Below are 57,507 nucleotides of genomic sequence, written 5' to 3' on the forward strand. Positions count from 1 at the left end.
GACAGTCGAGCATTCGATTGACGGAATATGGGCAGGAAAGTATTCGCGGCGCGCTTTTGAAATCAGCACCTAAGTGCCGGGCCTGAGAAAGCTGCATTGCAACTGTACTTATTTGATCGAGGCAAGAACAAGCTCAAAATTCAATCGATACATCGACCTTCTTTTCCAATCTCCCGAGTTGAGCAGCCGTAGCAATCGTATCGACTGGATGGCGGCTGACTTTCTCCAGGCTCGGTAACCTGCTGAATTTGTCCTTCGGATGTTCCCGCTCAGTTGGCACGACTTTTGAACTCACCGTCGTGAGGCGGCAAGAGCTGCCCGCCAAAATTGATGCTGTTATGGGGGAGGTCGAAATTCCAGTTTTGTCTTTTATCGTCTTTGGGACCGAGCGTGTTGATGCGCCCGCTTGGAAACTATGAGACGTTTCCCCGTCCATGGGCGCGGCGCCACTTGTCGCGACGTTTTCGCCTTCACTGTTCGCCTCTGGAACAGGCAGCCGGCCCGGCTCGCGATCATCATGACCGCGATGCTCGCCTCCACGCTGGCTGACGTGTTGATGCCGCTCTATTCTGGCCGACTCATCGACGCTGTTTCTCGTGCTGCTAATGCGGCAGCACCAGCTTCGGATTCAGCTGTTGCAGCATTCTCTGTACCGATTGCATTGGCACTCGGTGGCATTGCCATGCGCCACGTCGCCTTCATTGGCCTGAGCGACCTGGTGTTGAAAATGATTTCCGACGTCGCGACCGAAGCGTTCCATCATGTGCAGCGCTTTTCGACAGACTGGCATGCAAACAGCTTCGCCGGCTCGACAGTGCGCAAGATAACGCGCGGCATGTGGGCGCTCGACCTCCTCAACAGCACGATACTCGTCACGCTGCTCCCGTCGTTTGTCATCTTGATCGGCTCGACGGTGCTGCTCGGCTGGCACTGGCCGGTCATGGGCGTGATCTTTGCTTGCGGCTCTCTCGTCTACCTTGCGTTTTCGATTTCGCTGTCGCTCGGCTATGTCGCGCCAGCGGCGAGCCTTGCCAACCGATGGGACACAAGGCTCAGCGGCGCGCTTGCGGACGCGGTCAGTTGCAACGCTGTGGTCAAGGGCTTCGGCGCAGAGGTTCGCGAAGACGAGCGGCTTGCAAATATCATGACGAAATGGCGGCACCGCGCGCGCCGGAGCTGGGTGCGCGGAACGATCATCGGCTCAACCCAAGGCGTAACTTTGGTTGCGCTCAGGGTGGCGGTGGTCGGATATGCCCTGCTTCTGTGGTCGCATGGACAGGCAACGCCGGGCGAGATAGCATATGTTCTCACGTCCTTCATCGTCCTGCAGGGCTATCTGCGTGATGCCGGCATGCATGTCCGCAACGTGCAGCACTCGGTTAATGATATGGAAGAACTGGTGGCCATCCACAATCAGCAGGTGGATGTTGCCGATCGTCCAGAGGCCAAGCCGATCCGGATCACGAACGGCCGTATCGATTTCGAGAACGTCCACTTCCGCTACGCCAACCATCCCCTGCCGCTCTATAGCGAATGTTCGCTGTCGATTGAAGCTGGCGAAAGGGTTGGGTTGGTTGGACCCTCCGGTTCCGGCAAGACAACATTCGTGAAGCTGATCCAGAGACTCTACGACCTGAGCGGCGGCCGGATCCTGATAGACGGTCAGGACGTCTCGGAGGTGACCCAAGAGTCCCTTCGTTCGCAGATCGCGATCGTGCAGCAGGAGCCGATCCTGTTTCACAGGTCGCTTGCCGAGAACATCGCCTATGGCCGGCCTGGCGCGAGCCAGGCCGAGATCGAGCAAGCGGCACGACTGGCAAGTGCCCACGAATTCATCGCGCCCCTGCCGAAGGGCTATGGGACATTGGTCGGCGAAAGGGGTTTGAAGCTCTCCGGCGGCGAGCGCCAGCGCGTGGCGATCGCGCGCGCCTTCCTCGCGAACGCGCCGATCCTTATTCTGGACGAGGCCACATCGAGCCTCGATTCGGAATCCGAGGTGCTCATTCAACAAGCGGTGGATCGGTTGATGGTGGGCCGAACCACACTCGTCATCGCACACCGGCTGTCGACGGTCCGCTCGCTCGATCGGCTGCTCGTCTTCGACCGTGGCCGCATCATGGAGGACGGCGATCATGCCGCCCTGATCAATCTCGATGGTGGCATTTACCGCCGCCTCTTCGAACGGCAGGCGTTGGAACTCGCGAAGGGCCTGGCCTGATCGCTAAACCGGCTTGCGCGATGCGCCGAGCCGTTGCCGGAGAGGGGTGTGGCAGTGACGAGCGGCGGGCGTTAGGCGGCAAAACCAGCACGGCCGGAACTGTCCGCCAAACGGGCGAGCGGGAATGCACCACGTCTAAGCTTCGGCGAATGCGCGCAGTTACACGCGGGCACCGAATTGTCGCGCCTAACGGCGCACGCACCAAAAGGGCGGGAATGTCGACGGCCCGGGAAGAGTGCGGCCCTCGCCGTTACCCACATTTCGCCAAAGGAAGCGAAGTCAACGCACATTGAGAGGGCGGTGCTTCCCGGCCGGCCGGGATCCCTGTCGCTGGCCCAACCTACCGCACGCTGGCCACGTCAACGGTTCAAAGTCCCTTCGGTTCGCAAAGTCGTCCCCTTGGAGACCCGGAAGCGCAGGAGCTCCGACCGCAGTCTTCGCTCAACTCTGGCCATCTGCTCCGGGATTGGATTCCGTTCCCTTGCTAGCACAGTGGCAGCTGAGCACGAACTCGCCGGCCCCGTGTCTTTCGATTACGGCCAACGGGCTTAGGAAGAGATTGGATTCGCCGGCCCTCTGCGGAGCGAATGAACAGTTCTACAGATCATCGACGTCCGCGAAAAAGAGCACGCAGCCGAAATAGCAGGCCTGAAGCAGCAGCGAACAGGCCAGCGTCGTGACGACTGCCACACGGATCGAATCCAAAGCGAAGTAAACCATCGACGCATTGCTGCACAGGACCAGCCCCACGAGCCGACAAAAAGATGAAGTGCAACGCCGTTCTCCTGGTTTTCGCCAGATCATGTTGCGAGCTCGTCGGCCGCAACATGCGTCTGGCAGTTCTTGGGGCAGACGCGGCCGCAGGCTCCGCAGCCTATGCAGCGGCCGGCATCATCGACAACCATGATCATGCGATTGAGCTTGCCGTCGAAATCGTCGTCCTCGTCATCGCAGGGGCCGAGGATTTCACCCGCATCATCAACGCCGTGAAGATGCATGACATCGCGCGAGCAGACCTTGAAACAACGGCAGCAGCCGATGCAGGTCTTGCTATCGATGGAGGTCAGGTACGACGGCATCCAAATGGAGCCGTCACGGGTGGTGAATGTGCGCATCATCCTAAATTCTTCATTGAAGCGAGTTCTCTCTTGGCAACATCCAACTCGGCATAAACGGCTTGGGTTTTCTCGGCGACTTCCTGTATGTCGGCCCACTTGCCCGGCAGACCCTCGACAAGGTCCTGCAATGCCATCTTGGCAATAGCTGCACGCAACTGGAGCTTTCGGACTTTCTTCCTCATCTTATCTAGGTCTGACATAGATCCTTCCTGGAACAATGGTTTTGTTGATGCGCTCCATCTCGGGCTAGGCTTCAATGGCTGCAGTCGCATCGTCGACCAGTTTCGTACCGGCCTCAGCAAGTTTGCGGAAAGTCTCGAAGCCGAACCGGTGGACGTCTCGACAGAACGCCCAACCGCTGGAAGCCCGCAGGGGCTTCATTCCAATTATTGGCGACGTCGACACGCCGGAGCGCTCCTCGATCGCAAGCGCTACGGCGGTGTAAACATGTCGAGCCTCCACAGCGCGTCAGGATCGGGATCGCCGCCAAAGGGTACCGCACGTTGCTGTTGCTTGGTGATGATGAACTCGGCCAGCAGCTCGGCATCCGAATGGCCTTCCCATAAGCCGAAGGAATCCTGAGTACGAATGAGCCGCAGGAGGCATTTGACGAACGGGGAAGCAAGGGCCTCGTCGTCATTGTTGACAGCAGGGCCAACCGGAGGAATTTCGTTGTTCGTCATTTCAGTCTTCGTCTTCGAGGTACGATTTCCTTTTCCTGCGATGCCCACTCCGGGTCCGCTTGCGTGGCCGACGAATGGCTTGGGCGGGCCAACCCCAAGAGTGCCCCGTGGCCGACCTCGACATGTCCACGAGTGCGAGACCTGCGGCGCGAATTCGCGGCGCACATCGTCTGCGCCGCGATCCGACCGGTGGTCAACGCAATTGAAATCCAACCTTCCGCAAGCCGCCGCCCTGCTGCATCGACATACTTGCTGCGAAGAGAGCTTCGATGGGCGGATTGGCCAGTGTTCAATTCCAATTGTCAGTCCCTTCGCGATTCTTGCTCAGGAAGTGACTTCGTTTTGAGTTTCGGGTGCCTTCTTTTGCGGAGCCACACAAAGATCCGCGTGACAGGCAGGCTCACCCGTGTAGTTGGCCAGTGCTTCGAGCAATGGGGTAAGATAGTACTGTTTGGTGTGGTCCGGAATTGGCCCCAGCCGGTCCACCGATTTCAGTGCCACCTCGATCAACTCGATTGCGCGATCTTTGTTGCCGCTCTCGTAATAATACTGAGCTACCGGGAGGTACCGGAGGTATTTAAACGGGCCATCGCCGTTCGGGGGATTGAGTGCCAGTATCTGTTCCGAGAGCTCGTTGCCCATCGCAAAGCGCTCCGCGCGCGGAAGATGGGAATTGTCCATCGTGGGATCGAAGAGTTGGTTGAGGGCCAAGGCCATCCACGACACCGCGTCGGACGTTTTGTCGATCGCGTCCTCGACCAATTCTCGCATGACCGGCATGCCGGTCTTGATGTCGCGCAGCTTGTGAAGCAGAAGATCCGCATGAATCTGCCGGAACTCACAAGAGTCTGGCATCAAGGCGAGGCCTTCTTCGATGGCCAAGAGCGCCGCCGTCCAATCCTCGGCCTGCATCGCCGGCTCAAGTTTGGCGTATATCGGCCCGGTAAGCGACATTTCGCGCGCTGCAAGTTGGTTATGCGCGATGCGCTTTGCATCGGCGGCTTTCGCTTCATAGCTGCTGCGCCAGCTGCCGTTAAGGACTTTCGGCAAAACGTCATCGAGTTCCGCCGGGTGGCCGATAAAAGCGATGTGGCCGTCGCGGTCGACCACGAACGAGGTGGGAATCCCAATCGAAGAGCTGGGATCCATCCAGAGCTTGTTCATTTCGCCAATGTAATCGAACCCGATACGATAATTCAGATTCGGGAACTCCTCGGTCAGCCAGGCATCCACGTTGGTCCGCGCCTCGTCTGCGGTAGGACCCTGTTCGCAGGCGGCAACTCCGACCGCCTCAAATCCGCTGCCTTCATATTTCTCCTGCAGTTCGATCAAATGGGGCATGGCGTCGACACATGGTCCGCACCAAGTCGCCCAAAACTCAACGAGGTAGACCTTGCCGGGCCGAAAGTTCGTGAGGGGCTCGCCACGCAGCCAGTTCTCCACTTTGATCGCAGGAGCCGGGGACCCCATACGCAGTTCCATCTTGGTGTCCAAAGTCATTCCACACCTTTCGTCTCTTTTGTCGCGGAATATTTTCCAGTCAAAATCGGACACGGTCTCGAGGGCATCGCTCCCTCTGGCTTGCTTCAGCGAAGCTCTCACCGTGTTGCCGCACATCAAGCTGCAACGGAGGTGCCAATTCCCTCAGCTCCGGTAAGCGGCGGGAAATGCTTTGAAATTCTCCACGAGGCCAAATGCGGCCGATTGTCGTGAACCCGACATGTCTTCTGCCGCTGTCGGGTTTCGCCCTATCACTCTTGAGAGCTTGGACGGCTCGCCTGTGATTAGACTGGCCTCGGCCCTCGAGCAGTGGCAGTTTGGCGCCAGTTCGAAAGCGCGAACTCGCCGGCTTGGTCCTCGTGCCGCCACCGCCGCGTGTGGATTCTTGCCCCGGAGTCAAAATTCGCCTCGCGGTTGCCAACGGCGGCATGCGCTCAATGCGCGTGGCGTTGAGCACCGACAGCACGTAATGGTACCAATTAGTGGATGCCCGTCGCTGCCTCCACTTCTCCAGCCAAGCGCTCGAACGACGCTACCTACCCACGTTCGAGCGCGACCGCGGAATCGCAGACTGCCGAACGTCAGCCGTTGCGAAAGGTGTAGCCGTACCCGTTGATCGCCGGTGCGCCGCCTAGATGTGCGTAGAGGACCCTCGATCCCTGTGGAAAGAAGCCCCTCTGGACGAGGTCGATCATCCCTTGCATCGATTTGCCCTCGTAAACGGGGTCCGTAATCATGCCCTCGAGCCGCGCGCACAAACGGATTGCCTCTTTGGTTTCCTCCGATGGAACGCCATAACCCGGGTACGCGTAGTCCATGAACAACACCACGTCTGCCTCGACAATTTCCGCTCCGAGGTGGACGAGCTTCGCTGTATTTTGGGCGATGCCAAGCACCTGCGCCTTGGTCTTGGCGGGCATGGCGGAGGCATCGATACCGATCACGTTGCGCTGTCGACCATCCTTGGCGAACCCGACGAGCATGCCGCCGTGGGTTGAACCAGTCACCGTACAGACGACGATATAGTCGAAGGCAAACCCAAGCTGCTCTTCCTGGGCACGCACCTCCTCAGCGAACCCCACATAGCCCAGGCCGCCGTATTTGTGGACAGAGGCGCCGGCAGGTATCGCATATGGCCTGCCGCCCCTTGCCTTGACTTCATAAAGTGCCTTTTCCCAGCTGCGGCGGATGCCGATGTCAAAGCCCTCGTCAACCAGGCGCACCTCTGCCCCCATGATGCGGCTCAAGAGGATATTGCCGACCCGGTCGTAGACAGCATCATCATGTGGGACCCAGCTCTCCTGGACCAGGAGGCATTTCATGCCGATCTTGGCGGCGACCGCAGCGACCATGCGCGTATGGTTGGACTGCACGCCACCGATTGTGACGAGCGTATCGGCATCTGACGCGATCGCGTCGGGCACAATGTATTCGAGCTTGCGCAGCTTGTTTCCGCCGAACGCGAGACCGGAGTTGCAGTCCTCGCGTTTGACGTAGATTTCCACCTTGTCGCCCAGATGCTTGCCGAGGCGGTCGAGCCTCTCGATCGGCGTGGGTCCAAAGGTGAGCGGATAACGTTCGAATTTTTCCAGCATGCTATCTCCAGCAAAAAAGTACCTGAACCTGCTACGCACCGGTCAGCCCAGGGGTATGGTCGCGTGTTAGCCGAACACAGATTCCCTATACGATCAGCTCAGTCATCAGAGGGTGACCAAAATTGGTGTGGGTCTGAGCACTGATCCTGTCATCCGCGCATCAAAGCAGCAGCACATGCTGGGCATTCGACCAAGCCGGGACACAGCTGAAAATTGCATTCCGCAGTTGATCAGAGTCAGACGACTGGTACCCGAGCTTTCCTGTAACCATCGGCATGCTGGCCCCTGTGGCGAGTTCCACGAGCGCGGCTAGAGGACTGCCAGATCAGAAAGAGCACGCGGCCGAAGTAGCCGGCCTGAAGCAGCAGCGAACAGGCCAGCGTCGTGACGACTGCCACACGGAGCGAATCCAAAGCGAAGTAAACCATCGACGCATTGCTGCACAGGACCAGCCCCACGAGCCGACAAAAAGATGAAGTGCACGCCGCTCCCCTGGTTTTCGCCAGATCATGTTGCGAGCTCGTCGGCCGGAACATGCGTCTGGCAGTTCTTGGGGCAGACGCGGCCGCAGGCTCCGCAGCCTATGCAGCGGCCGGCATCATCGACAACCATGATCATGCGATTGAGCTTGCCGTCGAAATCGTCGTCCTCGTCATCGCAGGGGCGAGGATTTCACCCGCATCATCAACGCCGTGAAGATGCATGACATCGCGCGAGCAGACCTTGAAACAACGGCAGCAGCCGATGCAGATTTGCTATCGATGGAGGTCAGGTACGGCGGCATCCAAATGGAGCCGTCACGGGTGGTGAATGTGCGCATCATCCTAAATTCTTCATTGAAGCGAGTTCTCTCTTGGCAACATCCAACTCGGCATAAACGGCTTGGGTTTTCTCGGCGACTTCCTGTATGTCGGCCCACTTGCCCGGCAGACCCTCGACGAGGTCCTGCAATGCCATCTTGGCAATAGCTGCACGCAACTGGAGCTTTCAGACTTTTTTCCTCATCCTATCTAGGTTCTGACATAGATCCTTCCTGGAACAATGGTTTCTTGATGCGCTCCATCTCGGGCTAGGCTTCAATGGCTGCAGTCGCATCGTCGACCAGTTTCGTACCGGCCTCAGCAAGTTTGCGGAAAGTCTCGAAGCCGAACCGGTGGACGTCTCGACAGAACGCCCAACCGCCGGAAGCCCCCACGGGTTTCATTTCTATTGTCGGCGACGTCGACACGCCGGAGCGCTCCTCGATCGCAAGCGCTACGGCGGTGTAAAACATGTCGAGCCTCCACAGCGCGTCAGGATCGGGATCGCCGCCAAAGGGTACCGCACGTTGCTGTTGCTTGGTGATGATGAACTCGGCCAGCAGCTCGGCATCCGAATGGCCTTCCCATAAGCCGAAGGAATCCTGAGTACGAATGAGCCGCAGGAGGCATTTGACGAACGGGGAAGCAAGGGCCTCGTCGTCCCCGTGGACAGCAGGGCCAACCGGTTCATGAGGAATTTCGCTTTTCCCCAATTTCAGTACTCCTCTTGAAGGACGATCTCTTTTTCTGCGATGTGTGGTTCGGGCGCTTGCGTGGGCGGGGAATGGCTTGGGCGAGCCGATCCCACGCAACAGTGTCCCGTGGCCGACCTCGAGCACGTCCACCAATGCGAGACCTTTCACCGCGGCGCGAACGCCTGCGCCGCGGTTCGACCCGAGGTAAACGCAATGGAAATTCCACCTGCCGCAAGCCGCGCACTTTTGCGGCATCGACGTTATTGCTGCGAAGTGCGCCTGGGCGGGCGGATTTGCCGGTGTTCAATTCCAATTGTCATGCCCTTCGCGATCCTTGCTCAGGAAGTGACAGCGTTTTGAGTTTCGGAAGTCTTGTTTTGCGGAGCCACACAGAGACCCGCGTGACAGGCAGGCTCACCCGTGTAGTTGGCCAGGGCTTGGAGCAACGAGGTGAGGTAGCGCTGTTTGGTTTGGTCCGGCACTGGCTCCGAATGGTCCAGCGATTTGATTGCCACCTCGATCAACTCGATCGCCCGGTCCTTGTTGCCGCTCTCGTAATAATACTGAGCGACCGGAAAGTAACACCCGAATTTAAAGTCTCCATCGCCTTGCGGAGGATTAAGTTCCAGGATCTGTTCGGAGAGCTCCTTGCCCATCGCAAAGCGATCATCATGCGGAAGATGGGAGTTGTCGATCGTGGGATGGAAGAGTTGGTTCAGCGCCATCACCACCCAAGACATCGCTTCGAACTTTTTGTTGATCGCGTCCTCGACCAATTCGCGCATAAGCGGCAAGCCGGTTTTGATGTCGCGCAGCTTGTGAAGCAGAATATCCGCATGAACCCGCCGAAAATCAAAAGAGTCTGGCATCACGGCGAGGCCTTCTTCGATGGCCAATAGTGCCGCTGCCCAATCCTCGTCCTGCATCGCCGGCCCAAGTTTGGCGTATATCGGCTGACTCAGCGACGATTCGCGCACACGCGAGATTCGCTTTGCATCGACGGCTTTCGCTTCATAGCTGCTGCGCCAGCTGCCGTTAAGGACTTTCGGCAAAACGTCATCGAGAGGTGCCGGGTGGCCGATATAAGCGATGTGGCCGTCGCGGTCGACCACGAACGAGGTGGGAATCCCGAACGAAGAGCTGGGTTCCAGCCAGAGCTTTTTCATTTCGCCAGTGCAATCGAACGCTGTCCGATAATTCAGATTCGGGAACTTCTCGGTCAGCCAGGCATCCACGTTGGTCCGCGCTTCGTCCGCGGTTGCAGCCTTTTCGCAAGCTGCGACTCCGATAATCTCAAATCCGCTGTCTTTATATTTCTCCTGCAGTTCGATCAAATGGGGCATGGCGTGGACACATGGTCGGCACCAAGTCGCCCAAAATTCAACGAGGTAGACCTTGCCGGGCCGAAGGCTCGTGAGGGGCTCGCCACGCAGCCAGTTCTCCACTTTCAGCGCAGGAGCCGGGGACCCCATACGCAGTTCCATCTTGGTGTCCAAAGTCATTCCACACCTTTCGTCTCTTTTGTCGCGGAATATTTTCCAGTCAAAATCGGACACGGTCTCGAGGGCATTGCTCCCTCTCGCTTGCTTCAGCGGAGCTCTCACCGTGTTGCCGCACATCAAGCACGGCAAAGGGCATGCCAACCCTTCTTAGCTTCGGCAAGCGCCGGTACCGCCTTGAATAAGCGAGCCCTAACACGGCCAGCTGACGTTAACCTGAATGTCGGCTTTCGACGGCTCACCTTAGCGGCTGCCGTTTAGGAAGGTGAGAGTTTGGCTGGCCCGCTGGCGATAAGACCGGCTTCGGCGTCCTGGAGTAGTCGCACTTCGGCGATGGGGTCGAAAGTGCGGGAGAGGCTCGGTACCCTTGCAGCCACCGCCGCATGTGGCCCGGCGTCATAATTCGCGTCGCGGTTGCCAACGGCGGCGTTGGGCTCGATCCACGTGGCGTTGAGCCCGACAGCACGTAAAGCTGCATCGTGATTGAATGCCCTTTGCTGTTTCACGCCAAGCAGGAGTCGCGCGACGCTACCTTGCTCAAGCGCGAGCAGAGCGATCTGACGCCGTAGGAATATTGCTCGTCCCGCTTTTGCCGCCAGAGGCGGAAATCTTTCCTGAATGCCACCGCCGATCATCAATATCGACGAATCATATCCCGCTGCCCATTTGTTCGACTCCGAGGTCGGGCCAGCACTCCGTCAAGGGACGGTTGATGAACCCTAGATGCTCGGGATTGGCGCATGGCGCGCGCCGCAGAAGGCTGTCAAGGATGCGGCGCGCTCGCCAGGCCAGCAGCCCAAAGTTCGGATCAGCCAGCCCGCGCTGTCCAAGGCAGGCGTTCTGAACGAAAAGGCGTCGGTCTCGCGGTCCGTCCCAGTACACCGAAAAATCCTCGCCGATGGCGAGCTCATTGCCGATCTGTTCGAGGCGATCTGCGATCGGTTCTAGGAAACCCGGCAGCGGTTTCTCGTACCCGGTGGCCAGGATGACGATATCGGCGGTTACTTCTCCGATGTTGTCCAAGCCGCGTTGCAGCGTGAGCCTGTGCCCTGCTCCGGCATTGATGCAGCGCGACACGTTGCAACTTGGCCGCAATGTGATCTCGCATTGGTGTGGCTCGAGAAAGGCGTGGTGGTAGAGCGCCTGATAGACCGCGCGCAACTTGCTTTCTGAAATGCCCTCGGAGGCAAGCGCGAAACGCCGCAGGAACAGCTGTCGATGCACCTCGCTCATCGCAGCAAAACGATCCGAGAAGCATGGCGTGAACAGCCCGTTTGTGAACGCGTGGTCGTCGAAAGGCATCTCGCGCGTCAAGACCCATGTGATCGCCGCGGGCCGCCGTTCTTTCGGCCGGCCGACAAGGTGCAGTAGCAGCTCGGCTCCCGACTGTCCGCCGCCAACAACGCAGACATGCTTTTTTTGCACCTCAGGATTGATGTGGGCCAACTCAGATGAGTGGAACAGGTTGGGTCCAGTCCAGCCATGAAACTGAGGCGGAATTTGCGCCTGCTTGCCTATGTCGATGACGAGGTTTCTTGCATCAAGGACCGCGTTGTCCGTCCGCACGCGAAACTCGCCGTCAAAGCGGATTTCGCGAACGGCCTCGCCGCCACGGACAAGCGGATTCTTCTGGAACGCCCAGTTGAGATATTGGGCGAACTCGGCTCTAAGCACCCCGTGAAATTGCGCATTGAGGAAATTGTAAAGACGCCCGTTCTCGTGGAGGTAGTTTACGAATGTGTAGGCTGATCGCGGATTGACCAGAGTAACCAGATCCTGGAAGTGGCCGACCTGGAGCTCCGCGCAATCGAAAGCGCTGCCTGGATGTCCTCGGAAATCGACCTCCCGGTCCAGGAACAGTGCCCCTTGCGCAATCTCTTCCTGTATCTGACACGCAAGGCTCAAATTAGATGGTCCAGCACCCACACCAATACAAAAGAGGTCCACTTATCCTTACTCCTCTAGGAGTGTTTTCCAACTCAGCGGCATGTTGACGTCGATTGCCGGGCATTGAGCAATGCGAACCTCACAGGCATGCTTGAGCCGCGGTCCCGACTGAGAGGACAGCAAAAGCGTGTGCCGCCTTCCAGGTCTTGGGCTCAATGTCGGCGGCATCGACAGCGGCGCGGCGTGATCCGAACCCAAGAGCAGAAGGAAAGTGTGTGATGCTGTCGCGCGGCTCTTCCGGATCTTACGGCGGCTTCTAGCGCCGGCCTCCACCCCAGGAGTGGCTGTTTCCCTGCCACGACGGAAGCGGCTCTTTCTTTCGAGGGGCGTAACCATGGATAACGGCTCTTAATGCTTTCGGAGACTCCCATGCATGCGGCGTGCCGGATAAAGACCTGTCAAACCAACGAGTTCGCGCAGTTCCAGCTCGTCTGGAATCCGACATTGTCGCACGCCCGACGATCGGGCAGGGGAAGCTCCGCGGCAGCGGCCCTTGCACACCGCAGGCTGACAGGGACAGCCGCCGATTTGACGCGCGTCCGGGTACTGATAAGGGGCCTTCCAACAGGGTTCGCGCACGAGGCGGGGTCTCCTGGTACACCCGCCCTGTGGCTTGGCTGCGGTCTGCTGCAGCCGTTCGTCTTTACTGCCCGTTGCGGACGATCTCGCACGAGTTGGTTCACGAGAGCGTCGTGAAGCAGTCGAGGCGTCCGGTTTGGCTCTGACAAGCGTCGCAAGATGTTCGCGGATCCAGCCATGTCTCCGCAATCCGACCGGTAACCGACGACGACTTCGGACTGGTTGGCGGTCCTACGACCTGATCGGTGTTCCTACGGAGCTGATCAGCGAGCCAAAAACAGCGGCAATGTGGTCTTCCCAAAGCTCCAGCTCGGCGGACCGCCGAAAATCCGCTCACGCAGCCCACGGCTGCCATAAGCACCCATAACCATCATGTCAGCACAGATGTCGTTCGCGTGCTGGGTCAGCACTGTGCCCGCCGATTTGCCGGCGCTCTTAAGCAGGTCAACGGAGACCCGAGCACCGTGCCGAGTAAGATAGGCAGCGATGTCAGCTCCAGACTGCGCGCCTTTCCCGTTGTTTTGCGCCTTTGGATCGACCATAGCGACACAGACTTCCTTGGCAGCGGATAGGATACTAAGAGCTTCCCGAACCGCACGCGAGGCCTCTACACGCGAATCCCAGCCGACCAGCACGCGTCGAGGCGACAGCGTCGCCTTAACGCCCTTCGGCACGATGAGCACCGGCTTTCCGCTATCGAACAAGCAGCCGTTGACAACAGGAGGTCCGAGAGTCTCATCGTTGAGGAGGTCTCCTCCAACGATCGTCAGGTCAGCGCAGAGCGCCCGCTGTCGTGCCACTTCACCGAGGCTAGCCGGATCGCAATAGTCGGTGTCAACGTCACAGGAAAGCGACATAGCTTTCAGCCTTTTGAGGATATCCGCGGACCGTCTTTCCATTCTGGTCACGTCCTGTGAAAATTTCTCGATTTGCTGAAATCGATAGTTCGGTACTGCAATTGCCTGTGCACGTCCTGTATTCCATTCGGGGGGCGGAGACGACATCAAGAGCAATGGAGGCGGTATAATGAGTACCGATAGGTGCGCGCCGACCTCGGCACACAGTCCGGCAGCTGTTGTGAGGTCCTCATCAGAATGATCAGCACCCGTCACACTGAATATGCTTTTAAATTCCATTTGCCTGCTTCTCCTGGTCTTCGTTAGGAGCGCCTCAAAGCGGCAACACCGCTCTCAGGAGGAAGAGAGAGCGGCACCACGTTCGATCACCGATTTCAGTCGTCCGGCTTCTCGAGCGAGTAGCCGGCCGACCTGACGGTGCGAATGACGCTGCCGGGCAAGGCCGTTTTCAGCGCCCTCCTGATTCGGCTGATATGGACATCGACGGTGCGTGCACCGACATGAATGTTGGGCAGCCAGGCCGCCCCGATAAGCTCGTCCCGGCTGAAGACCTTGCCGGGGGCCTCAATCATAAGCCGCAGCACGTTGAAATCGATCCGTCCGAGATGGATGTCGTGGCCATTACCGCGAACCCGATGGGCATCGAGCTTCATCTCCAGGCCTCCACAACAAATCCAACTGTCGTTTTCAACCCCGTTCGGACCACGCTTGGTCAGCCCGAGCCTCGCCCGCAGGCAGTCGAGCAGCTTGGCCGGAGCCACCGGCCGCACAAAGCTCTCAACGCCTGCCTTCAAGAGATCGAGGTGCTGGTGCTCGGCGCCAGGCGCGATCAGGGCGATGATAGGCAGGTCGGTGGTGCGCGGTTCCCGCTTGAGGTGGGCGCAAATTGCGGACCCGTTTATGCTGGCTGGGTCGCAATCCAGCACTACGGCCTGAAGCTCCCGTTGTTCGGCCAAGGCCAGCGCAGCCTTCGCGCCGTCTGCCGTCTCACTGCTGAAACCGTCAACCTCCAGTATGTGGCTGTAGAGCAGATAGAACTCGGCATCTTGCGAGCAGATCAGGACCAGCGGCTTCTTCATCGGCGATACCCCAACAACCTGGTCGGCCTCGAGTCCCTGGATCGAGGGGACTGGCCAACATAGTTTCTCGGGTCCGTCATGATGGCCTTTCTCGAAAATCGCGCCCATCATGCCAGCGCCACGTGGGGAAAGGTTTCGATGACTGAAATCGCATCGTCGACCAGCTTCGTACCGGCCGTGGCGAGCTTCAGGAGCGTCTCGAAGCCAAACCGGTGGACATCGCGCAGCGTTTTGGACAAAACGACCAGCCGTCCGGTCGTGAAAAGCACCCGACCAAAACCCTCATGGCTCACCTGGATCATCGGCGATGCCATAAGGCCGCAGCGCTCCTCGATCGCAAGCCCGATGGCGGCGTAGTACTTGTCGAGCCTCCACAGCACGTCGGGATCGGGATCTCCGATGATTGGGATCCCTCGGCGCTGTTCCTTGGTAATGATGAAGTCGCCCAGCAGCTCAGCGTCCGCTTTGCGTTCCCACGAGCCATAGGAATCCTGAGAACGGATCAGCCGCACGAGGCATTTGACGAACGGGGTGCAAAGAGCCGCCTCGTCTTCGGCGACAGCTGGGGGGATTGCGGGGTCAGGCATTGGCGTCCTCCTCTTTTCAGTCCTCGTCCTCGAAGGACGGTTTCTTTTCGGCAATGCCCGCTCGCGCCAGCACCTTGCGCAGCCAAGGCGGAGGACACGTCCTGAGCATCATCTGCGTGCGCAAGAGCACCTGTGGGATCGATTGGGGCTCCGCCACTTTGATCGGGTGGATTTTTGCCGCGACAAGCTTGGCTGCCGAAGGGCCGCCAATTGCCAGACAAAACAGGATCTGACAGCCCTTGAGCGCATCCACCTTTGGCGTGATGCGATCATCGCGCTCGGCCCGATGCTCCCCGCTTTCATCGGACACGTCATCGAAGGCCACGGCTTCTACGAGATTCCATTCCTCGCGCGTCACGTCGTAGACAGCAAAGCGCCTGGCCGACCCGAAATGGGCGTTGAGGTCCTGCATGTCCTGAGTGGCGATCGCAACGCGCAATGCGCCCTTACGTCGTTCAGGCATCGGGGCGAAAACCTCACTACTGACCAGCGAGAGGCGGCGAACAGCGTTCATCGTGATATTTCTCGATTACGGAGTGGATCAAGCGCCTCAGGAGTGGGCGCGTGTTGGTTGGCCTGGAAGATGCTGGCGACCTCGAAGATCATGTCGCGGGTGCCCTGATAGAGAATTGCGAGCTTGTGCTGGCTGCCTAGTCGATCGAAGACCGGGAACCCGATGCGCATGAGCGGAATTCGGAGCCGCTCCGATGCTTGGCGCCCGTGCGAATGCGTGACAAGCAGGTCAGCACCGACGGCAAGACTTTCCAGATCGCCGAGATCGCCGATCTGAACCGAAACCGCCGGGACTTTCTCGAGAATTTTAGACCTGTCGGTCGTTGTGACGGCCGCGGCTATCTCGGAGCCGAGGCCAGCAAAGAAGGTCGCAAGTTGGAACAGCTGGTCTGGTTCGGCAGCGATGGCAATTTTCTTGCCGCCGAAATGGAAATGTCCGTCGAGCATCGCGTCCTGCAATTGCGCCCGGCGCCGGCGCACGCGGGCCGGTACCGCCGCGCCCGAAATCGCAGACAGCAGCGACACGAAGCGGTCCGTGTCCTGCAGCCCAGTCAGTGACTGGAACAACACGTAAGGCACGCCGGTCAACCCGTGCAGCGCTTTCGCCGGGCGGCGCATGTGCTCACCGATGGCGATGCATTGCATGGCCGTGCCCAACTCGCGAATGTCTTCGACGCTGGTGCCGCCGTATGTGGTCGCTACCCAGCGGTCAGGAACCGTACCGTCGAGCGAGCCTGAAATGTCGGGCAGAATAACCGGCTTGAGCCCAAAGCTTTCAACCATGTCACGCATATGCTCGATGTCGGCGACAGTGAGGTTGCATCCGGGCAGGATCGCGATCTTCTTCGGCTGCCGCGCACGTTCGCCCGAGCCTGTAATCCCTTTGATCATTGCGGTGACTGCCTTGGCCCAGCCCTCTTCGATCGCGCCGTCAAAATCCGGCGTGTTGGCCAGCACGACCTCCGTACCCGCAAGCTCTTGCGTGTGCTTCAGCTTGATGTTCGCAATATCACTCGCGCAATCTTCGCCACGCGTCTCCACCAGCGCGGTCGTGCACACCCCGATCAGCTTTGGCTTCGTGCGGTTCTTGAGGTTGAGGATGGCTTCTTCAAGATGGTCGGCAGCGCCGAGGATGGTCGCCACCTCATCCATCGCTGTTGTCTGCAATGGAATCGTTTCTTTGAAGTGCCGTACGAAGAGCACGAGCGCGAAGCTTGTGCATCCCTGGCTGCCGTGGAACAGCGGCATCGCGCCGTCGACCCCAAGAAAGGCAAAGGCGGCACCCAGCGGCTGCGACGACTTCAGCGGGTTCACCGCCGCGGATTTGGTCTGGGGAAGGATGCGGGCCATCGGTCGCCTCAACACTCGCTGAACTCGTGTGCCGTCGCGCCGGCGAATTCATCGAACAGGTGCCCGGACTCCTTCTTCGTGCATGGCAGTTCGTCTTTTAGATCAGGCTGGCAATCCCACGGGGCCGGCTGGCGCACCTGAGACCAGACCGGATTGTGAATGGCGAGGTCGATCTGGCGTACGAGTTCCACCATGCCGGCATAGCCGGCATAAGGGTGCTGGCGCTCCTGGTTGATATCGAGCCAGGGCGTCTTGGCCTTGAGCGCAATGAATTGCGTGCGACCGCCCGACAGCATGATATCGGCCCTGTGTTCAGAGAGCATGGCGTACAGCTCGCGCGCAGCCATGTATTCGAACATATGCTTGTCGTGCTTGAGAACTTGTTTGATGCGCTCCTTGTCCTGCACCGTAGATTTCTTGACCGAGGTGCCGACGATCTCGATTCCGATCTCCATCAGCGCACGGACAACCGACCAGGACTTCACACCGCCTGTGTTGAGCAGCACGCGCTTGCCTTGGAGCCTTTGCCGGTAGGATTCGAGTTTCTTCCACGCGATCGCCTCCTGCTGCGCGATCAGCGTCTCCGTGCGCTCGAGGATCTCCGGATCGGCGCCCTTCCTCACCAGCAGCCTGACAAGGTTGCGAAGAGCTTGCGATGTGTCGGAGATGCCATAGAAGGAGCCCTCGAAGAACGGGATGTCCCAGCGCTCCTCCATCTTGCGGGCAAGACTGATCAGCGCGGTCGAGCACACGATCATTGCCGCCCGGGCGCGGTGCGCGGAAGCAATGTCGCGGTAACGCGCATCGCCGGGAATGCAGGCGCGCACCCGGATGCCGAGCCGATCGAGGAGCGGCTTTACAAGCCAGAATTCGCCCGAGAGGTTGAATTCGCCAAGGATGTTGATGTCGTAGGGCCCGGGGTCGTCGGGTTCGACCGTGCCGATGACATGATCGAGCAACGCCTCGGCGGCGAGCTTGTTGCCGAGGTTCTTGGAGCCTGCCAGGCCAGGCGCATTGATCGGCACCACGGCCAAACCGAACTTTTCCGTGGCGCGTTTGCACACGGCCTCGATGTCGTCACCGATCAGCGCCGTTACGCAAGTTGAGTAGACGAAGATCGCCGGCGGCGCGTATGTGTGCTTGATCTCGCGGATCGCCTTGAAGAGTTTCCGCTCGCCCTGCCCCATCACCAGGTCGAGTTCGGTGAGGTCGGTCGTGAAGCTTGTCCGCCACAAGGTCGGCCCTGACGAAACCGCACCACGGTTGTCCCAAGAATTGCCCTCGCAGGCGAGCGGCGCATGGACCAGATGCGCAACGTCGGTGATCGGCTGCAGGACGATCTTGGCTCCGTCAAAGGCGCAGCCGCCGGCTGCCGCCCCTGGTGTCAGCGACTTCGAGCAGCCCTCCTTGCGCGCCTTGGCATCTTTGCCACGGTTCTTATCGCAGGCGGGCTCATCGAAGGCGTCCTTGATTTTGGCGCTGAGGGAGGACATCGCTCAGCCTCCCCAGTCCATTGGGCAAGGAATGGCCTCGGCGAAAAGCCGGCCACGGCTCTTAGCGCGTGAGGTCATAGGAATAATCCGTCACACCCGTCTCGCTCGTCTCGCGATCGAGTTTGTCGAAGATCTTGTCGAGGATCGTCGTCAGCACGCGCAACGCGCCCTGGTAGCCAAAGAGCGCAAAGCGGTGATGATGGTGCCGATCGAAGATCGGAAACATCAGCCGGATCAGCGGCGTTCCGGTGTCGCGCTCCAGGTACTTGCCGTAGGAATTGCCGATCAAAAGGTCCACCGGCTCGGTAAAGAGCAGCGAGCGCAGCGCCCACAGGTCCTTGCCCGCCCAAACCTGGGCAGCCTTGCCGAAAGGCGAGGATGCTAGCAGCTTCTTCAAATCGGCTTCCCATGCCGAGGTGCCATTGGTGGCGAGGCAATGGGTTGGCTCGCCGCCGGTCTCCATGACAAAGCGGGCCATTGCGTGAACGAAGTCGGGATCACCGTAGATGGCGTATTTCTTACCATGCAGCCAGGATTGGCTGTCCGCCATGGCGTCTACCAGTCGGCCGCGCTCGAGGCGAATTGCCTCGGGAATCTCCTTGCCGGAAATCGCCGCGACCTCCATCAGGAATTCGTCCGTCGCCTGAACGCCGAGCGGATAGTGGAACGAGGCCGTCGCCTGCCCGACCTCCTCGCAATAGCCCAGTGTCTTTCGGGTGTTGTGATGCTGCAGCGAAAGCGTTGCCTCGGCGTTGAGGGCCTTCTTCACCTCGTTGATCTTCGTGCCCCCGTCATACATGCGGTATTCACCGTCCGAAGGCGTATCGAACTGGTCAGAGGCATCCTGGATCAATGTATAGGACACGCCCATTACATCGAGCAGGCGCTTGAGCTCCCGGTTGTTGCCGACGCAGAAGCCGTCGAAGCCCGGAATGATGTTGATGGTTCCTTCGATTTGCGTACGCTCCTGACCTTTCCAGAAGTGCTCCAAAATGCCTTTGACCATGTTGTCATAGCCGTCGACATGACTGCCAACGAAGGCCGGGGTGTGGGCAAAGGGCACGTCGAAGTCGCGCGGGACTGAATCTTCGTCCTTGGCGTTCTGGATGAAGCTGTGCAGGTCGTCGCCAATGACCTCTGCCATACAGGTCGTCGACACGGCAATCATCTTGGGGTCGTAGAGCTGGTAGGTGTTGGCGAGCCCGTCGACCATGTTCTTCAGGCCGCCAAACACCGCCGCATCCTCGGTCATTGAGGAGGAGACCGCCGCGGCAGGCTCCTTGAAATGGCGCGACAGGTGCGAGCGGTAATAGGCGACGCAACCTTGGCTGCCGTGGACGAAGGACATGGTTCGCTCGAAGCCGGCGGCAGCGAATACCGCACCCAGCGGCTGGCAGGCCTTGGCCGGGTTCACGACAAGCGCTTTGCGGGCGAGGTTCTTTTCGCGGTATTCCCACGTCTGGGTGAAATCGCGCTGATCGGAAACGATTTCATCGGGGTGCGGACATTCGAAGTTTAGCTTCTTCTCAGCGAGCATCTTTCTGTATTCCGGCTCGCGGAACAGGGGAGCGTGATCGAGAATTTTTTCAGCCGACTGCGGCATGATGATTACCTCTTTTGCATCTGGCTGCGCGGGACGGCAGCTCAGGACGTCAAGACGTTCCAGGCTCCGGCGGATCAGAGGCCGCGGGAGTTCACCGTCTCAGTGGGAGACTGGGGCTGAAGCAAATGTTTATTCGGCAGCCATCGCCCGCTCATCGCCCCGGCTTCTTTTCCAAGGCGCGTGGAATAGGTCCCAGACCGGGTTGTTAATGGCGAGATCCACATCACGTGCGAAAATGGCAAAGCCGTCGTAGCCGTGATACGGGCCTGAATAATCCCAGGAATGCATCTGGCGGAACGGTATGCCCATCTTCTGCACCGGGTATTTTTCTTTGATTCCCGAGCCGACCAGATTTGGGCGAATCCCTTCGATGAATTTCTCCAACTCATAGCCGGTCACGTCATCGTAGATCAGCGTGCCGTTCTTCACGTAGTGGCCGGTGCGCTGATAGTCGTCGCTGTGGGCGAATTCATAGCCGGTGCCCACGATGACCATGCCGAGGTCCTCGTAGGCCGTGACGACGTGGCGGGGGCGCAGGCCGCCGACATAGAGCATCACGGTATTTCCTTCCAGGCGCGACAGGTACTTGGCGATGACCGCATCAACAAGCGGCCTGTACTTGGCAATGACCTTTTCGGTCTTCTCCTCGATTTCCGGCCCAAAATGCTTGGCTATGTTGCGCAGAGAGGCTTCGATCTGGGAGGGACCGAAGAAATTGTACTCCATCCAGGCGACGCCATACTTTTCCTCCATATGCCGACAGATGTAATTCATCGACCGGTAGCAGTGGATAAGATTGAGCTTAGCCTTCGGGGCGCGCTCGATCTCTGCGAGTGTGGCGTCACCCGACCAGTTGCCAACCACGCGCAGCCCTATCTCCTCAAGCAGTATGCGCGAGGCCCAGGCATCGCCGCCGATATTGTAGTCGCCGATGACGTTGACGTCGTAGGGGCCGGCCTCGAACTTGACATCCTTTTTGTCGAAGACCCAATCCCGGATTGCATCATTGGCGATGTGGTGGCCAAGCGACTGCGAGACGCCGCGGAAGCCCTCGCAGCGTACCGGCACGATCGTCTTGTCATACTCCTTGGTCTTTTTGCGAGAAACGGCCTCGGTGTCATCGCCAATCAGGCCGATAGGGCATTCGGACTGCACGGTGATGCCGTTGTTGAGCGGAAACAAGACTTCAATCTCGTCAATGATCTGTTCCAGCTTCTTGTCGCCGCCGAAGACGATGTCCTTCTCCTGGAAATCGGAGGTGAACTGCATTGTCCCGAACGTGTCGACGCCCGTTGTACCGACGTAGTAGTTGCGGCGCTGCGACCAAGAATATTGGCCGCAGCCGACCGGGCCGTGCGAGATATGGACCATATCCTTGACTGGCCCCCACACCACGCCTTTCGAACCAGCATATGCACAGCCGCGAATCGTCATCACCCCGGGAATGGACTTGATGTTCGATTTGACGTCGCATTCGGAAAGGACCTCGCTTTCCCCGCCAGCCTCGTTGCCGCTCTTTGCGACGTTGAGGTGCTTCTTGCGGCGCTTCGCCGCCTTGTCGGGATAATGCGACAGCACCTCTTCGATAAGCTTCGCATGAAGAGCACCGTCATTCTCGTATTCCCGGCTCATGAGTCCCCTTTCAAGGTTGGGTGACGCCTCAAAGAATAGGCGCCGTTCTCTGCAAGGCGCGCCGATTCATGGCAGCGCTAATGTCACTACTGGGCCGCCGCCTTCGCCGCTTCCTTGGAGTGAAGCTCGGCAAGCATCTGCTCGTCGGTCTTCATGATGCCGAAGTCGAGCAGCATCTCCTCCAGCTCCTCCATGGTGATCGGCGTCGGGATCGTACCCTGGCCCGAATTGGCGTGGATCTTCTCGGCCAGAGCGCGGTATTCCCCTGCCTGCTTTGAGTCCGGCGCGTACTGGATCACCGACATCTTCCTGAGTTCGGCATGTTGGACGATGTTGTCGCGGGGCACGAAGTGGATGAGCTTGGAATTCAATCGGCCAGCCAGTGCTTCGGCCAGATCGAGTTCGCGGTCGGTTTGACGTTCATTGCAGATCAGCCCGCCCAGCCGCACACCGCCCGAATGGGCATATTTGAGGATGCCCTTGGCGATGTTGTTGGCGGCATAGAGCGCCATCATCTCGCCGGACATGACGATATAGATCTCCTGGGCCTTGCCTTCGCGGATCGGCATGGCGAAGCCGCCGCATACCACGTCGCCGAGGACGTCATAGGAGACATAATCGACATCGTCATAAGCGCCATTCTCCTCGAGGAAATTGATCGAGGTGATGACGCCGCGGCCGGCGCAACCGACACCCGGCTCGGGGCCGCCGGACTCCACGCACTTGATGCCTCTGTAGCCCACCTTGAGCACGTCCTGGAGTTCGAGGTCTTCCACCGAGCCTTCCTGTGCGGCGAGATCCAGGACGGTATCCTGAGCTTTCGAATTCAGGATCAAGCGTGTGGAATCGGCTTTGGGGTCGCATCCTACGATGAGGATTCTCTGCCCGAGGTCGACAAGGGCAGCGAGCGTATTTTGGGACGTGGTGGACTTGCCGATGCCGCCTTTTCCGTAAAAGGCGATCTGACGCAGACCTGACATAATAGCTTTCCTTCCTTCGTTCTAATTATCGCGACTGCCCGCGACACAAGTGCCGATAGGCAGCTCGTGCCGCCTCACACCAAGCATCGCAAAAAGCGTACCAGCGTGATCGGCCGATCCCAGAAGAAACTTTGTCATTAAATTCCAGCCGCTTAGACGGCGGCAAAACGCGCGAACGGGCCTTTCAGGCGTCTGTCACGGACACGACAAAGCCGACACAGATTGTCGTGCGCCATCCAAACCGCCGTGTGTCGAGCTCGAAGCGGGAGAATGGGGAAGTTAGCCCAAAGCTGATGGCGAGACCATCGGAAGACATCGGCTCTTGTCTTTCCAGCCTGCCATTGATCGGGCGGTCGCTGGATGAGCAGGAGCCTGGGGCTTGACCGCGGCGCGGGTAGTTCAGGCAGGCTTACAGAGCGGGAACGCCGGCGGCCGATAGACATCCGCGCTTAACCTTTCATAGCCCGTCTACAAGTTGGTTCCGCCGACGCGCTATATGGAAGCCAAATAATTCAGTAGCTTAGCCGAGAGCATTGATTTTTTCAGAAAGATACGTGTTATACGCGTATGAACCGCCGAACCCATGGTCGGCGCCCTCATGCGCGTGAGACCCCGTTGTGGGCGAGGCTCGCGACTGGCTGCACGATCCTAGCCGGCCTGCTTGCCATTGAGTTTGGTCCCGCCGCGGTAGGCTGCGGCATCAAGGGCAACATCAGCTACAACACTGGCAAGAAGATTATCACGTTCTTGGACAGGAATCTTACTGGGAGACACGCATCAACCTATTGAAGGGCGAGCGGTGGTTTTGTTCAGAGGAAGCTGCACGAAAGGCGGGCGGGCGGGCTTCGAGAGGTTAGTGTCGCGGCAGCTTGCAGATCTGCCCACGGGGCCGCCACGATCGCAAAGTGTGTACAAAAGCGCCCTCTCTGCCGAACTGAACAGTGCTCACGGCCATAGCCTCGGATGAGCCCGACTGGCTTGACCTCTGCATGATGAGAGCAGCTTTTACACCAGGTGCGCAGCACATGTCTTTAACGAACGCATCGTCTTCAAGAATATAGAGAGCAATTCGGAAAACCGAGTAGTTGGCGGCGAAGCTAGGAGAAGGTATACACTACCCTCTTGTTACCCCAGAGTAGAACGTGCAGCTGCGGCAAGACGCGGGCTTCGAACCACCTGTCGCTGGTCACCTTTTCTACCAGCGGTTCCATGCGCATCATATTCCGTCGGACTCGACAGAGACGTCTTCATTACCACGGCGGGGCGGCGTGTGATTGCCGGGTTGCAGACAAACCTCGCCGCGACGTATTTGGGACGAGTGGTGTCGGCACCGAATCCCTATCATTTAGACTAGCCAGCTTGGGGAGCGCCGTCAGACCGCCAGACCGGAAGAGGAGGCTTCGCGCCAACTTGTGCCAAGAATGTTGGACCGTGCGGAACCGCTGGGGCGGCGCTCAACTCTGGCGCAGGATGAAGCGTCGATTGGGTGAATGAATAGGGCGCGCGTTCGACGGGTAGAGTGAGGCAAATCGCTGGATGTCTGCCGGATCAACGTCAACCGGTTCCATCGCCACCATCCACTCGACGTTTTCGGTGCACGGCGGCGTCGTCAGTGAGCCCTCATAAGTCCAATAGCCAAGCGAGGCTGGCAGAAGCCAGTTGGGATTCACCTCGTCGATCGTCACCTCCCCATTCGGCAGTTCGGGAAAGGCCGCAGCAAGGGCAGCAAAGCTGGCATTTGTCGCGCCGGGCGTTAAAAAGACGCCCAGCACGCCCAGAGTACCACTTTGCGTGTCCTTGTGAACGAAATGCACCTCCATCGGGAAGCTCTTGCCCGCCACGTGATGTTCGCTTGGCGCATGGAAATGGAACTGTACCAGTTCGTAGACACGATCGCCGCGGGTCAGCGTGCTGCCTTGTGGCATATTGATTTGAATGGTGTGGCCGTTGTTCACCATATTGCCGCCGCCCTTGTGCCAGCCGATGGCGATATGCGGGATATCCGCCTTGACCGCGCTGTTGATATTGATCGGCGATTGCTGCGTGCCGGCAGAGCATACGAAATTTTCCTTATCCAGATCAGCCCAGTGCTCCGGTCCGACCGGACCGGTGTACCCCCAATGGGCACTGGTCGCTTGGGCGGCTTGAACGCAAATCCGGCATGCGCCGAGCGCAACCAACCCTTTGATCAGGTGACGACGATACATATTACTTTTGCTCCTCTTGCGAACTGATGTTGGTGGCTGCCCTAATGGACGCGTGATGGCCAATCGGCGCGGCCAGTATTGTCCTTTGCAACTGATAGATGCCCGCACGCCTTGGCGTGCTTTCATAAGTGCGGCTGCCGTTTCTCGGCTGGCCGGCTTCTGCAGCCCGCAACGGGGGCAGTTTCAACCAGCTAAACGATAAAAAATTTTAGCAGACCAGCGCTTGACCCCCGCCGCAAAGGCACAGGCGAAGGTGATCACTGCGCGGCTGCCGTTCGCGCCGGAGGCCGCATCGCTATACTTTACACTCGCTGCCCAAGGAGACGCAGGCGACCCCAATACGTTTTCATCGCTACTCCCGACGCAGCCGACCCACGCCACGAAAACGTTGCTATATTTCACGTTGGGCCAATGAGGAAATCGATCTTCTTTATGGAAGGCATTTGCGCAATGGATGCATTCCCATGCTGACAGTCGTGCGTCAGGCCGGACAATGAGATACATCGATAAGAGCTGGACAAGGATGAGGGGATGACGTGCTTGCGACGGAGCAGGTGGGGCGAGAAGGCCAGTTCTTGCGGATTTCAACTTTGCGTGACGACAGCTCATCGGAGTCAAGGTGACACACGCCGGCAGCGGGGTGTCCGGGCGGTTTCCAGCCGCACAATCGCGAGACCGCTGACGCGAACAAAGCTCGGCTGTACTCGGCACGCGAAGAGAGCCTGCCAAGCCGTTGGAGCCCGGCCTTCCGGTGCGACGCAAGCCACAGACTAGACCGCCCTCTTGTTACCCCAAAGCAGAACGTGCAGCTGCGGCAACACGCGGGCTTCGAACCACCTGTCGCTAGTCACCCTTTCGACAAGCCATTCCATTCGCATCATTATTCCGTCCAAGTCGACAGAGGCGTCTTCACTGCCAGGGAGCGGCGGCGTGTGATTGCCGGGTTGCAGATAGATCGGAAGGTGCGGATATCTCGCCGCGACTTCTTTGGCGTAGGCATAGTCACTCTCGTCGAAAACGACGAGCTTGAGCACGATTTGCGGCTTCTCTTGCGCCGCTTCGAGGCATGCATCAAACGCAGCCCAACGGGTCGTCATCTCGCTGGACGGCGGCTTTGGGCTAAGGGTCAGCACGTCAAGATCCGCAAACCACTCCCTCACCACGGAACCCTGCGTTTCCAGTGCAAAACGATAGCCCTCGCGATGGCCTCGTTCTATGAGGGGACCGAACGGCTGAATGGCCGGGTTGCCGCCTGACAAGGAGACCATAACCGGCCTGCCGCCGGAAAGCGCATGGACGGTTTGCCACACGGCATCGATCGGCATCGGTAGCCATTCATGGCGATACTGATTGTCCACCGCGTGAAGGCTGTCGCACCATGAACAGCGATAATCACATCCGCCGGTTCTGATGAACACCGTCGGCAAGCCGATGAGCACGCCCTCGCCCTGGATAGTCGGCCCGAATATCTCGCTCACACGGATTGCGGGATGCATGTCGGTCACGGACGGTATTCCGCCCAAGTTTTCGGTGTTTCGCTAACGCGCACGGCCGCGGTCTGCGGCAGACGTGCCTTGCACCATTCATAGAAATGTCTGGCCAGGCATTCCGCCGTGACCTTCTCATGTCCCAGCACGTCGTTGAGGTGCCGATGGTCGAAGCTCTCGTCAATGTAGCGTTTGAGCGGCGCCAGATCGTGATAGTCGCGCACGAAGCCGTGGGCGTCCAGTTCCTTGGCCGACAGCTCCACTACGACGACATAGTTATGCCCGTGCAGGCGCGCGCATTGATGGTTGGGAGGCAAGGAGGTGAGCTGATGCGAGGCCGAGAAGTGGAATTCCTTGCTGATGTGGAACATTACGCGCGCCTCCTGCGCAGCGCCTCAAGCCAGAAATCGGCGTCCTCGTAGTCGGTGGGATCAGCGTGCCCGGCGAGATGGAACGCTTCGCGCCGCTCGACGCAGGTCCCGCATCGTCCGCAGTGACGCACGCCGCCCTTGTAACAGGACCAGGTCTCAGCAAACGGGGTGCCGTATCTTGCGCCATCCGCAACAATGTCAGCTTTTCCGAGATTCACATACGGTGCATAGAGGCGTATCTGCGCATAGCCGTCGAGCGCGCGGTCTTGCATTGTCTGGAAAGCTTCAATGAAGGCCGGACGGCAATCGGGATAGATGAAATGGTCCCCACCATGCACGGCCGCCGCCACCGCTTCGGCGCTGTGGGCGGCGGCGAGACCGAAGGCGATTGCCAACATGATGGCATTGCGGTTCGGCACCACCGTAATCTTCATCGTGTCTTCGGCGTAGTGGCCGTCCGGCACGTCGATACTGCTAGTCAGCGCTGAGCCGGAAAGGCCACGGCCAATTTCGCCGATGTCGATGATCTGGTGCGGGACCTTCAGTCGCTGCGCGCAAAGAGCGGCGAAGCCCAATTCCTTCCTGTGCCGTTGGCCATAGTCGAAAGATAGAAGGCCGGTGAGTTCGTGCTCCGCTGCCACCATGTGAGCAAGGGAAACGGAGTCCAATCCGCCAGAGCAGACGGCGAGAGTCTTCATCATTGGTATCCTTGTTTTGACCGGGTAAGGCTGCGACCGGAGATTTCTCTGCGCCCCCACTACTCCAGCGACTCAGTTTTGTGAACCGGGAGAATTTGCGCTCAGCCCGATTGGAACGGGAGTGCGTCGCGTCCAACACGCGTGATCAATAAAAGTTGAGCGCTTCAGCAGTTTGTTTCGCATCGCGCCAACTTTCGCAACCTGCTGTCCGATCGTCGACTTCGAGACAAGGTGATGTTCGGCCGACATCGGCTGACTCTTAATTAAGCCGCAGAACACATGTTGGCTTTCTGGCCTTCGCTTGTGCGGTTGGCGAGGGCGACATGGATGCCAGCAAATTTGACATTGGCGACATCCGCCTGGAGAACCCTGCGCGGCGCGATTGAGGCCGCAGGCGAGCCTGCTCTAACTGCCGCCCTACAGTCCCGACTTCAATCCGATTGAGAACGCCTTCGCCCAACCTAAGGCGCTGCTGCGAGCAAAGGCCGAGATAACCATCAAGGCTCTATGGGACTGACGTTGCCCCAGCAGTTTTGAGTTCGTTTCCGGCGTGGGTTGTGCCCTGCTGGGCGGGTGAAGCGACGGGCGCTGGCGCGGAGCCTTTGGCATAGCGCAGCGCGAGCGACCGTCGCGGATTGAAGGTGCTGGCGAACTTGGCCGGGGTCTGCCAGGGGGGAGTGCGGCCGCGCGGTGTTGTAGTCGGCGTGCCACAGGGCGATGGCTACGCGCGCCTGAGCCAGCGAGGTGAACAGCGTCTCGTTGAGCAGTTCATCGCGCAGTCGGCCGTTGAAGCTCTCGATGAAGCCATTCTGCATCGGCTTGCCGGGCGCAATGTAATGCCATTCGACGCGGTTCTGATCCGCCCAGGAGAGGATGGCGTTCGAGGTGAACTCGCTGCCATTGTCGCTGACGATCATCCTGGGCCGGCCCCGCTCGGTGATGAGCCGTCCAATTCGCGGGCAACCCGCATGCCCGAGAGAGACGTATCAACGATGAGTGCGAGGCACTCTCTCGTGCAGTCGTCGACGACGGCCAGGATGCGGAAGCGGCGCCCGTCGGTGAGCTGGTCCGATACGAAGTCGAGCGACCAGCGCTCGTCGGGCCTCAGCGGCACCAGCATCGGCGCCCTGGTCCCGATCGCCCGCTTGCGGCCGCCACGGCGGCGACGGCGAGCTTCTCCTCCCGATAGAGCCGGAACAGCTTCTTGTGGTTCACGACCAGGCCCTCCCGCCTCAGCATCACGAGAAGACGCCGGTAGCCGAACCGGCGACGCTCCTGCGCGATCGGCCTTCATCCGCTCGCGAACCTCGCGGTCGTCCGGCCTGCTGGTCTGGTAGCGAACCGTCATGCGGCAACAGCCGATGGCTTTACACGCCCGCCGTTCGCTCATCCCGAAGCCTTCCTTCAGGCGAGCGACAGCTTTCCGCTTGGCGGCGGGCGTCACCATTTCTTTCCCACAAGGTCCTTCAACGCGGCATTGTCGAGCATGGCGTCGGCCAAAAGCCGCTTCAGGCGCGTGTTCTCGTCCTCCAGCGCCTTCAGGTCGCCGAGCCTCGGTGACATCCATCCCGCCGAAGCGGGCCTTCCAATTGTAGATCGAGGCGTCGCTGACCCCGTGCTTGCGGCACAGATCGCCAACCGATACCCCGGCCTCGTGTTTCTTCAAAATTCCGATGATCTGCTCTTCAGAGAAGCGGCTGCGTTTCATGTCCTGGTCCTCTGGATGGGCCAGAACGAACTTCAAACCGGATTAGATCAGAGGGGCAAGGTCAGGACGCCTCGGCGCGGTTGTCGACCTCTTCACCCCAGCCGAATGTGCCAACTACTTCAAAGCCGCAGGATATGACCTGGATCAGATAGGACGTGCTCCAATGGTTTACACCTGACACAGGAGTCCGGCCCCCACAACCGTTTCGCAATGAGGAGCAGCGCTGCCGCTGCTCCTCCAATCACACGACGGATTCACGATGCGGCAACTCGAGCCATGATTTCGGATCCAATGGCCGATGCGGTGTATAGTGAGGCATCCAGCGGCAAATCCCCAAATGCCAGTTGACACAGAAGATAATTAGCACCTGCCTCTTCCAGCTGATCAAGGAGAGCTTTTCGGACAGAATCTGCCGTTCCCACGACGCACAATTCACTTTCAATTGCTGCATCGAAGTTCAAAGGCAAGTTTGGTGGAGTGGAAATGGCATTTAGTTCGTATAGAAATTTGAAGCTATTGAGCCATCGTTCATAGGCAGGTGCTGCGAGCAAATACGCATCTGTTTCAGAACGCCCTATCACCACCATTCGGAGCAATCCAAGAAATGGCGCTTGCTGGCCAATGTCAGCATCGTGAATTCGGGCGGCGCGGAACGCGTCGGTAACGCTGCGAACAGAAGTGGAAGGTCCGACGCAGGCGATGTTTGCCCCATTCGCAGCGGCCCAGCTAGCCGGCTCGGGTCGATTGGTGGCGATCCATGTCGGCGGACGGGGATATTGGTGAGGTCTCAACGTCAGCGGAACATCTTTCAACTCAAAGTGGCGGCCCTGATAAGAAAGCGTCCCGCCTTTCATCGCATTGATGAGAATCTCACTGGCCTCCGCATACTGTTCTGGTGCTGCTTCTACAGCAACCCCGAAGTATCCCAATTCAGTGGGAGCAGAGCCGCGCCCTATGCCGAGTTCAAGCCTGCCGCCGCTCAACTGATCAAGCATGCAGATCTCCTCGAAGGCACGCAGCGGATGATAGAGCGCAAGTAGCATTACCATGGGACCAACACGAAGACTGCGGGTTCGCTGGGCGACGCTCGCTAAGAACAAATTCGGTGATGGACCTCTGCCATGCGGCGTACAGTGGTGCTCGGCGAGATGATACGCATAAAAGCCATAGCCATCGCACGCTTCTGCTAGGCTCAGCCGATCTGCATATTGTTGTGCGATGTCATCGCCGTTTTCGTCCAGATGATCGAAGATGCCGAAGGTCAGGCCCGAAGCGGAAATTTTCTTCAATTAATTGTTCTCCAAATTACCTATATTTATTCGCTAATCATCATAGCTCACGACATATCATTACTTGATGCTTAATGTGAATCGACTTCATGCTTGTGAGCACCGCGATCCTTCTTAAAGTTCATACAGACGCGTTCGGCGGCAGCAAGGAATTTGTCCATCTGCTCTGTGGTGCCAATGCTGACGCGAATACAGTTCTTCAAATCTACGTCAGGAAAGCTGGCGATGAGGATCGCCTGCTCTTTCAACGCGGCTTGCCAGCATGAGCCCTCCTGTCCCGCCGGCACACGGGCCAGCAAAAAGTTTGCGTGGGAGGGTGTTACGGAAAAGCCAAGTTGCAACAGCGCCAGGGTCACTCGCTGTCGTTCATGCTTGATGTGCCTGTGGTTCTCTTCGTAGGCGTGGCGATGCGCAAGAATGCTTTTCCCGACCGCCTGCCCGATCACGTTCATGTTGAAGACATTCTGGATGTTGCGCAGCCTGCCAATGATTTCTGGGTGACCGAAACCGAAGCCGACTCGCACGCCAGCGGCAGCATAGCTCTTTGAAAAAGTCCTCAAGATCAAAAGATTCGGATGTCTATTGACGAGGCGCAGGGCATTGTCGGGTGCGAAGTCAACGTAGGCCTCATCCAAGACGACCAAGCGATCTGCTTGCTCCACAAGGCGTTCGATTTCGGCCACCGGCACGAATGTTCCGGTCGGATTGTTCGGATTAGCCAACAGAATGAACTTCGCGTCTTTTGCGGGGCCGGACAGCAGTTTTTCTATCGGCAGGGGATGAGCTTCGCTCGATGCGATTTCGAGAAACTCGGCACCCTGCAACATGGCAAGTTTACGGTTGAACGAAAATCCGGGCGACAGCATTGCCACTCTATCTCCTGGGGCGAGGAAAGCTCTGTAGATGAGTCCGAGCAGCTCCGACGAACCGTTGCCGGCAATCACCTGATCTTTGGAAAATCCGTAAGCATCGGAGGCAGCTGCCCTTAAGCTGAGATTGTCGTCTTCCGGATAAAGATACTGGTGTTCGATCGCAGCAATTGCACTTTGCATTACGCTCTTCGGCAACGGAAACGGGTTCTCGTTCGTATTTAGCTTAACGCAGTTTGCATCCGTCGCTGGTCCGTTGGACGAGAGAGCATCTAATTTGCTGGCCACCGGCGAAAAAAGCGAAAGCACGGTCTTCAGTTTTGCATCGCACATGTTCTTCTCCGTTTTTCAGTCCCGCAGGGCATGTGACATGAGGCAATCGTTGATCGTGACTTGATCGACGTTCGGCTATATCAGCGCTGCCTTCCCACCCTGGTGGGGATCGCCGACCACGGTTTGGATTTGACACCGGGAAGCTGTCGAGAACCTGATGACGACCCAACGTTTGGCCGACGGCCGATTCGGCGCAACAGACGGTGTTTCAACATCGCATCGTCCTCAAAGCCGCATGCAGGGCCTGCACGACAGCCCGTCTCCAGCGCCCGCAGATAGGTGGAAGCCGAAGTCTTGCCGAACCTCAGTTGCTCTGCCACCTTGGCCCACCGGACTGCCCTGTTTATGGGTCAGGCGCAGGATATCTCTGACGCTCGTTCGTCTTGCTTGCTTCCGTCTTGGCATGGGCTCTCTCGGTTTGCTGATGAGAGAGCCAAATACCGGCTCATCTGAGCATGAGACGCAGGCCTGACGATATGGAGCGTCGCTGGTGGCGCGCGTAGCCGAGAGGGTTCGCCTCGCTGGCGGGGCATGCAAGACGGCGCACCTCCTTAGCCATCCTGTCCCATCGTCTCAGATCGTGAGGCGCACCTTATAGTCGGTGAGGAGATCTTGCAGGGTCAGGTTACGCCCTAGCGCTTAAGGTTGTTGGTCGCACCGAGCAAGCGCGGGACCTGTCGACGGACAACAGCGGTGCCACTGCCGGCACTAGGTGTGAGCTTTCGAGAGGTTGTCCATTCGGACCGGACCGAGGAGACTGGAGTTACCACGCTTCAGCATCCATCGGAGGGTCCGAATGAACATCCACAAGAATGCCCGTCTCACACCGCTGCGTCGAGAGGAGATGGCGTTATCGGTGATAGAAGGCGCTTTTTCCAAAGCCCATGCGGCGCGCGTCTATGGCGTGTCGGCCAAGATCGTGGCGCGCTGGGTCGAGCGCTATAAGACCAAAGGGCGGGCCGGCATGGTCGACCGCTCGTCGCGGCCCACCGTCATGCCGAGCCTGACCGAACAGTCCGTGGCCGAGCGCATCGCAGCCTTGCGTCGCCAGCGGCTGACCGGCAAGCACATCGCCCATGAGGTCGGCGTCTCGCCCGCCACCGTCAGCCGGGTTCTCAAGCGTGCCGGGCTGTCGCGGCTCAGGGATATCGAGCCGGCCGAACCGGTCCGGCGCTACGAGCGGGAGCATCCCGGCGAGATGATCCATATCGACATCAAGAAGCTCGGCCGCTTCAGCCAAGTCGGCCATCGTATCACCGGCGATCCGCAAAAGGGCAAGTCGCGCGGCGCCGGCTGGGAGTTCGTCCATGTCTGCATCGACGACGCGTCCCGCATCGCCTTCTCGCAAATCCTGCCCGACGAGAAAAAGGAGTGCGCCATCGCCTTCCTCAAGGCCGCGGTCGCCTATTACGCCAGCCTCGGCGTCACGATAGCCCGCGTCATGACCGACAACGGCTCCTGCTACAGATCAAAGGCCTTCGCCAAGGCCTGCCGCGATCTCGGCCTCAAGCACGTCACGACAAGACCCTATACGCCCAAGACCAATGGCAAGGCCGAGCGCTTCATCCAGACAGCACTGCGCGAATGGGCCTACGCCATTGCCTATCCGACATCCGATCATCGTGCCGCCGAACTGCCTGTCTGGCTGCACAGATACAATTGGCATCGTCCACATGGCAGCCTAAAGTCAAAAACGCCTATCAGTCGCCTCGCCCTGATCGAGGACAACCTGTTGAAGCTCCACAACTAGGTCGTCCAGCATCACAGTGAACCGCGTACGTAGTATTTTGTCGTAGGCGGCATTCTGGATAGCCGGATACGGGCTCTTCACCCGCTGCACCACCGATTGCGGGATGATGTCGCGAGAAACATTCACGGATTTCGTGAAAAAAGTGTACCCGCCGAAGAGCCCTACTCGCGGGGGCGGTGCAGCACCACCTCGGTGTCACTGCTCGTGTTCATGCGATGGACTAGGCCGGCCAGCTGTTGACGCAGCTCGCGGTAGTTGTAAGTCTCACCCGTGTAGACGAGCACCAAGTCAGGTCGGCCATCCCCTGGAGCATCCTCGGCTGGCGGCCGCCCTGGATATCGATGATTGCCAGGCGGTGGTGTCCCAGCGCCGCAGGCCCGCCGATCCAAGTCCCCTCGTCGTCCGGACCGTGGTTCGCTATGGTGGCCGTCATATCGGCAAGCTCCCTTCGCGCATCGGGACCTCCGAGGTCTCGATTGAAGTCGATCCATTCACAGATGCCGCACAGGTTATGTCGCCGCATTTGGGCGAAGCAGATATAAGGCCAGTGGGAAACCATCGAGGCAAAGTGACGGATCTAGCCCAGCTACGATCCGCATCCGACATTGTCGGACATCGGACAGCACCGCGATTCGCTGCATAGGAAGCCTGGAGTCGCGATTTCCCCTGGGGGAATCAGCGCATGAAAGGAGAGCTGGGTCGTGTCTGCCGAAATGAGAAATTGCTCCCCCTTATTGCATCACCGAGGAATGTTACCCAGCGCGATAGACGGACATGCCCTATCTCCCCCCGTTGCAGCTGAGGGAGATAGGGGCCAGCTCTTCATTCAACCCTCATGGAGGATGATCAGCCCAGCCATTTCCATGCGCCGGCCTTCACAAGCCGTGCACCATTCAGGTTCTTTTCCTTGAAGCGCGACGATCCTTGTCAGACGTCGCAACACTTGCTGCCGAGAGCACGAGCTCTTCCTCGAGCATGCCTTGATCTGCGCCTCGAACGGCTCGCACATGCTGGGTTTCAACGACTTCGCAGAGGTTGATATTCTGCAGTGACTTCGTCTCGCTGCTGCACGGCATTGACGCTGGGAGCCATGCTCGCGTGGCGCAATTGTGCTGAAGCCGGTGCCCACGGCAACGTTTCTTAACCCGCCCCAGATCCTGGCGTTTGGCTATTTCCGACATTCGTGTCCGGCTTCGGACAAAGGCCGGGTTTGCCGAACGGAGTCGCACCCAATTTCCAGTGCTGCTTGAGCAATAATATCGACCGGCATTACTGCACAACACGAAAGTTGCTGCAAAAACCGAAGTGAACCCAAGGCATCGGGTCAATTGGCATGGCGCTTGCGACTCGGTCGATAGAACGCAGTCAAAATCACGGTTGCAGACCATGCCTACCTCTCAAAGCTCGATAAAGCACGCGAGCAAAATTCCCCGTCTCCGCGGAAGCTCGTCGCCGTTAAACGTGCCTGCTCGGGGGCGGTCTTGCACAAGACCGGTCCGAGGCAACCACGCCAAGGCGCGAGGCTGCCGGAACTGTCGACCGAAGTCGATGCCGCTTCAGTTTAACCGAAAAATGCACCGTACCACTTTGGCCTGGAAGCAAATCAATGACCTATAGAAAGAACGTTCCTCTCGTGACCTTTCGCACGCGTGTTCGCGATGAGTCGATCGGGGGGCCAAATCCTTATCAGTGGGAGAACAAGACCTCCGACGATTATTTCGGGGGCAAGCGCATCATCCTGTTCTCGCTGCCTGGCGCCTTCACCCCGACCTGCTCGACCTTCCAACTGCCCGATTTCGAAAAACTCTATGATCAATTTCTGGAACTGCGAATTGACGCGATCTACTGCGTCTCGGTCAACGATGCTTTCGTCATGAATGCGTGGGGAAAGTCCTTGGGGCTGCAGAAGATCGAGCTGATCCCAGACGGGTCGGGCGAGTTCACGCGCAAAATGGGCATGCTGGTCGCGAAGGACAATCTGGGCTTTGGCATGCGCTCCTGGCGATACGCCGCTCTGATCGACGATGGCGTGGTGGAGCAGTGGTTCGAGGAGGAAGGCTTCTGTGACAACTGCGAGACGGACCCCTATGGCGTTTCATCCCCGCAAAACGTTCTCGACAAATTGAAGGCGGCGGCATGACCCAGAAGTGGAAAGTCTCACACAACCCAAGCACACACTAGAGCCTCCTCGGCAGATCACGGTTCAACATGCATCTCTCAGCAAGCCTGCTTCAACGCCAGAAGCAACGTATGGTCTTATCGCCTCAAGCCATTGAAGCTATTCGCTTGCTGCGATTGACGCATACTGAACTCCATCAGCTCGTGCAGCAGGCACTCGAGAAGAACCCCGTTTTGAAGCCTGACCCGTTTGACGACGATTCGCCGCTGCCAGGGGTGGATCAGCGGAGCAGTCAAAGCAGAAGCGAAATCGGCGAATCGCCCATTGGCGGGCCGTCTGGCGGGCGCGGGCAATGGAAGTCGCAACGCAGTAGCGGCAACGATCGACCTGCCGTCGAGGAGTTTACCGCCCACACCGAAACATTGCACGACCATGTCGCCCGCCAGGTCGCCCTCAACCCGTTCACCCCCCAGGAGCGGCTGATTGCCGGACAGCTCGCCGCTCATCTGGAGGACACTGGCTATCTTCAGGTAAACCTTTTCGATCTGGCCAGGACGTTAAACGTTCGGCAAGCTGATGTGGAACGGGTCATCGGAATCTTGCAGCAATTTGATCCGCCGGGCATTTTTGCGCGAACTCTCAGCGAATGCCTGGAGATTCAGCTGCGCCAGCAAGACCGGTTCGACCCGGCTATGGCAGCTTTGGTCGCCAATCTCGAGATGCTTGCACGGGGGGATTTTCAGGGATTGAAGCAGCGTTGCGGAGTCGACGAGGAGGATCTCCTCGACATGAGGAACGAAATCCGCGCGCTCGATCCCAAGCCTGGAGACCGGTTCCAGTCCGGGACGCCGGAAACCATCGTACCGGACGTCTGGGTAATGCCCAAGTCCGAAGGTGGATGGCGGGTGGAGCTTGATCCGGCCACGCTGCCCAAAGTGTTGATCAACCACACCTATGTCGCCGAAATCTCGCAGCTGACCAAGCAAAATCCGGAAGGCAAAGCGTTTCTCGACAATTGCCAGGAAAAAGGGAACTGGCTGATCAGCAGTCTCAAGCAGCGCGCTAAGACGATCCTTAAGGTTGCGACCGAAATCGTGCGCCAGCAGGATGCCTTTTTTACACACGGCGCCGCCCATCTGCGGCCTCTCTGTCTCAAAAATGTCGCTGACGAGATCGGCATGCACGAGTCGACGGTAAGCCGGGTGACTTCGAACAGGTACATGTTGACTCCGCGCGGGGTGTTCGAGCTGAAGTATTTTTTCGCTGCGCCAATCGCATCCTGCGAGGGCGGCGATGCGCACTCCGCCAAAGCTGTCTGCCATCGGATCAAGGCAATCATAGCCGAAGAATCGCTCGACAAGGTACATTCCGACGAAGACATCGTTGCTCAACTCAAGGAGACCGGCATCGATGTCGCTCGCCGTACCGTCACCAAATATCGCGAGGCGATGAACATCCCTTCCTCCATACGACGGCGCCGCGATAAGCGTTTGTCCGCAGCTGCGATCAAGCGAAGTGACTAACCGACATTCGTGGTCGGCGAGAGGCGACTCTCAACTTCCTCCGGGCCGAAGCAGCTTTCGAAGTCATGGCATTCCCCGCAACTGGGTGCTGTGCATGACGAAAAGCCTTCGGCCTCACACAGCTTGCGGTAAAAGTACTTTTTCCATTTCATGTTTTCTGTGTTGCCTGCCGCCAGCGCGGGAAAATGTCTGGCAAGCAGGCGGCTGAGCTCAGCGCGATTTGAGAGGCCAAGATCCCGCCAAAGATGGTCCGTGCGCATCGCACGCCGGGCGATGATCTTGGCCAAGCGGGCGCTCGCCGGGTCGCCCGGCGCAGCATGCGCTAGCAGCAGCCGGCGCAGCAGCTCCTCTTCCAGTTCCGGCTCGGGCTCGCTCAACTCCTCCAAAGCGAATACGCTGCTGGAGGTAGACGGGAAAGTTGCGGCCAAGACATCACGCAATTCGACAGACGAAAGGCCTGTCCCCTCCGTCGCCAACACCTCGCCCGCCTGGACCTCCTCAAGCGAACGCGAAAGCACGCAGGGCAGCACATGCTGATCGAAGCTCCTCCCTAGCTCGGACCCACGCCATTGCGCGCGTGGATAGGCAGCCATCATCGTAACGGCCGGCTTCAGCTTCCGGCATGACAAAGCGCCTTGTTGACCGCAGGGATGATCTTGTCGCCCCAGAGCTCGATCTGGCGCAGCATCGTCTTTTGGTCGAAGTCGCCCAATTGAGTCTGAACTGCGATCTGGTCCGGTTTCAAGACATCGATCTCTTCCAGCAGGCGATCAATCACGCGATTTACGCTGCCAATCGGCAAATTTTTGCGCATGGTCTCGAAGGACAGATCCTGCTGGGTCGGTGTCTCCTGCAGCAGGTAGCCATCGTGGCTCTGTTGGCGGCGCTGATGCAGGGCTTCAGAAAGCCGGCGCTGGAAGCGGGCATTGTCGAGATAGCTGTTGATCTCCAACTCGTCGTGGCTGGCATAGCAGCAGCGCAGCAGCGATATCTTGACGTCGGTGACGTTCTTTTCCTCGGATGCCGCCGCCCTCTCGACTGATTCACGCAGTGTGGTCAAAGTCTCTAAGCCGTCGTGGAAGGCTGTGACAAAAAAATTGTGCCCCTCGCGGTAGGCCCGAGCCATCCGTGCGGCTCCGCCAGCGATCCAGATAGGCGGCGTCGGCTGCTGGACTGTGCGGACCGAAATCGCTGTTGGGGGGATCTTCTCATACTGGCCGTCGTGTTCGAAGACGTTTTGGTTGAGGCCCTTGAGAATGATGTCCAGGTATTCCGAAAAGACGGCCGGCGCCTCATCGATGTCCACGCCGAACCGTTCGAACTCGAACTGCTGGTATCCCAAGCCTACGCCGAGCTCGAGACGGCCGTTCGCAACGATGTCGGCGAAGCCGATCTCGGACAGCAGGCGCTGCGGTTGGTAAAGCGGCAGCACGCAGACGGCAGTGCCCAGGCGAATCGTGCTTGTCAAGCCGGCGCAGTGCGCCACCATCATCAGCGGGGATGGTATGAGGCTGTAATTGTTGAAGTGGTGCTCAGCAAACCACGCGGTGTTGAACCCAGCCTGCTCCGAAGCGACGGCCTGTTCGATGGAGTTGCGGATGACGCTTTCTGAGGATTGGTGATAGCCACGCTGGGCGGCCAGAATGAAAGTGGCAAATTCCATGATTTCTCCTCGTTATAGACACGTCAGCCGACCGGGAATGTGCTCGGCATGCGCATGCTTGGATCTCAAGCACCTCGGGTGCGTCGTGGAGCCGAGGCTTCATAATGCTCGGCCGGTCGCCCTGCGAATGCCTGGCAATTAACCTGCGGCCTCCGCAAAACATTCGTCATAGAGTTCGCTGGCGTTTCCCGCATCACCGAACGAGGTCCAGCCGCCGTCCACGTAGAGGATCGAGCCGTTGATGTATGAGGCGTCAGACGAAGCAAGGAAGAACGATGCATCTGCGACGTCTTCTGGCCGTCCCATCCTGCCCATGGGGATGCGTCGTCCGATTGCTGCCAGGTCGATGCGGCCGGCTTTGGCCAACTGAGCAAGTGCGGGCGTGCGGATGTGGCCAGGAGCGACGGTGGCTGTCCGAATTCCGACCGGGCCGAGTTCGGCCGCCATGCAACGGGTCAGCATATCCATCCCCGCCTTGGAGGCGCCGTAGGCATGGCGCGGCGCGAACGGCAGAAAGCTGTCGATCGACCCGAGATTGAGGATCACGCCGCCCGGGCGCATAGCCTTGATCGCTTCGCGCGCGCAGGTGAAGGCGCCGGTAAGGTTGACATCCAGGACGTGTTCGAGCTGTTTCGACAGTTGCTCGATCGCAGGCACAATCCTGTCGGCGGTATCAGCACTATTGACCAGAACATCGATATACCCGAAGCGTCGCCTCAGCTCTTCGAACATCGACACCACATCGCTCTCGACGGCCACGTCCAGCGATTTCGCCAGATGCTTGCCGGGGAGCGATGTAGCCAGCTCTGCCGCTGCAGTGCCATCTTTATCAGCAATCACGACGGTGTCGCCGTTCGCGGCAAAGCGGCGAGCGACGGCCGCGCCAATGCTTTTTGCGCCACCGGTGACGAGCACGATTCGCGCATCTGTGCATTCGGCCGGACAGGAGAGCTCGGCTTGGAGCGCACTATCCACCGGCGGGTGAGCATCCCCCGGCTGGTTGAATGACATCCAGCCTCCGTCGACTGCCAGCACCGAGCCGGTGATGTAGCGCGCCTGCGTGCTGCTCAGAAAACGCACGACCCTGGCGATCTCGTCGGGGCGAGCCAAGCGCCCCATCGGCACGCGGCGGCGTATCGCCGCGAGGTCCATTTTGCCGGCGCGTGCCAGTTCTGTGACCATTGGGGTGCGGACGGAGCCCGGCGCCACCGCCGTGACGCGGATTCCTCGCATAGCCCACTCGCACGCAAGGGACTTTGTCAACGAGATCACGCCAGCTTTCGAGGCTGCGTAGGCGTTGCGCCTGGGATTGCCGACCACGCCCGCCATCGAAGCCACATTGACGATCGCACCGCCCGGCCTCATGCGCCGCGCCGCTTCCCGGGCCATAACGAATGGCCCAATAAGGTTCACTGTCACGCCGCGTCGGAAGGTATCGACAGCGGTGTCGATGATCCTATCCATCGTGGGTCCAACCGCCGCATTGTTGATGAGGACATCGATTTGCGCGAACCGTGCTTCGACCTGGCCGAAAAGTGAGAGCATGTCCTTCTCTCGCGACACATCGCACTCCAGACCGACGTGCGGCGACCCGAGATCCCGAGCCAGTTCAACCACACCACTGCCCGGAAGGTCCACCGCAACTACAGTGTCTCCGTCCGCGGCAAGGATATCGACCAGGGCACGGCCGATCCCGCCCGCGGCGCCTGTGATGATTACGGTGCGTGCTGCCAGTTTCACGAGAGCTTCTCCACGATGACCGCTTGTGATCTCAGCCCATCGACCTTGGGCGGAATGAAGGGTCGAGCCAAATCGTTGCAGTGACCGCCAGTTGCGGCCCCACACAGATCTCAATCCCGCAAGGCGCTCATCCTCCATTTCTACCCACTTATGCAGCTCCCAGTTGGGGACCCTCGACGCCATCTTGGTCGGTGGGGATGTGACGCTTGAGCAGCTGGTAGATGGGATCGTCTGGATGTGGTGCTCCAATCGGCTGTCGCCGGCCGAACCTATCTGCCTCAAGAATCGCTGGCGGGATTTGCTCCTCAACCCAATCGTAGACGACTGTCCGTTCCGCAATTCGCCACTCGTCCTGCCTCTTCTGAAACAGATCGCAGTAACGGCCGCAAAGCAGCGTCTGACGTATTTCTTGGTCTGTATCCGGTCCGCGTTGCAGCGCGGTGAAATAGCTCTCGACCGCGGCCTCTGCTGAACTGATGAAGTCGATCAGGCTGTTCGTGATTTGATGGATGTTACGCTGCCCCGGCAGACCGAGAGCAAATTGGATGAAGTCCTCTGCCGGTCCGCAATAGGGACCGTGCCTGTCATACGCTTCGGGCCAGTATGCGCTACGCAGCGCCGCCTCATCGGCGCGGTCTATCCCGCGGCAGTACCGATACAGGCAGTTGCGGATCGCCTCTCGGTCACGCAGTTCGGTAATTTTCGCGTGGTCGACAGGTTCTGTCGCGAATTGTATGATTGTTTTGTCCTTCCCGACGCCAGTCTGCACTTTGCGTGTGTCTCTCTCTACAATTGAGTTAGCGGGGGGCTCGTCAACTTCCAGAGCTTGTTCGGGGCAGGCTCTTACCCCTTGTGAGGCAAGCAGTTGCTCCCCATCGGCAACATCAATATCACCGGGCAAGATGTAGCCGTCGTCATCAAGCTTGAAGACTCTCGGCGCCCGCGCCAAGCAGCGCGCATGACCCTGGCATCTGGCTTTGTGTACGATGACACGCATAGCGAACTCCAATGTCGTTGGCGGAAACTTCAGGACCAGTCCAGGATCAGATTCTCGATCCCGAACACATGGCCGCCGAAGGTGATGGGTTCAGTCCCTGTCTTGATCCGAAAGGCTGGGATGCGCGCCAGCCACTCCTCCAGGCCAATGACAATCTCCCGCCGGGCAAGGTGTGAGCCAAGACAACGATGGGGACCATAGCCAAAGGCAGCGTGCCGGTTGTCCTCGCGCGCCAGATCGATCTCATTCGGGTATTCGAATTCCGCCGGGTCACGATTGGCAATCATCGTGGCACAGGAAACATAGTCTCCCTTGCGGATCGGCGCGCCTTTGAAGTCGACATCCTTCGTTGCCACTCGGATCATCTGAATGGTCGAATAGGCGCGCAGCAATTCTTCCGCGGCGACGGCAATCCGGTCCGGTTCGCTTCGTAGCAATTCCTGATCTTTGGGGTTGCGCGCGAGATGGGCCAAGTCGAAGCATATGGCTGCTGAGACCGTGTCGAGCCCCGCGACGAACACAAGCACGCCGATGCCACGGACTTCTTCGTCACTGAGCAGACGGCCCTCGACCTTTGCCTTCACGATGAAGGTCATGAAATCATCGACCGGCTCCTTGCGGCGCTCGGTGGCAAGTTCGTCGATGAAGGCCACGATCGTCCGGGCTGCGGGTGGTCGTTGCTCCTTATCGCCGTGGAGCAGATCTCTAGCCCAGCCGACAAATGTTTCTAGTCCGTCGTCCGAAAGCCCAATAAAGCGAAGGAAGATATTGACCGCGAACGGAACTGCAAAATCCTTCATGATGTCGCAGCTCGTGCCTGATGCGGCGATCCTGTCGATCAGCTTGATCGCTCGTTCCCGGACAGCCGGCTCCAATGCCATTACCCGCTTTGGCGAAAGCAGCGGATTGAGCAGTGAGCGAAAAACACCGTGGAATGGCGGATCGAGCTCAAGCGGGATCATCGGCCAGCTCTCGCCGAGCACAGAGGCGAAGATGCTGCGATGGCTGGAAAACGTTTCGGTGTCCTGCAGCACCCGGCGCTGGTCGCTCGCGCGAGTGATGACCCAGGTACCCCGACCGTCGCGCGTGTTGCTGGTTGAATAAAAGATCGGAGGCCCGGCATGAACGCAAGCAACCGCTGCATGCGGATCCCGTCCCGCACAGCCCACGTCGCTGGCCCCATTGGCGGGATTCCCCGTTGGGTCGCAACATGCCGGGCGAGAAACAGGTGAAGTCCCTCACCTTTCGGCGGGACATGATCTGGAACCGCCGCGATTTAACCGCGCCAGAATCGAGAGACCGTTCATGAGATGCTGTCGGCATTTGCATGCAATCGTTGGTGCAAGCTCCGTGCCGAATTCGTCTTTCGATAATCCTTGCCGTTTGCTGGGCAACAGGTGGCGCCTGTGCTGACTTACTGGTCGGGATTGCAACATTCTTGTCCAGCGTCGGACACAGATGTAGAAAGCTAGACCACCTTCTGTCGTTGATGGCACGGTACTTGCGCAGTCATTCGCAGACGCGTCACGGACCGAGAGTGTCGTCCCATGAATTCAATCACCAAAAAGGCCGCCCGACGTTGCTGGGACCGCCTGCAATTACCTTATCCCAGAATTGGGAGCAACGGCTTCAAAAGGGATAACTCATCACCTCAATTCTGTCGATCGCGCGGCCATCGAACCGCAGCCATCGATCAGACTTCCGCCTCGTTGCACTCATTGCGACCGCCTTGGTGCTTGCGACGACCGCTCAATTCTGGCTGCCAGGATAACCGCATATGGCGACGGAACTTCCTGCTTCAAAGCAATATAGAGATCGTCGATCATCCCCCCATCAAGGCCTCGATCGAGGACACCGCGTTCGGCTTGCTTGGTTCGCAGTGAACAGGCCGCACTTCGACGGATGCGATCGATGCGACCGCTGCAGAAAACCTCGCTCCACGCCCGGATTGTCGACGGTTGTGTCCGTCGGCCCTCCGATGAGGCCTCGGATGCGTGGGCGCCGAGGCCTCGACTGAGGCCGACTGGCCGCCGCCGGAAGGTCTAGCGGCTTTGATCCCCGGCGATATAGCCACCCCTGCTGCAACAGCTCCTAGCTGGAGAACTCATTCATGACCGAATCGGCGACAGATTTAGTGGACGCGGCTCTGTTCGACCGAGATCGGCTTGACCCAGAAGTCCTATCAACGTCTGGCCCCGTGCGCATTTCGCTTCCTCGGCACCTTCGGGCTTGTGACGGCAGAGTTTCTGCCCGCCAGCGTTCTGACACCGCTCGCGCATGATCTCGGTATCAGCACGGGCACGGCTGGACAGGCGCTAACAGCGACCGCAATCGTCGCGGCGATCTCGGCACCGACAATGGCCATCGTGACAAAGCGTCTGGACCGCAGGGTCGTCATCTGGGCGATGACGCTGCTGCTGATCCTGTCGAACGTTCTGGCGGAGGTTGCGGGGTCGCTGCCGGTGTTGCTGGCGGCACGCGTCGTCCTCGGCATATCGCTCGGTGGTTTTTGGTCAATTTCGGCAGCGTTGGCAATGCGGCTGGTTCCAAGTCACCTCATGCCGCGCGCCATGTCGATCATCCTCACCGGCGTTTCTGTCGCCTCCGTCTGCGCGGCTCCAATCGGCGCTTATGTCGGTGACATTTGGGGATGGCGAGCCTCGTTCAAGGTCGCCGCAATCGTGAGTGCCGTTGCGCTGCTCGTGCAACTCGTAACCATTCCGCCACTGCCTCCGATCGAAGTGCGCAGATTCCGCAGTCCGCTGGATGTCGCGAAGAATCCGACGATGAAGGTTGCGGTCCTAGTCGTGCTATTGGTCGCTTCCGGCCATTTTGCCAGCTTCGCCTACATCCGCGACTTTCTCGAGAGCGTTCCTCCGCTCGACAAGAAGTCGATCCCGCTCGTGTTCCTTGCTTCTGGCACGGCCGGCGTCTTCGGCAATTTAGCGGGCGCATTCCTCACCAAACACAGTCTCAAGGCAGTCGCGGCCCTGCCGCCCCTGCTCATTGCCGTAGCCGCTGTCTCGCTCCTGACTATGGGAGCATCGGCCTTGACCTCGGCAATTGCAGTTGCCGTATGGGGCTTTGCTTTTGGCGCGGTCCCGGTCGGATTGCAGACCTGGATGGTGCTGCGCGCCGCTCCGAAACAGGCCGAGAGCGCTGGTGTACTGATGGTCATAGCCTTCCAAGTGGCGATCGCAGCCGGCACAACTTTCGGTGGCCTATTGGTGGATCACACGGGCATTGCCAGTGTCTTTCTCTACAGCGCGGTTGCCACGTTCCTCGCTGTCTTGACAGTATTTCTGCTCGGCCCGAACCGCAACAGCTGACCGCCTGGTGGGGAGTGACGACGGTCGGTGGCGTTAACGCTATTGTCACCTCTGAGCTCGGCCAAAGGCCGCGGCTTCGTCGTAACCATGCCTTCGATGGGGCAGCGCCAAATTGCTACCTGCTCATCGCGTTATGACAATACAGCGCGCTTATTGCGTCATCGTGTTCCCGATCTCGGCTTCAATGCCCGGCTACTCGCTGCGGAGGCAGATGGGCGCCGGCGTCCCACCGACAACGATCGGTCTTTCTCATGTAGCTGTTCTCATGTAGCTGTCGGGGAAACGCGGCAGGTTTTCCGCCAGAACCCGCCAGTCGTCGCGCTCGCGTTCGCCTTCCTTGCGCGCACCGAACAACTGGATGATCATCTTGCCGTCGGACCCATATGCTTCGAGCGAGGTGACGTGACTGTCATTGGTCGGCTTGCGCACGGCCCAAACCTCACGGATTTGGTGGCTCCTGAGATGCAGCCGGAAGGTTTCGTCCAGCACATAGATGCACGGCCCGATCTGCTTGACCGACTTGATTAAGCCGGAATGGGTCTGGATAGAGCCTCGGTTGCCGACGAAGCACATGATCGGCAATTCGTCTTCGGCCGCACGCTGGAGCACGGCGCCAACTGCAGCATTGTCGAGCAGCCAAGCGTAATCCTGGCCTACCATGCGCAAAGCCTGGCAGCGGCTGAGCTTGAGCGTCTTCAGAAGGTTGACGTCAGTCAGCCGGCTCCAGTGCTCGCGTAGGTCGTCCACCGTGCCGGCCCGGTCCGCAGTCCTCGCGCCCAGGTCGGCTACTCTCGCCTTAAGCGACATGGTCGGCTCCTGGTTGGCGGATACGAGCTCGGCCACCAGCTTTCGATAGGCATGAAGGTTGGAGACCGGCCTGAGATGCACCTTATGCACTGCTGCGCCGGCGGCGTCGAAGAATTGCAAACTGCGCTGGATTCCGCCGCGATGGCGCCTTTCAACAGCGAAACCATACCTCCAAGCCTGCGGGAAGACGCGAAGGTCGAATTCGTCACCAAGGACCATGGCGTGATTGTTGCCGGTTATCACTTTGTTGAAGACGCCAATCTTTTCGTGCACGGCACCTTGATTGCGGGTCAGCGCCGTCACTTCGCCCACGAATTCGAGGCCCGTCAGCAGGTGATTGACGCGCGGGTCGATGCGTGCCGCGCCGAAACCGCAATGGGCCGCGACCAGTTCCGCTTCCGAAATGCCCAATTGGGCGGCGAAATCACGCGCGGGAATGCTCGGACAGACTTCCCACGCACGCCGGATTTCGTTGGGCGACCGCTTCTTGCGCTGATCCATGTTTTTAACCCCGCCCCGTTCTTCTTTTGACGATCGGTCGAAAAAAGGGCCTCAGGGGTGTGCACGGCGGACGCGATTGATCGTCAGGCACACGCCAGTCGAATCCTGTCTCCGGGCGGTCAGCGGCCAATCGCCGGTAGAGAGCGATTGTTGGGTGGTCGGCGCCAATCGGCCGATCGAGCATTCGGGTTCCACCGGCGGTGCTGCTTTCCCACACAAGGCGGGTCTGAGGGAGGAGCGACATATTGCTTCCTTCGTTCTTCGATTGCGAGGGCAACCCAAAGGTGAATCGGCCGGCAATTTTGCCGCCGCAACGAAGGCTCTCAAAAGTCGTGCCAGTTGCTCCGCGGCAAGCTCTGAACATCTTTGGCTCTGTTCATTGCTTTACGCGTGAGTGCATCGCGAACTCAGGCGCCCCTCCTGTGACGCGGACGCGACAAACCCGACAGTAAGTGTCGGTTGTCGGACGTCTCCCCAGCAATCGAGCATAGAGACGTCGGGATGTCCTACCGTTTTTACACACGTCTTCCCTTTGGCACGGTTCATGCGAGATGATCCGCGAAAACGTCACGGACCGAGGAGAAATCGAGCCATGATTACGCTCACCGACAACGCTGTTGCCGCCATCAAGGCCGCTCTTTACCGCGCCAGCGAGCCGGCGGAAGGATTTCGCATCATGGTCCATGCCGGCGGCTGCGCCGGCTTCCAATACTCAATGGGCCTGGAGAGCGTCTCACATGAGGGCGATACGATCATCGAGCGAGATGGGCTCAAGGTGTTCATGGATAGAGGCTCCCAACCCCATGCCGCCGGCATGACCGTCGACTTCGTCACAGGGCTCGAAACATCCGGCTTTGTTTTCGATAACCCCAATGCGCAGGAGAAGTGCAGCTGCGGCAAGTCCTGCAAATGATTGCAGGGGAACAGGCTATGTTCGACTATAGCGACGCCAAGGAATACTGCGTCAAACCGGTAACCCCCGGCGCTCTGGAACCAGCCGACACGCACTGTCGGCCCGGAACAATTGCGTTCGGTGATGTGCCAAATCGCGATCATCGATCGTTGCCGTGGGCAAGCAAACAACATTGCCCGAAACAGCTGAATTCCCGGCGGATGCCGCCACCAAATGGCAATGTCGGCAGCGACCGGTCAGCCAAGCCATCGCTCGCCCGGCCGCCCACCTCACCAGATACGATATGCGCCAGAGGTTCAATGGCCCGCCTACCCTTGAATCATTTCAGCAGTTGAAGGATCACTCCCATGAGACCTGTCTATCTCGACAACAACGCAACGACGCGGGTTGATCCTGCAGTCCTTGGAGCGATGTTGCCTTTCTTTACGGAGCAATTTGGCAATCCTTCGTCCATGCACGCCTATGGCGCATCGGTTGCTGAAGCCGTGAGAAAGGCGAGGCGGCAGTTGCAAGCCCTCATCGGCGCGGGATTCGAGGACGAGATCATCTTCACCTCGGGCGGGACTGAAAGCGACAGTACAGCCATCCTTTCGGCGCTCGAGGTAATGCCCGGTCGAACGGAAATAGTGACTTCCGCGGTTGAACATCCGGCCGTTCTGAAGTTGTGCGCGCACCTTGAAAAGACGCGCGGCGTCAAGGTGCACATTATCCCAGTCGATCACCACGGCCGGCTCGACCTGGACGCCTACAGAACCGCCCTCACCCCACAAGTGGCAATCGTCTCGATAATGTGGGCGAACAGTGAGACCGGTACGATCTTTCCCGTGGTTGAGCTTGCCGACCTAGCCAGGGAAGTCGGCGCGCTTTTCCACACTGATGCAGTGCAGGCGGTCGGAAGGTTTCCGATTGAGCTGAAATCGACCGCGATCGACATGCTGTCGCTCTCCGCCCACAAGCTGCATGGTCCAAAGGGGATAGGCGCGCTTTATGTAAGACGTGGCGTGCGCTTCTCCTCCCTGATCAAGGGTGGCCACCAAGAGCGCGACCGGCGTGCAGGCACTGAAAACACACCCGGCATAGTCGGACTGGGCATGGCGGCCGAACTCGCCTTGAAATTCATGGACGAGACAACACGAATAAAATGGTTGCGCGACCGCCTTGAGAACGGGATCATCCAGCGCATCCCAAACGCATCCATCAACGGCGATCCGCAGGAGCGATTGCCAAACACTGCAAACATTGGATTCGAAGGTATCGAAGGCGATGCAATCCCAATTGTCCTCAGCCGGCTGGGAATCGCCTGTTCCGCCGGGTCCGCCTGTGCCTCTGGCTCAATGGAACCGAGCCATGTTCTGATCGCTATGAACGCGGCATGTGGGGCAGTCCGCTTCTCCTTGTCGCGTGACAACGGCGAAGATGACGTAGACCGCGTGCTTGAGGTCCTGCCTGCGATCATCGAGAAACTACGTGCCGTTCCCAGTGCTGGACTGTGCGGGCGAGGTGCAGAACACCTTCATTCCGGCCCGGGCCCGAGCGGCACAATAGCCGACGCCCACTCATGAGCCGTGAGGACTTCCTCAACGTGACGACCCTACGCAATGGAGAGCAGGCAACCCGGGGTCGCCTTCACCACTTCAGAAAAGCTTGAGATCGCCAAGTCTCTTGCCCCAGCCGCCGTGCCAGAGGTCGGCACGCCGTCAGCAATGTCACCAACGCATCGACACCACAATTTCGCGCCGGGAGAATACAATGAACTGCTCCGCTGACAGCCGCCCGATTGATCCCACCGATATCCTGGCGCGACTGAAGGGCCTGTCGGCTGCGGAGGACTTCTTCGCCTGCCTTGGCGTCTCCTACGACCCGAAAGTGATGAATGTCTCGCGGCTCCATATCATGAAGCGCGTGGGCCAATACCTTGCCGAAGAAGATTTCTCCGGTCTGCCTGACCAGGTAATCGCCGCGCGGGTGCGCGCCAAGCTGGAACGCGCCTACGAAGATTTCGCGACTTCCTCGCCGCTCACGCAACGTGTGTTCAAGGTGCTAAGGGACCACGATCCAAACATATGTCCCGCACCTGGCCGCGCCTTCGTCCCGCTCGACTCTGCACTGAAGCGGTTCGGAAAGTAATGAGCCCGACACGGCTGCGACGCGACAATGTCGGGAAGTCGACAAATCCAGTCCTCATGACGCCTCCTCGGACGCAAACGAAGCCACCTTCTGGAATAGAGGCAGGAAGAAGACTTGGCATGAACGATGCAGGCAATGAGGTGAACCGCCAAGCACGCATCCGGACTGGGAGCTTAGAGAAATCGCCAATGCACATCGTAATCTGCATCAAGCAGGTGCCGGATTCGGCCCAGATCCGCGTCCACCCGGTGACGAACACGATCATGCGTCAGGGTGTGCCGACCATCATCAATCCTTACGACCTGTTCGCCCTCGAAGAAGCGCTCAAACTGCGCGACGTTCATGGTGGCGAGGTTACTGTGCTCACAATGGGTCCGCCCATGGCGGAGGACTCGCTGCGAAAGGCGCTCGGTTACGGTGCTGACCGAGCAGTTCTCTTGACGGACCGCTATTTTGCCGGATCCGATACGCTGGCGACCTCCTTTGCTCTTTCGCAAGCAATCGCAAAAATTGGGGAGACTTTCGGCAGGCCAGACATCGTCTTCACCGGCAAGCAGACGATTGACGGCGATACCGCCCAGGTCGGACCAGGCATAGCCAAGCGCCTGAATCTATCGCAACTTACCTACGTCGCGAAGATTGCCTCCATCGATCTCAAAACGCGCGAGATCGAAGTCGCGCGTCGCGCCGAAGGCGGCACCCAGTTGCTGAAGAGCAGACTCCCCTGCCTCATTACCATGCTGGAAGACACCAACGAAATCCGCCGGGGCTCGCTCCAGCAGGCTCTTTGCGCGGCGCGCAGCCAAGTCGTGAAGTGGACTGCAGCCGACGCCGGCATTGACGATCTCACCCGGTGCGGTCTGCGTGGCTCGCCGACAGTCGTCAAGCGTGTTTTCGCCCCCACCGCACGGGCAGAAAGCGCGGCGCAGATCGACACCGCGGAAAAGGGCTTGCAGGACATCGCCGATGAACTCATCGCCGATATCTTAACCCGCCGGCCGGCGCTGGAACATGAGTTGGCCTTCAACAGCGGCACGTGACGGCCAGGAGCAGAAAATGTCGACCGCAAGCCAAGCTACCCCTCGCCTTGCCCCCGGCCGTGCCGGTGTAAAGAAAGAACTTCCCGACCGTTTCAAAGACTACCGGCACGTGTGGGTCTTCCTCGAGCTCGAACGCGGCAATGTGCATCCTGTATCATTCGAACTGCTGGGTGAAGGCCGCAAATTAGCCGACAAGCTTGAAGTCCAGCTCGCGGGCGTCGTGCTGGGACCGCCGGGCGAGATGGTCGAGGACGCTGTTGCCGAGGCCTTCGCTTACGGGGCGGATCTTGTCTACATCGTCGATGCGCCGCCGCTCGCCGACTACCGCAACGAGCCGTTCGCCAAGGCGCTCACGGATCTGGTCAATACCCATAAACCCGAAATCCTCCTTCTCGGCGCGACCACACTGGGCAGGGATCTTGCGGGCTCGGTAGCGACGACCCTGCAGACGGGGCTCACGGCCGACTGCACCGAACTTGATGTAGATTCCGACGGTTCACTCGCCGCGACCCGTCCGACTTTTGGTGGCTCGTTGTTGTGTACGATCTATACACTAAATTACCGGCCGCAAATGGCGACGGTGCGACCAAGGGTCATGCCTATGCCGCAACGGGTGGATAAGCCGGTCGGGCGTGTCATGCGGCACAAGCTGTCGCTCGTTGAGGACGATATCGTCACCAAAGTCCTCGGCTTCCTACCGGATAACCAGTCGGCAATGGCAAATCTTGCCTATGCGGATGTCGTGGTTGCGGGAGGCCTCGGTCTCGGTGCGGCGGAGAACCTTCAGCTTGTGAAGAATCTTGCCCGAGCGATCGGCGCCGAGCATGGCTGTTCGCGCCCCTTGGTCCAGAAGGGCTGGATGCCGGCTGATCGCCAGATTGGCCAAACTGGCAAGACCATTCGACCGAAGCTTTACATCGCGGCCGGAATTTCCGGCGCCATCCAGCACCGAGTTGGGGTCGAGGGGGCCGATCTCATCGTCGCGATCAACACCGATCCGAACGCGCCGATTTTCGAGTTCGCCCACCTCGGGATCGTCACGGATGCAATCCGCTTCCTGCCCGCACTCACGGAAGCCTTCACCCGGCGGCTGTCGCCGCACAGTCGAGACAAGCTTGCGAGTTGAGGGAGAGGACATGATTGAACAATTCGATGCCATTGTGGTCGGAGCCGGCATGTCCGGAAACGCAGCTGCTTACACTTTGGCAAGCCAGGGGCTGAAGGTACTGCAGTTGGAGCGCGGGGAATATCCGGGCTCTAAGAACGTCCAGGGCGCCATAATGTACGCGAACATGCTGGAGAAGATCATCCCGGACTTCCGGGATGATGCGCCCCTCGAGCGGCACCTGGTCGAACAGCGACTTTGGGTGATGGACAACACATCTCACACCGGAATTCATTACCGGTCGGACGACTTCAATGAGGCGAAACCCAACCGCTACACGATCATCCGCGCCCAGTTCGACAAATGGTTTTCCCGCAAGGTGCGCGAGGCTGGCGCGACGGTCCTGTGTGAGACGACCGCGACGGAACTCGTCCGTGATGGCAATGGCAAGGTGATCGGCGTCCGCACAGACCGGGCTGGCGGAGTGGTCTTCGCGAATGTGGTCGTTCTCGCAGAAGGGGTGTCGGGATTGCTTGGCACTCGCGCAGGCCTGCGCGAGATGCCGAAGCCGGAGACCGTGGCGCTTGCCGTCAAGGAAATGCATTTCTTGCCCGAAGAGGTCATTGACCAGCGGTTCGGTGTCAAGGGCGATGAAGGCTGCGTAATCGAGGCCGTGGGCACGATCTCTCGCGACATGGCCGGGCTCGGCTTCCTTTACACCAACAAGGAGTCGATTTCACTCGGCATCGGCTGCCTGGTCTCGGATTTCGCCGCGATGTTGGAGAGCCCGTCCGCCCTCCTAGACGCGATGAAAAACCATCCTTCGATCCGGCCGCTGATCGCTGGCTCGGAGGTGAAAGAATATGCCGCCCATCTTATCCCCGAAGGTGGTTACAGGGCCATTCCGCAGCTCTTCGGCGACGGTTGGGTCATCGTCGGCGACGCAGCGCAACTGAACAATGCCATTCACCGTGAGGGTTCGAACCTTGCCATGACCTCGGGTCGTGTCGCGGCTGAGGCGATCATCAAAGTCAAAAGCCGCAACGGTCCTATGACCAAAGGGAACCTTGCGCTCTACAAGACGATGCTGGATGAATCCTTTGTGATCAAGGATCTTAAGAAATACAAGGACATGCCAGCCTTACTCCACACCAATTCCAGCAACTTTTTTACCAGCTATCCGCGGTTGATGTCGTATGCCGCTCAGAACTTCATGCGTGTCGACGGCACGCCGAAGATCGAGAAGGAAAGGGCCACCACGGCCGCCTTCATCAACGCGCGCTCGCGCTGGGGGTTGGTCAGCGACGCGGTCCGGCTGGCATTGGCATGGCGCTGAAGAGGGTACAAGATGACGATCGCAGTGACGAAGGTTCGTGTCGAGGACAAGCTTTACCAGAACCGCTACCTGGTCGATTCCGGCCGCCCCCATATCATAGTGCGACCGCACGAGAAGCCAAGCGCGAACTTGCTTGCGTTGACCTACGTCTGTCCAGCGAAATGCTATGAGTTGAATGACAGGGGCCAAGTCGAGATCACCGCCGACGGCTGCATGGAATGCGGCACCTGCCGGATATTGTGCGAGAAAGGCGGCGACATCGAGTGGAACTATCCGCGCGGCGGCTTTGGTGTCCTGTTCAAGTTCGGATGATCAGCCGGGACCGTGCCAAGAGCATGCCGGCAGCGAGCAACTGCGGCACACCATGAGCCTCTCCATCCACTTGCAAAGAGCTAGTGAATATTGGGCGTTCGCAATTCAAATTTCCTCGACTGGTAGGGGTGTCCTCAGGCCACGGCGGCGGCCTGTGCGCCGGACTTACCACCGGTAACGTGGTCGAGCCCCTTTGGGACAACGTTCGGCCATCGTGCCGGATGGCAGCCACAACGGCCGGTGAGCAAATGGAACGGCACAATCCATGACAAAGACGTAAGCGGTGTTCTCAGGCCACGGCCTTGAGCTCGAGCTTGTTGATGTAGACCCAAGGCAGGAGATCGTCGATCTGGCTGTTGGGGTGGCCGTTGACGATCCTGGTGAGGACATCGGCGAGATAGCCGAGCGGTTCGACACCATTGAGCTTGCAGGTTTCGATCAGCGAGGCGATGACTGCCCAGTGTTCGGCGCCGCCGTCAGAGCCTGCGAAGAGCGCGTTCTTGCGGTTGAGCGCGATCGGACGGATCGAGCGTTCGACGGTGTTGCTGTCGATCTCGATGCGGCCGTCGTCAAGGAAGCGCGAGAGGCCTTCCCAGCGTGAGAGCGTGTAGCGGATTGCCTCTGCGAGCTTGGTCTTCTGACTGATCAGGCCGAGCTTCTCACGCAGCCAGGGTTCGAGATCGGCGACGATGGCGCGGCTTTTGTCCTGACGCATCGCGCGGCGCTCGTTGGCCGATCGGCCACGGATGTCATCCTCGATCTTGTAGAGTTCGGCGATCCGTCTCAGCGCCTCGCTGGCGATCGGCGCGGGACCGGCTGCTGCCAGTTCATAAAAGCGCCGACGGACATGCGCCCAGCAGAAGGCGAGCGTGACGCCGCTTTTGTCGGCCAGCACGCGATAGCCGCCATAGCCGTCGACCTGCAAGATTCCGGTGAAGCCTGCGAGATGAGCGATCGGACGCTCGGCCTTTCGGTCCGGCGCATAGACATAGGCGACGCCCGGCGGGTCGCTCCCCTCCCATGGTCGGTCATCGCGGGCATAGGCCCAGAGTTGACCTGTCTTAGTCTTGCCGCGGCCGGGATTGAGCACCGGCGCGGTCGTCTCGTCGGCGAAGAGTTTTGGCGAGGACTTCAGCTTGCCAAGCAGCCGCTCATGCACCGGACGCAGGTGCCAGGCGGCGCGGCCGACCCAGTCGGCGAGCGTAGAGCGATCGAGATTGATACCCTGCCGGGCGTAGATCTGCGCCTGACGATAGAGCGGAAGGTGATCGGCATATTTTGAGACCAGCACCTGGGCGACCGTTGCCTCGGTCGGAAGACCACCCTCGATCAGCCGGGCCGGCGCGGGAGCCTGAACCACGACGTCCTCGCAGGCGCGGCAGGCATATTTGGGCCGCCGCACGACGATTACACGCAGCTGCGCCGGAACGATGTCGAGCCGCTCGCTCACGTCCTCGCCGATCCGATGCAAGCCATTGCGGCAGCATGGGCAGGCATGGTCCTCGATGTCGACGATCATTTCCACCCGCGGCAGATGGGATGGCAACGCGCCGCGGTTCGTCCGGCGCTTCCTGGCGCGCTCCAGGCGCTCTGCGGGAGATGCTTGTTCGTTCTCTTCCTCGTCGGCGGCCTCGATCTGCTCGGCCTCTTCGAGCCCCAGCAGCAATTGATCCTCGGGGAGCGTCTCGGCACGCCGGCCGAAGCGGTGACGCTGCAATTCCTTGATGATCTGAATCAGACGGGCATTCTCGACGTCGCGCGCCAGGACCATCGCCTTCAGCGCGTCCGGATCGTCGGGAAGCTGGTCAGCCGTCATCGCCATGAGCGGATCAGACCATATTCGCCGACAGCCCGCGACAGCGGAATCCAGGCTGATTCACTTCGTCGCGGGTCAGCCCGCCTGGGCTGGAACGCGGGTCCGGCGCGCCTCGTGGACTCGCCGCCAGTCGAGACCTTCGAGTAGCGCCGAGAGCTGCGCGGCCGTCAGCCGCATCATGCCGTCATGCACTTTCGGCCAGCGGAACTCCCCATCCTCCAAACGCTTGGCATAGAGGCAAACCCCGGTGCCATCCCAGAAGATCAGCTTGATCCGGTCAGCCCGCTTCGCCCGGAAGACGTAGACGGCCCCGCTGAACGGATCGGCCCCCATTGTCTCTCGCACCAGCGCCGCCAATCCCTCCGCACCCTTGCGGAAGTCGACGGGCTTCGTCGCCACCATGACCTTGACCGCACCCGTCGGCCCGATCACGACGTCGCCTTCAGCGCGCGGATCACTGCGGCCACCGTCTTGGTATCGGCGCCCCGGCCGACGCGCATCGCGACGCCGTCGATCTCAAGCTCGATCATGCCGGCATCTCGGGTGGCTTGCCGTTTCCGCTGCTTCGGTGAACGGCTGGCTACAGGTTCCGCCGCCGCCACAACCGCCGGCACAAAGGCAGGAGAATCTTGCTGCACCGAAGCGACCTGTTTGCGCGCTTCGCGGCGCCAGGCGAAGACCTGCTGCGGCCTGAGACCATAACGGCGGGCGACCTCGGAAATGATCGCATTCGGCTCCAGCGTCTCTGCGATGATCCGCGCCTTGTCATCCACCGACCAGTGACGCCGACCGCCGGCACCGTTGATCACCTCGAAACGCCGAAGCTGCCGCTCCGGGTCAAGCGTAAGGTCAAGTCCAGACACAAGCCGATCTCCGATCCCAATACAGGATCGGCAACCTCACAGATCGCGACCACTCCCGAAAGGTGGTCAGGAAACACCGCTTACACAAAGACGTATGTGCTAGTGCATGGTGCCTGGCATGGCGGATGGTGTTGGCGGGACGTCGCCGCCAATCTTCGCAAGATGGGATGCCACGTGGCCACGCCGACCCAGACAGGTGTCGGCGAACGCGCACATTTGCTGTGCAAGGACATCACGCCCGACACATTCGTGACCGACATCGTCAACCACATTGTAACGGAAGAGCTGAGCGATGTGATCCTTGTCGGTCACAGTCTAGGCGGCATCAGCATCACCGGCGCCGCCGACCGGATACCCGACCATATCAGCCATCTCGTTTATCTCGCTCGACGGCGCCATCGTCGAGAGCGGTCAAAGTGTATTCAGCACCATGCCCCCCGACATCGTCGCCGCCCGTCGAAAATTGGTTGCGGAGGAAGGACGGGGTATCTTCATGCCGACTCCGCCGCCAACAGCATTCGGCATTCCCAAGGGACACTCGCTCACGGACTGGGTGCGGCGCCGGATAACACCGCATGCGGCAAGCACCTACGAAAGCAGACTTAAGCTCGAGCCCCCGCTCGGCAACGGCAGGCCCCGAACCTATGTCGTCTGCACTAATCCGCTCCACCCGCCGACGGCGGGAGCGCGAGAATGGGTCGCGAAGCAGGATGGCTGGGCGTGGCAGGAACTCGCCACTGGCCACGACGCAATGATCCTCGCACCGACGGAAGTTGCTCTCCTTCTTAGCGCTGTCGGCTGAGGAACCAAGTAAAGGGTGAGCGGGCGGCCGATTCTCAGGCCGCGGCCTTGAGTTCTGGTGCACGGATGTAGGCCCAACGGGTCGTTCCGGTGGCGCCACCGAAACCACCACCGGAACAAAGGCGGGAGTGGCCTGTCCTGCCGACGTCGCAAGCTTGCGAGCGTTCCGCCGCGGCCGCAGCCCGTAGCGCCGGGCAACCTCCGAGATCACCACGTTCGGCCCCAGGGTCTCGGCGATGACTCCGTCCCTTGTCGTCCATCGACCAATGCCTGCCGACTAACAGCGCCGTTGATCACCTTGAAACGCCGAGGCTGCCGCTCAGGGTCAATCGTAAAGTTCAAGTTCAGACACAAGCCGATCTCCGATCCACCTCAGAATCGGCAGGCCCACAGATCGCGGGCACTCCTGGAAGGACACAGCGCTTACCCTTGAAATATGGAGAACCATGGCTTTACGCCGTCGGCAGTTGAGCTGATCTCGCAATGCTATTTCCCCGGCAACGTCCGCGAGCTGGAGAACTGCGTGTAAAGAACAGCCACACTTGCGCGTTCTCCTCTGGAAGGAACCAATCTTTCGGAACGTGGCAATGGCATCGACGAGCTCTCACGGCCCAGCACGAAGCCGGTTAGGCGCATCGGCGCCCCTGAACACGAGATAGCCGGTTGCGATTCTAACGATACGGCCGGACCGGCGCTGGGACCGCGACGGACGGAGCGTGACCGGCTGATCGACACAATGGAGAAGGCCGGCTGGGTTCAGGCTAATGCGGCTCGAATTCTCCGCCTCACGCCGCGACAAGTCGGCTAGGCGATACGCCGGCATAGTCTCGAGGTGAAGGAAATTCTAAGAGCCTGATGAGCCAATCGTCAGGCCAGTGGTCTTGCGCGCCCTCTGCGCGACAAGGAGTGCTTTGTGCTTCTGAACGGATTTGGACTTGCACTGTCGCAAGCAGGACAAAATTGTGTCGCGCCGGCCTCACACAATCCGACATCGACCCAAATAGTGAACTGAAGCCGCTTTTTTAAGTTGGTATGGCTCTTGCACCTTGAACCGCGACGTTACCAGCAACGGAGC

The 57,507-nt window shown here is 59.4% G+C and carries 48 protein-coding genes and 8 pseudogenes; 15 read left to right on the forward strand and 41 right to left on the reverse strand.

The features are described 5' to 3' along the window. Positions 1-133: 133 nt before the first annotated feature. Entirely contained in the window at positions 134-436 is a 303-nt protein-coding gene (locus tag EJ078_RS09920) for a hypothetical protein (protein WP_127262113.1), read from the reverse strand. Between EJ078_RS09920 and EJ078_RS09925 the strand changes: the two genes are divergently transcribed. Continuing rightward, complete coding sequence (locus tag EJ078_RS09925; protein ID WP_063169366.1) at positions 416-2,218, forward strand: ABC transporter ATP-binding protein; 1,803 nt, start codon at positions 416-418, stop codon at positions 2,216-2,218. The genes EJ078_RS09920 and EJ078_RS09925 overlap by 21 nt on opposite strands. Before the next feature lie 597 nt (positions 2,219-2,815). Here the strand turns inward: EJ078_RS09925 and EJ078_RS09930 are convergent. From EJ078_RS09930 to queC, 27 genes and pseudogenes are all read right to left on the reverse strand, one after another. Then, positions 2,816-3,022, reverse strand: a complete 207-nt coding sequence (locus tag EJ078_RS09930; RefSeq protein ID WP_082826584.1) for an exopolysaccharide production repressor protein — start codon at positions 3,020-3,022, stop codon at positions 2,816-2,818. After that, the gene (fdxB, locus tag EJ078_RS09935) at positions 3,019-3,336 is read right to left on the reverse strand and encodes a ferredoxin III, nif-specific (protein ID WP_174800308.1); all 318 of its coding nucleotides are present in this window, start codon (positions 3,334-3,336) and stop codon (positions 3,019-3,021) included. The genes EJ078_RS09930 and fdxB (EJ078_RS09935) overlap by 4 nt, the downstream gene beginning before the upstream one ends. Further along, on the reverse strand, positions 3,333-3,536 hold the full coding sequence (locus EJ078_RS09940) for a CCE_0567 family metalloprotein (RefSeq protein ID WP_063169367.1): 204 nt from the start codon (positions 3,534-3,536) through the stop codon (positions 3,333-3,335). Before EJ078_RS09940 ends, fdxB (EJ078_RS09935) begins: the two co-directional genes overlap by 4 nt. Before the next feature lie 46 nt (positions 3,537-3,582). After that, positions 3,583-4,019, reverse strand: a pseudogene (locus EJ078_RS09945) (DUF269 domain-containing protein). Positions 4,020-4,343: 324 nt separating this feature from the next. Then, on the reverse strand, positions 4,344-5,501 hold the full coding sequence (locus EJ078_RS09950) for a TlpA disulfide reductase family protein (protein ID WP_063170386.1): 1,158 nt from the start codon (positions 5,499-5,501) through the stop codon (positions 4,344-4,346). Positions 5,502-6,100: 599 nt separating this feature from the next. Then, positions 6,101-7,114: a 1-aminocyclopropane-1-carboxylate deaminase gene (locus tag EJ078_RS09955; RefSeq protein ID WP_024505903.1), complete on the reverse strand. Its 1,014-nt coding sequence runs from the start codon at positions 7,112-7,114 to the stop codon at positions 6,101-6,103. A gap of 236 nt (positions 7,115-7,350) precedes the next feature. After that, a complete protein-coding gene (locus tag EJ078_RS30835; protein WP_082826585.1) occupies positions 7,351-7,650 on the reverse strand; it encodes an exopolysaccharide production repressor protein in 300 nt (99 codons plus the stop codon). Next, positions 7,622-7,937: pseudogene (gene fdxB / locus EJ078_RS09965) on the reverse strand (ferredoxin III, nif-specific). The gene EJ078_RS30835 and the pseudogene fdxB (EJ078_RS09965) overlap by 29 nt, the downstream one beginning before the upstream one ends. Beyond that, positions 7,934-8,092, reverse strand: a complete 159-nt coding sequence (locus tag EJ078_RS30325; protein ID WP_224571204.1) for a CCE_0567 family metalloprotein — start codon at positions 8,090-8,092, stop codon at positions 7,934-7,936. The pseudogene fdxB (EJ078_RS09965) and the gene EJ078_RS30325 overlap by 4 nt, the downstream one beginning before the upstream one ends. Before the next feature lie 91 nt (positions 8,093-8,183). After that, positions 8,184-8,627, reverse strand: coding sequence for a DUF269 domain-containing protein (locus tag EJ078_RS09975; RefSeq protein WP_224571203.1), 444 nt, complete (start codon positions 8,625-8,627; stop codon positions 8,184-8,186). Positions 8,628-8,947: 320 nt separating this feature from the next. Then, complete coding sequence (locus tag EJ078_RS09980; protein ID WP_063170388.1) at positions 8,948-10,093, reverse strand: TlpA disulfide reductase family protein; 1,146 nt, start codon at positions 10,091-10,093, stop codon at positions 8,948-8,950. 272 nt (positions 10,094-10,365) lie between these two features. Beyond that, positions 10,366-10,746 carry a hypothetical protein gene (locus EJ078_RS09985; protein ID WP_126080606.1) on the reverse strand — a complete coding sequence of 127 codons (381 nt, stop codon included), beginning with the start codon at positions 10,744-10,746 and terminating at the stop codon, positions 10,366-10,368. A 10-nt stretch (positions 10,747-10,756) separates the two neighbouring features. Continuing rightward, entirely contained in the window at positions 10,757-12,055 is a 1,299-nt protein-coding gene (locus EJ078_RS09990) for a SidA/IucD/PvdA family monooxygenase (RefSeq protein ID WP_063169368.1), read from the reverse strand. Between the two features lie 842 nt (positions 12,056-12,897). Continuing rightward, positions 12,898-13,770, reverse strand: coding sequence for a universal stress protein (locus EJ078_RS09995; protein ID WP_063169369.1), 873 nt, complete (start codon positions 13,768-13,770; stop codon positions 12,898-12,900). Positions 13,771-13,865: 95 nt separating this feature from the next. After that, positions 13,866-14,570, reverse strand: a complete 705-nt coding sequence (locus EJ078_RS10000) for a response regulator transcription factor (RefSeq protein WP_224571202.1) — start codon at positions 14,568-14,570, stop codon at positions 13,866-13,868. Between the two features lie 107 nt (positions 14,571-14,677). Beyond that, entirely contained in the window at positions 14,678-15,157 is a 480-nt protein-coding gene (locus EJ078_RS10005; RefSeq protein WP_024505267.1) for a NifX-associated nitrogen fixation protein, read from the reverse strand. Between the two features lie 16 nt (positions 15,158-15,173). Further along, complete coding sequence (gene nifX, locus EJ078_RS10010; protein ID WP_063169371.1) at positions 15,174-15,671, reverse strand: nitrogen fixation protein NifX; 498 nt, start codon at positions 15,669-15,671, stop codon at positions 15,174-15,176. Continuing rightward, on the reverse strand, positions 15,668-17,020 hold the full coding sequence (gene nifN / locus EJ078_RS10015; protein ID WP_024505265.1) for a nitrogenase iron-molybdenum cofactor biosynthesis protein NifN: 1,353 nt from the start codon (positions 17,018-17,020) through the stop codon (positions 15,668-15,670). Before nifN ends, nifX begins: the two co-directional genes overlap by 4 nt. A gap of 8 nt (positions 17,021-17,028) precedes the next feature. After that, on the reverse strand, positions 17,029-18,513 hold the full coding sequence (nifE, locus tag EJ078_RS10020; RefSeq protein WP_024505264.1) for a nitrogenase iron-molybdenum cofactor biosynthesis protein NifE: 1,485 nt from the start codon (positions 18,511-18,513) through the stop codon (positions 17,029-17,031). Between the two features lie 61 nt (positions 18,514-18,574). Continuing rightward, positions 18,575-20,116, reverse strand: a complete 1,542-nt coding sequence (nifK, locus tag EJ078_RS10025) for a nitrogenase molybdenum-iron protein subunit beta (protein WP_024505263.1) — start codon at positions 20,114-20,116, stop codon at positions 18,575-18,577. Between the two features lie 129 nt (positions 20,117-20,245). Continuing rightward, on the reverse strand, positions 20,246-21,748 hold the full coding sequence (gene nifD / locus EJ078_RS10030) for a nitrogenase molybdenum-iron protein alpha chain (RefSeq protein ID WP_024505262.1): 1,503 nt from the start codon (positions 21,746-21,748) through the stop codon (positions 20,246-20,248). 86 nt (positions 21,749-21,834) lie between these two features. Then, positions 21,835-22,728, reverse strand: a complete 894-nt coding sequence (gene nifH, locus EJ078_RS10035) for a nitrogenase iron protein (RefSeq protein WP_024505261.1) — start codon at positions 22,726-22,728, stop codon at positions 21,835-21,837. 1,097 nt (positions 22,729-23,825) lie between these two features. Beyond that, positions 23,826-24,022, reverse strand: a pseudogene (locus EJ078_RS30330) (7-carboxy-7-deazaguanine synthase QueE); the annotation flags it as partial. A gap of 160 nt (positions 24,023-24,182) precedes the next feature. Next, positions 24,183-24,935, reverse strand: a complete 753-nt coding sequence (locus EJ078_RS10040) for a carbonic anhydrase (RefSeq protein WP_063169372.1) — start codon at positions 24,933-24,935, stop codon at positions 24,183-24,185. 770 nt (positions 24,936-25,705) lie between these two features. Beyond that, positions 25,706-26,431, reverse strand: coding sequence for a 7-carboxy-7-deazaguanine synthase QueE (gene queE, locus EJ078_RS10045; protein ID WP_164548811.1), 726 nt, complete (start codon positions 26,429-26,431; stop codon positions 25,706-25,708). Positions 26,432-26,436: 5 nt separating this feature from the next. Further along, on the reverse strand, positions 26,437-26,793 hold the full coding sequence (queD, locus tag EJ078_RS10050; RefSeq protein ID WP_063169374.1) for a 6-carboxytetrahydropterin synthase QueD: 357 nt from the start codon (positions 26,791-26,793) through the stop codon (positions 26,437-26,439). Then, positions 26,793-27,491, reverse strand: a complete 699-nt coding sequence (gene queC, locus EJ078_RS10055) for a 7-cyano-7-deazaguanine synthase QueC (protein ID WP_063170389.1) — start codon at positions 27,489-27,491, stop codon at positions 26,793-26,795. Before queC ends, queD begins: the two co-directional genes overlap by 1 nt. 369 nt (positions 27,492-27,860) lie before the next feature. On the opposite strand from queC, the pseudogene EJ078_RS10060 reads away from it, so the two are divergent. Continuing rightward, positions 27,861-28,002: pseudogene (locus EJ078_RS10060) on the forward strand (transposase); the annotation flags it as partial. Here EJ078_RS10060 and EJ078_RS10065 read toward each other — a convergent pair. From EJ078_RS10065 to hisC, 3 genes and pseudogenes are all read right to left on the reverse strand, one after another. Continuing rightward, positions 27,997-29,199 (reverse strand): annotated as a pseudogene (locus EJ078_RS10065) (IS3 family transposase). The pseudogenes EJ078_RS10060 and EJ078_RS10065 sit on opposite strands and share 6 nt — an antisense overlap. A gap of 254 nt (positions 29,200-29,453) precedes the next feature. Further along, positions 29,454-30,488, reverse strand: a complete 1,035-nt coding sequence (locus EJ078_RS10070; RefSeq protein WP_063169375.1) for an LLM class flavin-dependent oxidoreductase — start codon at positions 30,486-30,488, stop codon at positions 29,454-29,456. A gap of 71 nt (positions 30,489-30,559) precedes the next feature. Further along, positions 30,560-31,690: a histidinol-phosphate transaminase gene (gene hisC / locus EJ078_RS10075; protein WP_063169376.1), complete on the reverse strand. Its 1,131-nt coding sequence runs from the start codon at positions 31,688-31,690 to the stop codon at positions 30,560-30,562. Positions 31,691-32,486: 796 nt separating this feature from the next. Here hisC and EJ078_RS10080 point away from each other — a divergent pair. From EJ078_RS10080 to rpoN, 3 genes are all read left to right on the forward strand, one after another. After that, entirely contained in the window at positions 32,487-33,440 is a 954-nt protein-coding gene (locus EJ078_RS10080) for an IS481 family transposase (RefSeq protein ID WP_063169377.1), read from the forward strand. 1,606 nt (positions 33,441-35,046) lie between these two features. Further along, the gene (locus EJ078_RS10090) at positions 35,047-35,580 is read left to right on the forward strand and encodes a peroxiredoxin (RefSeq protein WP_063169380.1); all 534 of its coding nucleotides are present in this window, start codon (positions 35,047-35,049) and stop codon (positions 35,578-35,580) included. A gap of 68 nt (positions 35,581-35,648) precedes the next feature. Further along, positions 35,649-37,082, forward strand: coding sequence for an RNA polymerase factor sigma-54 (gene rpoN, locus EJ078_RS10095; RefSeq protein WP_063169381.1), 1,434 nt, complete (start codon positions 35,649-35,651; stop codon positions 37,080-37,082). Here rpoN and EJ078_RS10100 read toward each other — a convergent pair. The 6 genes and pseudogenes from EJ078_RS10100 to EJ078_RS10120 form a co-directional block, all read right to left on the reverse strand. Continuing rightward, positions 37,079-37,678: a nitrogen fixation protein NifQ gene (locus EJ078_RS10100; RefSeq protein ID WP_127315236.1), complete on the reverse strand. Its 600-nt coding sequence runs from the start codon at positions 37,676-37,678 to the stop codon at positions 37,079-37,081. The genes rpoN and EJ078_RS10100 overlap by 4 nt on opposite strands. 14 nt (positions 37,679-37,692) lie before the next feature. Then, entirely contained in the window at positions 37,693-38,745 is a 1,053-nt protein-coding gene (locus tag EJ078_RS10105; protein ID WP_091599492.1) for an LLM class flavin-dependent oxidoreductase, read from the reverse strand. 138 nt (positions 38,746-38,883) lie between these two features. After that, entirely contained in the window at positions 38,884-40,485 is a 1,602-nt protein-coding gene (locus EJ078_RS10110) for an SDR family oxidoreductase (protein WP_091599495.1), read from the reverse strand. 148 nt (positions 40,486-40,633) lie between these two features. Further along, a complete protein-coding gene (locus tag EJ078_RS10115; protein ID WP_236378846.1) occupies positions 40,634-41,221 on the reverse strand; it encodes a nuclear transport factor 2 family protein in 588 nt (195 codons plus the stop codon). Positions 41,222-41,359: 138 nt separating this feature from the next. Beyond that, positions 41,360-41,482 (reverse strand): annotated as a pseudogene (locus tag EJ078_RS30335) (ferredoxin); the annotation flags it as partial. A 29-nt stretch (positions 41,483-41,511) separates the two neighbouring features. Continuing rightward, a pseudogene (locus EJ078_RS10120) lies at positions 41,512-42,739 on the reverse strand (cytochrome P450). Between the two features lie 853 nt (positions 42,740-43,592). Between EJ078_RS10120 and EJ078_RS10125 the strand changes: the two are divergent. Next, positions 43,593-44,811: pseudogene (locus EJ078_RS10125) on the forward strand (MFS transporter). Between the two features lie 249 nt (positions 44,812-45,060). Here EJ078_RS10125 and EJ078_RS10130 read toward each other — a convergent pair. Further along, the gene (locus EJ078_RS10130) at positions 45,061-46,119 is read right to left on the reverse strand and encodes a ChuX/HutX family heme-like substrate-binding protein (RefSeq protein ID WP_091599505.1); all 1,059 of its coding nucleotides are present in this window, start codon (positions 46,117-46,119) and stop codon (positions 45,061-45,063) included. A gap of 592 nt (positions 46,120-46,711) precedes the next feature. Here EJ078_RS10130 and EJ078_RS10135 point away from each other — a divergent pair. The 7 genes from EJ078_RS10135 (at position 46,712) to EJ078_RS10165 (ending at position 52,952) form a co-directional block, all read left to right on the forward strand. Next, positions 46,712-47,032 (forward strand): iron-sulfur cluster assembly accessory protein, encoded by a 321-nt coding sequence (locus tag EJ078_RS10135; RefSeq protein WP_091599508.1) that lies wholly within the window; start codon positions 46,712-46,714, stop codon positions 47,030-47,032. 347 nt (positions 47,033-47,379) lie between these two features. After that, positions 47,380-48,594: a cysteine desulfurase NifS gene (nifS, locus tag EJ078_RS10140; protein WP_091599511.1), complete on the forward strand. Its 1,215-nt coding sequence runs from the start codon at positions 47,380-47,382 to the stop codon at positions 48,592-48,594. 187 nt (positions 48,595-48,781) lie between these two features. Further along, on the forward strand, positions 48,782-49,159 hold the full coding sequence (gene nifW, locus EJ078_RS10145) for a nitrogenase stabilizing/protective protein NifW (RefSeq protein ID WP_091599514.1): 378 nt from the start codon (positions 48,782-48,784) through the stop codon (positions 49,157-49,159). A gap of 188 nt (positions 49,160-49,347) precedes the next feature. After that, a complete protein-coding gene (locus EJ078_RS10150; protein ID WP_091599518.1) occupies positions 49,348-50,199 on the forward strand; it encodes an electron transfer flavoprotein subunit beta/FixA family protein in 852 nt (283 codons plus the stop codon). Positions 50,200-50,215: 16 nt separating this feature from the next. Beyond that, the gene (locus EJ078_RS10155; protein ID WP_091599520.1) at positions 50,216-51,325 is read left to right on the forward strand and encodes an electron transfer flavoprotein subunit alpha/FixB family protein; all 1,110 of its coding nucleotides are present in this window, start codon (positions 50,216-50,218) and stop codon (positions 51,323-51,325) included. A gap of 10 nt (positions 51,326-51,335) precedes the next feature. After that, entirely contained in the window at positions 51,336-52,640 is a 1,305-nt protein-coding gene (locus tag EJ078_RS10160) for an FAD-binding protein (protein ID WP_091599523.1), read from the forward strand. Positions 52,641-52,652: 12 nt separating this feature from the next. Further along, positions 52,653-52,952, forward strand: coding sequence for a ferredoxin family protein (locus EJ078_RS10165; protein ID WP_091599526.1), 300 nt, complete (start codon positions 52,653-52,655; stop codon positions 52,950-52,952). A gap of 289 nt (positions 52,953-53,241) precedes the next feature. Here EJ078_RS10165 and EJ078_RS10170 read toward each other — a convergent pair whose 3' ends face one another. The 3 genes from EJ078_RS10170 to EJ078_RS10180 all read right to left on the reverse strand — a co-directional run bounded on the left by EJ078_RS10170 (position 53,242) and on the right by EJ078_RS10180 (position 55,631). Next, positions 53,242-54,774: an IS66 family transposase gene (locus EJ078_RS10170; RefSeq protein WP_024505579.1), complete on the reverse strand. Its 1,533-nt coding sequence runs from the start codon at positions 54,772-54,774 to the stop codon at positions 53,242-53,244. A 69-nt stretch (positions 54,775-54,843) separates the two neighbouring features. Further along, entirely contained in the window at positions 54,844-55,200 is a 357-nt protein-coding gene (gene tnpB, locus EJ078_RS10175; protein WP_024505580.1) for an IS66 family insertion sequence element accessory protein TnpB, read from the reverse strand. Further along, complete coding sequence (locus EJ078_RS10180; protein WP_024505581.1) at positions 55,197-55,631, reverse strand: transposase; 435 nt, start codon at positions 55,629-55,631, stop codon at positions 55,197-55,199. The genes tnpB and EJ078_RS10180 overlap by 4 nt, the downstream gene beginning before the upstream one ends. Positions 55,632-55,733: 102 nt before the next feature. On the opposite strand from EJ078_RS10180, the gene EJ078_RS10185 reads away from it, so the two are divergent. Beyond that, a complete protein-coding gene (locus tag EJ078_RS10185; protein ID WP_245459245.1) occupies positions 55,734-56,237 on the forward strand; it encodes an alpha/beta fold hydrolase in 504 nt (167 codons plus the stop codon). Positions 56,238-57,126: 889 nt separating this feature from the next. Beyond that, complete coding sequence (locus tag EJ078_RS30840) at positions 57,127-57,240, forward strand: helix-turn-helix domain-containing protein (protein ID WP_329608782.1); 114 nt, start codon at positions 57,127-57,129, stop codon at positions 57,238-57,240. The last annotated feature ends 267 nt before the right edge of the window (positions 57,241-57,507 follow it).

Origin of the sequence: Mesorhizobium sp. M1A.F.Ca.IN.022.06.1.1 (assembly GCF_003952605.1) — a bacterium.
Lineage (GTDB): Bacteria > Pseudomonadota > Alphaproteobacteria > Rhizobiales > Rhizobiaceae > Mesorhizobium.

What these genes read in the sequence shown, in the direction of transcription:
- queD (WP_063169374.1), bottom strand. Translation starts at nt 26,793, where the DNA reads ATGTTCCACATCAGCAAGGAATTCCACTTCTCGGCCTCGCATCAGCTC.
- fdxB (WP_174800308.1), bottom strand. Translation starts at nt 3,336, where the DNA reads ATGATGCGCACATTCACCACCCGTGACGGCTCCATTTGGATGCCGTCG.
- EJ078_RS30835 (WP_082826585.1), bottom strand. Translation starts at nt 7,650, where the DNA reads ATGTTCCGGCCGACGAGCTCGCAACATGATCTGGCGAAAACCAGGGGA.
- EJ078_RS09955 (WP_024505903.1), bottom strand. Translation starts at nt 7,114, where the DNA reads ATGCTGGAAAAATTCGAACGTTATCCGCTCACCTTTGGACCCACGCCG.
- nifX (WP_063169371.1), bottom strand. Translation starts at nt 15,671, where the DNA reads ATGAACGCTGTTCGCCGCCTCTCGCTGGTCAGTAGTGAGGTTTTCGCC.
- nifD (WP_024505262.1), bottom strand. Translation starts at nt 21,748, where the DNA reads ATGAGCCGGGAATACGAGAATGACGGTGCTCTTCATGCGAAGCTTATC.
- EJ078_RS09920 (WP_127262113.1), bottom strand. Translation starts at nt 436, where the DNA reads ATGGACGGGGAAACGTCTCATAGTTTCCAAGCGGGCGCATCAACACGC.
- nifS (WP_091599511.1), top strand. Translation starts at nt 47,380, where the DNA reads ATGAGACCTGTCTATCTCGACAACAACGCAACGACGCGGGTTGATCCT.
- EJ078_RS10165 (WP_091599526.1), top strand. Translation starts at nt 52,653, where the DNA reads ATGACGATCGCAGTGACGAAGGTTCGTGTCGAGGACAAGCTTTACCAG.
- nifW (WP_091599514.1), top strand. Translation starts at nt 48,782, where the DNA reads ATGAACTGCTCCGCTGACAGCCGCCCGATTGATCCCACCGATATCCTG.
- EJ078_RS10150 (WP_091599518.1), top strand. Translation starts at nt 49,348, where the DNA reads ATGCACATCGTAATCTGCATCAAGCAGGTGCCGGATTCGGCCCAGATC.
- EJ078_RS10130 (WP_091599505.1), bottom strand. Translation starts at nt 46,119, where the DNA reads ATGGATCAGCGCAAGAAGCGGTCGCCCAACGAAATCCGGCGTGCGTGG.
- hisC (WP_063169376.1), bottom strand. Translation starts at nt 31,690, where the DNA reads ATGTGCGATGCAAAACTGAAGACCGTGCTTTCGCTTTTTTCGCCGGTG.
- EJ078_RS09995 (WP_063169369.1), bottom strand. Translation starts at nt 13,770, where the DNA reads ATGGAATTTAAAAGCATATTCAGTGTGACGGGTGCTGATCATTCTGAT.
- EJ078_RS09930 (WP_082826584.1), bottom strand. Translation starts at nt 3,022, where the DNA reads ATGATCTGGCGAAAACCAGGAGAACGGCGTTGCACTTCATCTTTTTGT.
- EJ078_RS10100 (WP_127315236.1), bottom strand. Translation starts at nt 37,678, where the DNA reads ATGATGGCTGCCTATCCACGCGCGCAATGGCGTGGGTCCGAGCTAGGG.
- EJ078_RS10170 (WP_024505579.1), bottom strand. Translation starts at nt 54,774, where the DNA reads ATGGCGATGACGGCTGACCAGCTTCCCGACGATCCGGACGCGCTGAAG.
- nifN (WP_024505265.1), bottom strand. Translation starts at nt 17,020, where the DNA reads ATGGCCCGCATCCTTCCCCAGACCAAATCCGCGGCGGTGAACCCGCTG.
- EJ078_RS10105 (WP_091599492.1), bottom strand. Translation starts at nt 38,745, where the DNA reads ATGGAATTTGCCACTTTCATTCTGGCCGCCCAGCGTGGCTATCACCAA.
- EJ078_RS10155 (WP_091599520.1), top strand. Translation starts at nt 50,216, where the DNA reads ATGTCGACCGCAAGCCAAGCTACCCCTCGCCTTGCCCCCGGCCGTGCC.
- EJ078_RS10135 (WP_091599508.1), top strand. Translation starts at nt 46,712, where the DNA reads ATGATTACGCTCACCGACAACGCTGTTGCCGCCATCAAGGCCGCTCTT.
- nifH (WP_024505261.1), bottom strand. Translation starts at nt 22,728, where the DNA reads ATGTCAGGTCTGCGTCAGATCGCCTTTTACGGAAAAGGCGGCATCGGC.
- EJ078_RS10080 (WP_063169377.1), top strand. Translation starts at nt 32,487, where the DNA reads ATGAACATCCACAAGAATGCCCGTCTCACACCGCTGCGTCGAGAGGAG.
- EJ078_RS10160 (WP_091599523.1), top strand. Translation starts at nt 51,336, where the DNA reads ATGATTGAACAATTCGATGCCATTGTGGTCGGAGCCGGCATGTCCGGA.
- EJ078_RS09980 (WP_063170388.1), bottom strand. Translation starts at nt 10,093, where the DNA reads ATGGAACTGCGTATGGGGTCCCCGGCTCCTGCGCTGAAAGTGGAGAAC.
- EJ078_RS10005 (WP_024505267.1), bottom strand. Translation starts at nt 15,157, where the DNA reads ATGCCTGACCCCGCAATCCCCCCAGCTGTCGCCGAAGACGAGGCGGCT.
- EJ078_RS10040 (WP_063169372.1), bottom strand. Translation starts at nt 24,935, where the DNA reads ATGTATCGTCGTCACCTGATCAAAGGGTTGGTTGCGCTCGGCGCATGC.
- rpoN (WP_063169381.1), top strand. Translation starts at nt 35,649, where the DNA reads ATGCATCTCTCAGCAAGCCTGCTTCAACGCCAGAAGCAACGTATGGTC.
- queE (WP_164548811.1), bottom strand. Translation starts at nt 26,431, where the DNA reads ATGCATCCCGCAATCCGTGTGAGCGAGATATTCGGGCCGACTATCCAG.
- EJ078_RS09950 (WP_063170386.1), bottom strand. Translation starts at nt 5,501, where the DNA reads ATGGAACTGCGTATGGGGTCCCCGGCTCCTGCGATCAAAGTGGAGAAC.
- nifE (WP_024505264.1), bottom strand. Translation starts at nt 18,513, where the DNA reads ATGTCCTCCCTCAGCGCCAAAATCAAGGACGCCTTCGATGAGCCCGCC.
- EJ078_RS09940 (WP_063169367.1), bottom strand. Translation starts at nt 3,536, where the DNA reads ATGTCAGACCTAGATAAGATGAGGAAGAAAGTCCGAAAGCTCCAGTTG.
- EJ078_RS09925 (WP_063169366.1), top strand. Translation starts at nt 416, where the DNA reads ATGAGACGTTTCCCCGTCCATGGGCGCGGCGCCACTTGTCGCGACGTT.
- EJ078_RS10090 (WP_063169380.1), top strand. Translation starts at nt 35,047, where the DNA reads ATGACCTATAGAAAGAACGTTCCTCTCGTGACCTTTCGCACGCGTGTT.
- queC (WP_063170389.1), bottom strand. Translation starts at nt 27,491, where the DNA reads ATGAAGACTCTCGCCGTCTGCTCTGGCGGATTGGACTCCGTTTCCCTT.
- nifK (WP_024505263.1), bottom strand. Translation starts at nt 20,116, where the DNA reads ATGCCGCAGTCGGCTGAAAAAATTCTCGATCACGCTCCCCTGTTCCGC.
- EJ078_RS10000 (WP_224571202.1), bottom strand. Translation starts at nt 14,570, where the DNA reads ATGAAGAAGCCGCTGGTCCTGATCTGCTCGCAAGATGCCGAGTTCTAT.